This is a genomic window from Citrobacter sp. Cf125, assembly GCF_030333935.1.
In the GTDB taxonomy this organism is placed as follows: domain Bacteria; phylum Pseudomonadota; class Gammaproteobacteria; order Enterobacterales; family Enterobacteriaceae; genus Citrobacter; species Citrobacter freundii.
The window spans coordinates 1-57,671 of record NZ_JAOWEY010000015.1 but is presented as its reverse complement, the minus strand read 5'-3'; the positions used below and the strand labels follow the sequence as shown (position 1 = coordinate 57,671).

Sequence of the window (57,671 nt, the reverse complement as noted above, 5' to 3'; positions counted from 1 at the left end):
GAGTTATGTTTGTCGAAAAATTCGACAATAGCGTTAAGCGCGACTGAGCGCATGGCGTCCTTTTCAAAAAGGATCTCATGGTACGCGCCTTTGATAACAAGCGGCTGACCTCCTTCTACAGGATGGCCCGCTGCGGCGCGGAGTTCACAAAAACGATCGTGCATGCGGTTATCCACTACACGTTCTTCTTCAGCCTGAATCAGCAGCGTCGGCGTCGCATCATCCCCAGCGCCAGCCAAAACCTGTTCACCAGCCAGAATCCCTTCGCGTACCCAGTGATAGGTGGGACCGCCAACGCGCAACCGCGGCTCATCAGCATAGAAGCGTAGATTGCGCCGATAGCGCTGTCGACTATGGGTTAACGCATTCATACCGAACGGCAGCGCCCGCCAGCGCCCGGTTCCCATCGCATAGCCTTCGCGGATCCGCGGATGCCCTTCAGCCCAGTCCAGAATGTGGCGCACCATCCAGTCGGGAAAGCGCATCACAATACCAAACATCGGTGCACAAAGCGCGATGGCATCACACTGATTCGGGTGGCGCTGCAGGAATAACGTGGCAATCGCCCCGCCCATTGAATGCGCCAGGATATAGCGTTTTCTCCACGGGCCGGGTAGCACCTCCTGCTGCCAGAAGGCGGTTAAATCGTCGACATAGTCATTAAAGTTATCGACATGACCGCGATGTGGATCCGAAAGCATTCGCCCGGAACGCCCCTGACCACGGTGATCGATAATGAGCACGTCAAAACCAGAATGAAACAGGTCATACGCCAGTTCAGCGTATTTCACATAGCTTTCAATGCGTCCAGGACAGACGACGATGACGCGATCGTTTTTTTCTGCATGAAAACGCACAAAATGTACGGGGATATCATCCACACCCGTAAATTCCGCTTCTTCCCGCTGACGCCAGAAATCTGTCAGTGGCCCCATGGAAAAAGCAGCAAACGCGTTTTCTCTTGTTTCCCAGTCCTTTTGCTGCTGAAACATCGGGTATCCAGCCTCGCTGACCAAGTAAAATCGTTTTTTTCGCCGTCGCTGATACAACCTAACGGCAGTAGCGTATTGTGGCATAAAAATAGACAATCCGGGAGTTTCTCATGACCTTTGAATGGTGGTTCGCCTACCTGCTGACCTCTATTATTTTGAGCTTGTCTCCAGGCTCTGGCGCAATCAACACTATGACCACCGCCATCAGCCATGGTTATCGCGGTGCCAGCGCGTCGATTGCGGGTTTACAGACCGGGCTGGGCATTCATATCGTTTTGGTAGGCGTGGGGCTGGGAACGCTATTTTCACGTTCGGTGATCGCATTTGAGGTGCTGAAGTGGGCGGGAGCGGCCTATCTGATTTGGCTGGGTATTCAACAATGGCGGGCTGCGGGCGCTATCGATCTGAACACCATGGCGAATACACAATCACGCAGCCGCCTGTTCAAACGCGCGGTCTTTGTGAATCTGACCAACCCCAAAAGCATTGTTTTTCTTGCCGCCCTGTTCCCGCAGTTTATCCTGCCGCAGGAACCGCAACTGATGCAGTACGTGGTGCTTGGCGTTACGACCATCGTGGTCGATATCATTGTGATGATCGGTTACGCGACGCTGGCCACGCGCATTGCAGGCTGGATTAAAGGACCAAAGCAAATGAAGGCGCTCAACAAAGTGTTTGGCTCGCTATTTATGCTGATAGGCGCTCTGCTGGCATCGGCAAGGCATGCCTAGCCAATGGAACGGCACTCGCAAAGAAATGCTAACAGTATGAACGTCTGAATATGACTTTCCGCACTTAGCCGCAAAGGAGGAAAAGTCTTTTATTCTGCGCTGTTAGGTGTTGAATACCAGTGTAAGAATGCCGCCACTCTCACTTCTCACGGATGATGGACGATGGCGGAAGCAACGACACCCCATGACGCAGTATTTAAGACCTTCCTCTCCCGCGTGGAAACCGCGCGGGACTTTATCGAACTTCATCTTCCTCCCTCGTTAATCAAAATCTGCAAACTGGAAACGCTCCGTCTGGAATCAGGCAGTTTTGTGGAGGACGATCTGCGCCCCTATTTCAGCGATATTCTCTACTCACTGGAAACCACCAGCGGACAAGGCTATGTACATGTGCTTATTGAGCATCAAAGCTCACCTGACAAGCATATGTCATTTCGCCTGATGCGCTACGCTATCGCCGCGATGCAACGTCATCTTGAGGCTGGAAACGACACTCTACCGCTGGTGATTCCAGTGCTCTTTTACCATGGCAAGCAAAGCCCATGGCAAGGCTCAATGAACTGGCTGGATCACTTTGAGGATTCGGGAACCGCCCTTCAACTTTACAGCACACCGTTTCCGTTGGTGGATGTGACGGTTATTCCAGATGATGAAATCATGCAGCATCGCAGTATGGCGGCGCTGACATTAGTGCAAAAGCATATTCGCCAGCGCGACATGGCACAGCTGCTGGATAAACTTACCCGCCTGTTTATGCTGGAGAAGATGAGCGGACAACAAATAACCGTGCTGGTAAACTACATGGTGCAAGCAGGGAATACACAAGATGTTCAGACATTACTGTATAAGCTGGCACAGCGTGTGCCGCAGCATGGAGACAAACTGATGACAATGGCGGATCAACTAAAGCAGATAGGCCGTGAAGAGGGCAAACGCATTGCCCTCACTGATGTAGCAAAAGCAATGCTCAAGCGAGATCTTGATACCGATGCGATTATAGAAATGACCGGCCTTTCGAAGGATGAATTACAGAAGCTTGCGCAATAAACCGTACTCCGCCTGGGACTCCCAGGCGGGTAACAAACTTAGCGCGAAATAATCAGGTGGATGCCGAAACCCGCGAACAGCGCCCCGGCAAAACCGTCAATCCACTTCGCCAGGCGCTGATAGCCACGACGCATCTTCGGCAGCGCAAACAGGCTGGCAACCACGGTAAACCACGCCAGCGTTTCCACAATAATCAGGGCAAAAATCCCCCAACGCGCACCCGTTCCGACGTTGTCGCCAACAAATAACGAGAAGACGGAGCCAAAATAGATAATGGCTTTAGGGTTCGCCAGATTGGTCAGCAGACCTTTCAAGAAGCTGCGTCCGCTCTGCGCCAGCTCCACCTGCGGAGTGGGAGCTGCAACATCCTGTTTTTCAAACGCGCCGCGCAGCATCTGGTAGCCCATCCAGCACAGATACAGACCCCCACCGACCATAATAATGGTGTGCAGCCAGGCCATTTTTTCGATAATCAGATGCAGGCCGAGCAGCGCCACGCCTGCCCAGACCATGACGCCACAGGTAATACCCAGCACGCCCATCATCGCTTCTTTGCGCGAACGGCTCACGGCCGTTTGAGAGACAAAGAAAAAATCGGGACCGGGACTCATCAGCGCAACGATGTGCACCAACGCAACGGTGAAAAATAGCGTTAACATAAAAATGACTCGCGGGGGAATAGTTCAGTGAGTCACCATCCTGGCACTTTTTTGCCCGGCTGACTACTCTTCGTCGTCACCATCAACATGTGCGCGAATAAGCGCCATAAACTCTTTACCGAAACGCTCAAGTTTACGCATTCCCACGCCGTTGACGCTCAGCATTTCACTCGGTGAAACCGGCATTTGTTCGGCCATTTCAATCAACGTAGCGTCGTTGAACACCACGTACGGCGGGATGTTCTCTTCATCGGCAATGGCTTTACGCAGCTTACGCAATTTGGCGAACAGTTTGCGGTCATAGTTGCCGCCGAAGGATTTCTGCATCGCGCGCGGTTTCAGCGCCACAATACGCGGTACCGCAAGCTGTAGTGGAACTTCACCGCGCAGCACCGGACGCGCGGCTTCGGTTAACTGTAACGCGGAGTGATGAGCAATATTCTGCGTCACCAGGCCCAGGTGAATAAGCTGGCGAATAACGCTCACCCAGTGTTCGTGGCTTTGCTCGCGACCAATGCCATAGACCGGCAGTTTGTCATGAGCCAGCTCGCGAATACGCTGGTTATTCGCGCCACGCAGAACCTCGACGACATAGCCCATACCAAAACGTTGGTTAACACGGTAGATCGTCGACAGCGCTTTACGCGCATCCATGAGTCCGTCGTACTGCTTTGGCGGATCGAGGCAGATGTCGCAGTTACCACACGGCTCCTGACGCCCTTCGCCAAAATAATTCAGCAGCACCAGGCGACGACAGGTTTGTGCCTCGGCAAACGCCCCCATCGCATTGAGCTTATGCCGTTCGATATCCAGCAGTTGCCCAGCGGGTTTCTCTTCGAGGCAACGGCGTAGCCATGCCATATCAGCCGGATCGTAAAACAGCATCGCTTCCGCCGGTAGACCATCACGCCCGGCGCGGCCGGTTTCCTGGTAATAGGATTCGATATTGCGCGGAATGTCGAAATGCACCACGAAGCGTACGTTAGGTTTGTTGATCCCCATACCGAACGCCACGGTCGCCACCACGATTTGCAGGTCGTCGCGCTGGAATTTCTCCTGCACCTCGGCGCGTACGGCATTTTCCAACCCGGCATGATAAGCCCCGGCGCTGATGCCACGGCTTTGCAGACGCGCGGCGGTGTCCTCGACTTTAGCGCGACTGTTACAGTAGATAATGCCAGACTTACCGCGCTGCTCTTGCACGTAGCGCATCAGTTGATCGAGCGGCTTAAACTTCTCCATCAACATGTAGCGAATGTTCGGGCGGTCAAAGCTGCTGATCTGAATTAACGGGTCGTTGAGTCCCAGCAGACGCACAATGTCCAGCCGGGTTGTCTCATCCGCGGTCGCGGTCAGCGCCACAAACGGCAGGGTTGGGAAACGTTGGCGCAACTGGCCCAGCGCCGCGTATTCGGGGCGGAAATCATGCCCCCACTGCGAAATACAGTGCGCTTCATCAACCGCCAGCAGCACCGGATTCCAGTGCGCCAGATGCTCAAGGAAGTTATCCAGCATCAGGCGTTCGGGCGCAATGTACAGTAAGCGAATCTGTCCTGTACGACAGCCTGCCATCACCTCAAGCTGCTGCTCACGACTTTGAGTAGAGTTAAGGCACGCCGCCGCCACGCCGTTGGCCAGCAGTTGATCGACCTGATCCTTCATCAAGGAAATCAGCGGAGAAACAACAACGGTGAGTCCGTTTAGCAATAATGCGGGAATTTGATAGCACAGGGATTTACCGCCGCCGGTCGGCATAACGACCAGGCAGTCGCGACCAGAGAGCACGGTATCAATGATTTCTTCCTGACCAGGGCGAAACTGTTGGTAGCCAAAGGTTTCTTGCAAAACCTGTTTAGCGCCCATTTCCAGATTCAACACTTCCGCCTGCGCCACATTAACCCCATTAGCCTGAAATAAAAACAGGCGCTATTTTCAGCGCCTGAGAGAGAAACTGCAATGATTAAAATACTCTCAATACTTATCAGAAGATATCGTTGAGCATCACGCCCACACCAACACGGGTCTGATTGAAGTTATAGTCAATCAGCGATTCGCCGTAACCGCTGTAAACCTGGGTGTAAAGACGCACATGCTTCGTAATGGGGTAACTGACACCCAACTCAGCGCCGCCGTAACCGGTATTCCAGTTGTACTGACCTTTCGCACTTAAGACGGCGTCACCGAGGTGATAACCCAGTTTGAGCTGATAGTAGCCCATATATTTTGTGATATCCGGGTTATCATCAGTGCTGCCGATGACGTACCACGGCTTAACTTCCACCAGCCAGTTACCGTTTTCAGCCATCAGGCGAGTATAAAGACGGTTCCAGCTACGTGAAGTGGGATCGGAGCGGCCGTTGGAATCATGGTTATAACCCATTTCGACATCACGAAGCGTCCAACCGGCAAAGCGGTAGTCGGTGGCGAAACCGAGAAACAATTGCGGTTCGTAGTTGGTTTCGCGAAACGGTGAAGACTCTTCACTGTTAGAAAGCTGCCACCAGGATTTCTGGGTATAGGAGCCGCCGAGTACCGAATTTGGGCCTAATATCCCGCGCCACAGCGGAAACGCCAGGCTTAGCTGAAACTTAACCTCATCTTTGCGCGCATTTTCGGACCAGCTATAGCTGCTGATCGCCTCTTTGTTCATGTCGCTGGTATTGGTGTAGATAAGATAGTTAGTGTCATAAGGATAAAGCGTGAAAGGGTTGTCATGTTCCTGCAGCATGTTGGCGATAATACTGCCACGAACCGCCGGTGCATCATGAATCTCTTTCACTGTCGCTTCCTGCGCATACGCGGTCAACGGCAGCATGACTGCTGGTAGTAACCATCCCAAAATCGCCCGCATCGGTACTGTTCTCCTGAACCAAAATATTGATGAATTGTATAATTATCTGGCAAGTATTCTACATACTTAGCGAGTTCCTCGTTAGTTATCCCGTCCTAAAGTAGAAAACAACAAATAATAAGCATAATATCAACATCTCATTAACCATTAAGATGTAGGGATCATATGTCTGCCGTACTTACTGCTGAGGAAGCGCTGAAGTTAGTGGGTGAAATGTTTGTCTATCATATGCCGTTTAACCGGGCGCTGGGACTTGAGCTTGAACGCTATGAGAAAGAATTTGCTCAATTAGCCTTTAATAATCAACCGATGATGGTCGGCAACTGGGCGCAAAGCATTTTGCATGGCGGCGTGATCGCCTCGGCGCTGGACGTCGCCGCCGGACTGGTGTGCGTTGGCAGTACGCTAACCCGCCATGAGACGATCAGTGAGGACGAACTGCGTCAGCGGATGTCACGCATGGGAACCATCGATTTGCGCGTTGATTACCTGCGCCCAGGGAGAGGGAATCGCTTTACCGCCACCAGCAGCCTGCTGCGGGCGGGTAATAAAGTCGCCGTGGCACGCGTGGAACTGCATAACGAAGAACAGCTTTATATTGCCAGCGCAACCGCCACTTATATGGTGGGGTAAGCAGGCAAAAAAAGGTAAACTGCTGTTACATTTCTGCAATGAGTTTTCCCGATGGATGCTAAACAAACGCGGCAGGGCGTGTTACTCGCTCTTGCTGCTTATTTTATTTGGGGTATCGCACCTGCCTACTTCAAGCTGATTTACTATGTCCCGGCGGATGAGATCCTGACGCACCGTGTCATCTGGTCATTTTTCTTCATGGTGGTGCTGATGAGCATCAGCCGCCAATGGTCGGGTGTCAAAACGCTGCTCCAAACGCCAAAGAAGATCTTCCTGCTGGCGCTCTCGGCGGTGCTCATCGGCGGAAACTGGCTGCTGTTCATTTGGGCGGTCAATAATCACCATATGCTGGAAGCCAGCCTCGGCTATTTTATTAACCCGCTGGTGAATATTGTGCTGGGAATGCTTTTCCTCGGCGAACGCTTTCGTCGCATGCAGTGGCTGGCGGTACTGTTAGCCGCATGCGGCGTGCTGGTACAGCTGTGGACCTTCGGATCGCTGCCAATCATCGCGCTGGGACTGGCGTTCAGCTTTGCGTTCTATGGCCTGGTGCGCAAGAAGATTGCGGTCGAAGCACAAACCGGCATGCTGATCGAAACCCTGTGGCTTTTACCCGTTGCAGCCATCTATCTGTTTGGCATTGCCGACAGCCCAACCAGCCATATGGGGCAAAACCCGATGTCGCTCAATCTGCTGCTGATTGCTGCGGGTGTCGTGACCACCATTCCGCTGCTGTGCTTTACCGGCGCGGCAACCCGCCTGCGTCTGTCGACGCTGGGTTTTTTCCAGTACATTGGCCCTACGCTGATGTTCCTGCTGGCGGTAACGTTCTACGGTGAAGTACCGGGTGCGGACAAGATGGTCACTTTCGCGTTTATCTGGGTCGCGCTGGCGATTTTCGTGATGGATGCGATTTATACGCAACGACGGGTTCGTCGGAGCTAGGGGATTGCCGGATGGCGCTTCGCTTATCCGGCCTACAAAAGCACATCACCGTAGGCCGGATAAGTCACCGCCATTACAGCCAGTTCTTGCGCTTAAAGTACAGATACGGCGCCAGACCGGCGAGCATCATAAAGACAATCGCCCCAGGATAACCAAAGCTCCAGTGCAGTTCCGGCATGAACTCAAAGTTCATCCCATAGCTGGACGCCACCAGCGTCGGCGGCAGGAACACCACAGAAACCACCGAGAAGATCTTGATGATGCGGTTCTGCTCGATGTTGATAAAACCCATCGCCGCCTGCATCAGGAAGTTAACCTTCTGGAACAGCGATTCATTGTGCGGCAGCAGAGATTCGATATCGCGCAGGATCTCACGCGCCTGCTCCAGCTGACTGCCCGGCAACCGCGCTTTACGCACCAGGAAGTTCAGTGCGCGTTGGGTATCCATCAGACACAAGCGTACCTTCCAGCCGATATCTTCCAGTTCCGCCAGCGTCGACAGCGCTTCGTCATATTCATCGCCCTGACGCCCTTCCATGATCACACGGCTGAGTTTTTCCAGGTCGCTGTAGATGTTTTCGATCTCATCCGCCAGCTGTTCAATTTTGGTTTCGAACAGGTCGAGCAACAGCTCGTAGGCATTGCCATCCACCATAGCCTGGTTGCGCGCACGCATGCGGTACAGGCGAAAGGCCGGCAATTCGCGCTCACGCAGGGTAAACAGACGGCCTTCGCGAATAGTAAATGCGACGGTTGAGTTACCCGCGTGATCGTCGGCATCTTCATAAAAGAAGAAGGAGTGAATGTGCAGACCGTCTTCGTCTTCAAAAAAACGCGCGGATGCTTCGATGTCTTCCAGTTCAGGGCGCGTAGCCAGATTCTGGCCCAAGTCCTTTTGCACACGGTTTCGTTCTTCGTCATCCGGCTCGACTAAATCGACCCAAACCGAACTGGCCAGGTGCTCGATCTCGTCTGCCTCAAGGCGAGTTAAACGATTGTTTTCCAGTTGAAATGCGCTCAGCATGACCGGGACTCCCAATGCAAAAAATTATCGGACAGTTCGGAGGGCACACAGAAACAAATTGGGTTTCAGACCATTAAACAGCCTGACTCAGCGCGACGGGAAAAACAGAAGGTCGCTGACAACCGCGAAGGCTATCAGCAAAAAGGGATAGCCTTAGGAGTTGATCCTGGATGACAGGATAATGAGCCAGTATCTACTGGGTGTGTCCAAGGCGAATGTCCTCTTAGCGTAATCGTGCGCGCATGTTACGCCAGCAAAATTTTGACGTCAACACGCAACGAAACGCTAGCCTGGATAAATTACCTGCTCATCAGTAAGGCTAGCAGATCGTTACAAAATAATGATATTTTTCTGAAAGTTATACCGTTTCCAGTCGGGCATAGGCCGCCACCAGCCATTTGATCCCCTGCCCCTGGAACGCAACCTGCAAACGACTGTGCTCGCCGCTGCCTTCCAGATTGACAATGGTGCCCTCGCCAAACTTGGCATGGCGTACGCGCTGCCCAAGTTTGTAGCCGGTATCGTTTTCCGCCATTGGCGTGCCCATCCGCTGATGGCTCACCGGACGGCTGACCGTGGCGCGCAGACGTACCTCTTCAACACACGCTTCCGGTAGTTCACCAATAAAGCGCGACGGGCGATGGTAAACCTCTTTGCCGTACAGACGACGCGTTTCGGCGTAGGTCAGCGTCAGCTTTTGCATCGCGCGGGTCACGCCGACGTAGGCCAGGCGGCGTTCCTCTTCGAGACGTCCGCCTTCGTCCAGCGACATCTGGCTGGGGAACATGCCTTCTTCCATGCCGACGATAAACACCTGCGGGAACTCCAGACCTTTCGCCGAGTGCAGGGTCATCAGCTGAACCGCATCCTGCCAGGTATCCGCCTGCCCTTCGCCCGCCTCCAGCGCGGCGTGAGACAGGAACGCCTGCAACGGCATTAAGTCTTCATCTTCCTCGTTGTAGCTAAACTGGCGCGTTGCCGTCACCAGTTCGTCTAAGTTTTCGATACGCGTCTGGCCCTTCTCGCCTTTTTCCTGCTCGTACATCATGCGCAGGCCGGAGTCTTTAATCACCCGGTCAGTTTGCACGTGCAGCGGCATATCGGCGGTCTCCTGGGCCAGTGCGTCAATCAGCTCCATAAAACGCTGTAAGGCGCTGGCAGCGCGCCCCGCGAGGGCTTTTTCCTGCAACAGCTCACGACAAGCCTGCCACAACGTTAGCTGGCGGTCACGGGAGGTCTGACGCACCACATCTAAAGTACGATCGCCAATCCCGCGGGTCGGTGTATTCACCACGCGCTCAAATGCGGCGTCGTCATTGCGATTAGCGATCAGGCGCAGGTAAGAGAGCGCATCTTTGATTTCCTGGCGCTCGAAGAAGCGCATCCCGCCATAAATCCGATACGGCATGCTGGCCTGTAACAACGCCTCTTCCAGTACGCGCGACTGGGCGTTGCTGCGGTACAGAATAGCGCATTGTTCAAGCGCGCCGCCGTTGTCCTGCCAGGTCTTGATGCGGTTAACGACAAAACGCGCTTCATCAAGTTCGTTGAACGCGCAGTAAAGCGAGATCGGTTCACCGTCGACACCGTCGGTCCACAGCTTTTTACCCAGACGCCCGTTGTTGTTCTCAATCAGGGCGTTAGCTGCGCTGAGGATATTGTTGGTCGAGCGGTAATTCTGCTCCAGACGAATGGTTTCTGCGCCCGGGAAATCGGTGAGGAAGCGCTGGATGTTTTCCACCTGCGCCCCGCGCCAGCCGTAGATCGACTGGTCGTCATCACCCACGATCATCACTTTACCGGTATCGCCCGCCAGGAGGCGGACCCAGGCGTATTGAATGTTGTTGGTATCCTGAAATTCGTCCACCAGGATATTGGTAAAGCGTTCGCGATAGTGCTGCAGGATATGCGGCTTGTTGAGCCACAGTTCATGGGCGCGCAGTAGCAGCTCGGCGAAATCCACCAGCCCGGCGCGATCACACGCTTCCTGGTAAGCCTGATACACTTTCTGCCAGGTTTGCTCAACCGGGTTGCCATAGCTCTGCAGATGGTGCGGGCGCAGCCCTTCGTCTTTCTGACTATTGATAAACCACATCGCCTGACGCGGCGGCCACTGCTTCTCATCCAGGTTCATCGCCTTGATCAGGCGCTTGAGCAGACGCAGTTGGTCTTCGCTGTCGAGGATCTGGAAATCCTGCGGCAGGTTGGCATCCATATGGTGCGCGCGCAGCAGACGGTGCGCCAGACCGTGGAACGTCCCCACCCACATACCGCCCTGGCTGGTTCCCATGATCTGACCAATACGGTGGCGCATTTCCGCTGCCGCTTTGTTGGTAAAGGTTACCGCCATAATCGAATACGGCGAGTTGTTCTCTACCGTCAGTAACCAGGCGATACGGTGCACCAGCACGCGCGTTTTACCACTCCCCGCGCCTGCCAGAACCAACATGTTGCTGCGTGGCGCGGCCACAGCCTGGCGCTGTTCGTCATTGAGGCTATCGAGCAGGTAAGAAACGTCCATTGGCACCGCCGGAATCAACAGGGCCCAGCCGGACCCCTGGGAATTTATACAGAGTTGTTGGTGATTATATCAGCGAGGTCAGAGATGCCAACTGTGAAATTTCGATATGCGGCAGCAAACGGCTGTCAGCGGTGTGCATCAGGTCGGCATTTTCCGGTTTGATCCAGCAGGCCTGCATACCACAACGGATAGCGCCCGCGACGTCTGTCGTCAGGTCATCACCCACATGCAGGATCTCACCTACAGGCATTTTCAGTTTTTCCGCCGCCAGCGTGTACATGTCGCTGAACGGTTTTGATCGTCCGTCGGGACCGGCGCGCAGCACAAACTCAAAGTAATCACCCAGGCCAAACAGTTCCGGCTGCGCGTTACCGTTGGTGATCGCCACCAGCGGCCATTTGCGAGCCAGCGCTTTCAGCGTGTCATGCGTCGTCTGTGGGACTTCAATGCGGCTACGCCATTTGGCAAAATTCATCATCGCCGCATTCGCCCCCATTCTGGCTTCTGCCGCTGACAAACCCGCCTCCAGCATAGCGCGTTCTACGGCCCGGTGACGCCATTGGGTAACATCGTGATAGATTTCCGGCTCGGCGTCACGAACGGCCTGACGCAAGCGCTGTAGGTCGCTATTTTGCAGCGAATTCAACGCCGGATGGTAATTCTGTACAAACGCGAGCGCTTCCTGCTCGGTGCGTGTGATAACGGGACGGTTATCGTAAAGGGTGTCATCAAGGTCAAAGGTGAGCGCAGAAATGCGCCCCAAAGGCCGGTAAAAACGCATTATTTCCCCCGTTTGGCGCGCGGATGCGCCGCATCGTACACTGAAGCCAGGTGTTGAAAATCAAGATGGGTATAGATTTGAGTTGTGGAGAGATTGGCATGACCCAATAACTCCTGCACTCCGCGCAGATCGCCGCTCGACTCCAGCATATGCGTCGCAAAGGAGTGGCGTAATTTGTGGGGATGTACGTGGCTGTTCAGCCCCTGCTTGATACCCCATTCAGCAAAGCGTTTCTGCACGTTACGCGCCGAGATGCGTTTGCCCAGTTTGGACAGAAATAGCGCATCGTCATCGCAGCCAAAGAGTCCGCGCAGATCCAGCCAGTGCTCAATCCACGCCACCGCATTGCGGCCAATCGGCAGGCGACGCTCTTTACTGCCCTTACCCATCACCCACACTTCGCCGGTGTCGAGATCGAGATGTTTAATATCCAGCCCAACCAGTTCAGATAAACGCAGACCCGCGCCGTACATCACTTCCAGCATCGCTCTATCACGCACGGCAAGGGGGTCGTTGAGATCGATATCCAGCAGACGATTAACGTCGTCGACATCGATATTTTTAGGCAGATGACGCGGTGCTTTCGGCGCGGAAACGCTTTTTGCCGGATTGGCTTTCAGTTCGCCCTGATTAACCAGCCAGTCGAAGAAACTGCGTAACGCGGAGAGACGCAGCGCCAGACTCGCCGGCCCCAATCCTTTACGACGGCTGCGAACAGCAAAACTGCGCACCATGGCGGCATCACATTGTTGCCAGCTTTGCAGACCGGTCACTCCGGCTAACGCAATGATGGCATCAAGCTGACGCTGATAATTAAGCAAGGTGATCGGGCTAAGCTGGCGCTCAACGCCCAGATAGCGCAAAAAGCGCGCCACATCCTGAGAAAGGGGTGAATCGGTCATACGCGTTCAATCCAGCGCTCCAGCAGCTCCGGCAACATCAGCGAGATTTCCTGCAGCAATTGCGTGCCTTGCCCCTGCTGGTAATGATTAACATCACGACTGCTAAACAGCATCACGCCAAGGGATCCATCCTGCCCGAGCATCGACATCGCGACTGAGCCTATGGCTTTCGCCTCCGGCATCATGACCAGCAATTCAGGACCATTGAGCGGCCCAAGATAGTGCTGCGACTGGCCCAAACGCTGGATACGCAACGGTTCAAAAGCCTGACGGCTTAATGCCAGATGGGTGAATTTTGATGGCGCGCCAAGTCGCCAGCGATCCGGGAACAGACGAACAGTCGCTCCGGCCAGCCCTAACTCACGCGCCCAGCGATGCAAGCGCATCAGCATGTCGTCAAGACTGCTGGCCGCCACCAGACGTCCTTGCAGATTTAACAGACGATAGAACAGGCTTTCATTGGCGTTGGCCTGTTCCATCAACAGCGCCATGTTCTCTTCCAGCACGTTAATATGATTACGCGCCCGCGCCATATGCCATTCCACTAAAGAGACCGTGCCCCGCACTGGGTGCGGAACTCGCATCGCTTCAACGGCCTGGGCATTACGGATAAAAAACTCAGGATTACGTTGCAGATAATCGACGACCGCCCGATCGTCGAGCTCCATGAGCGTTTCCTGTAGTTCTTCCCCTGGTTGCTTCATAAGTGAATAAATCCGTCGTAGACATGTGCCGCCGGGCCAGTCATATACAGCGGATGACCCGGACCTTTCCAGGCGATATCAAGTCGACCGCCCGGTAATTCCACCCTCACTTCTTCTGCCAGCAGCCCCTGCTGGATACCGACTGCAACGGCGGCGCATGCACCGCTGCCGCAGGCCTGCGTTTCACCCGCGCCGCGCTCATAGACGCGCAGTCGGATATGCTCGCGTTTTACCACCTGCATAAATCCGATGTTGGCGCGTTCAGGGAAGCGTTCATGGCTTTCCAGAACCGGTCCCAGTGTTTCTACCGTGGCCGTATCAACGTCATCAACCTGAATCACGCAGTGCGGGTTCCCCATTGAAACCACGCCGCACAATACTGTCTGTTCGGCCACGCGCATAATATAGGTCTTCTCTGCTTTATTAGCGCGAAAAGGAACCTGCGAGGGTTCAAAATTGGGTTCGCCCATATTCACCCGCACCAGCTCGTCGTCGGTTACGGTTAATACCATACGACCATTCGCGGTACTGACGCGAATATCGCGCTTATTGGTCAGCCCTTTCAGGCGAACAAAACGGGCAAAACAGCGGGCGCCATTGCCGCACTGTGACACTTCACTGCCGTCGGCATTAAAAATACGGTAGTGGAAATCCAGCTCCGGATCATACGGAGGTTCAACCACCAGCAGTTGATCAAATCCAACGCCGAGATGTCTGTCGGCCAGGCGGCGGATCAGCTCTGGTGAGAAAAAGACATTCTGCGTTACCGCGTCGACGACCATAAAATCGTTGCCAAGGCCATGCATTTTAGAGAATTGCATCATTCACTCCGTTCACGCGGGTACAGAAATGTAAAATCTATTCCTGCCGTTAGTAATTCACCTGAGAAGGCCCATCACTAATCCCACGATCGTTTTTCTCAGGCGTGGTGGATTGCGATTGCGGCTGAACGCTCTTGGTCGGAGGCGGCGCGGTTTTATCAGCTGGTGGGAAATAGAGCGGGCCTTTTAGCCCACAGCCCGTCAGGCTGAACAGAGTAAAAATGACAGCGAGTGGCTTTAACACGTTTTTCATTATTGATGGCCTGTAAAGTTCATGCTTTCTGTTTTCTATCATCGCAGGAGAAGGCGTAAAAGCAAGAGTTTGGCTAAAAACTGCATCGCGATTTATTCCACGTTATACTGCGGGCATCAAGAAAAATAGGATAAGAAAATGAACGACAGTGAATTTCATCGCCTTGCTGACACCCTGTGGATGACCATTGAAGAACGTCTGGATGACTGGGATGGCGACAGCGATATTGATTGTGAGATCAACGGCGGCGTTCTGACCATCAGTTTCGAAAACGGCAGCAAAATTATCATTAACCGTCAGGAGCCGCTGCACCAGGTATGGCTGGCGACCAAACAGGGCGGCTACCATTTTGACCTGAAAGGCGACGAGTGGATCTGCGACCGAAGCGGCGAAACGTTCTGGGATCTGCTGGAACAGGCGGCAACGCAGCAGGCAGGTGAAGAGGTGAGCTTCCACTAAGTGTGATTGCCGGATGCGCTTCGCTTATCCTGCCTGGGTATCTCGCGCATTTGGAGGCCGGATAAGGTGTTTACACCGCCATCCGGCACTATGCTTAAGAGAAATACTGCTGCAACTGCGGCGCGTCGTTGTCCTGATTAACGGGCGGAACAGCGCTAATCGGCTGGGTGCGGAACGGAATCACCTGCGCGCGCCCGTCGGTTTTCACAATCTGATAGAACTGCGGCAGGTTAAAGTTGATGAAGCTGGAGCCGTAGGTAAAACGATCGTGCGACGATGAGTAGAAACGGCTGACGTCGCGTACCAGTTCCTCTTTACTACCTTCGCAGTGGTGATACACCTCAGCCCGATTGCTTTCGTCCAGAATGTAGATATTAAAGCCCTGCTCATCACCCGTTTCTTCGAAAAAGAACTGAATGATCCCTTCACTGGCAAATCCGTCCACCACCGACGGGAGTTTCACATGGTTGGTCTCAACCTGGACGGAAAGCCCGTGCAGTTTGTTATGTGAAATCGCGCCATAGAATTCAATCGCATTTTCCAGCTTCTGTACCGAGACGTTCAGGCGTTCGAAGAACAGCCCCCACGTCTGGCCGGAAACACGCAGCGCTTTGAAACGTCCGGTTTCCTGACGGGTGCTGGAGAGGCGTAGTTCGATGCACTCAGACACCAGTTGCTGAACGCGGGTGCGAATTAAACCGCGCAGATGCTGGCTATAGCAGAAAACCTCGACGCTATCTGGCGGCGCGGCATCCTGGTGCATTTTGCCCAGAATCGTTTTTAACGCTTCAATCATCGCCTGCTCGCCGTTGAAGTGCAGCGTACGCACCTCATTCCACGAGTTGCGGTACAGCAGGTCTACGCTACCCACCAGGCATTTTTGCTCTTCACCAAAACTGAAGACGTCCAGCTTACGGAAATCAAAATGCACCACCTGATTGCGAAACGCTGCCGTCGGGTCATATTCGAGGTTAACGATAATCGCCAGATGGCGAATTTCGCATGGGCTATAGAGCGCTTTCGGCGTTGGCGCAGGCAGTCGCAGTGGGAAGTGGTGCGACACGTCGGCGACCATTTCCTGCAGCTTCGGCAAATCAACAATGCCGTTGCCCTTAATAAACAAATGCGTACGCGAAGTCAGCAGGCCATTGAACCAGGCCCACGCCACCAGCTTGTTGAGATAGCGGTTATATTCCAGCGGCTGATGGCTGATGATCGAGTCCATGTTAGGCGCGCGGTTGTAGAGATACCAACCCGAACGGTTGGCACGACCCGGCGGTACATGGATAAAGGTCAGATTCGGTTCCGAGAGATCCGGAGATATCTGCGGGTTCACCAGCGTGACCTTACCCGGCAACGCTTCAAACGCAGCATACAGCTTACGGGTCAGCACGCCGATATCCTGCGGACTGGCGCTGACGCTGAGGTTATTGCGCCGCGCAAAGCGGATCAGGTTACGATAGCTCTGCATCATCGCATCGAGCAGTTCGTTATGCGCTTCACGTACCTGGTCAATCTTCCAGTTAGCGCGGTTATCCAGCATGGTCAGACGGGTGTCATCCCAGCCCCACTCTTTCACTAACTGACTTAATACTTCACGACGCCAGCCCACGCAGGCGCGCTCACGGCTCAGTTTCTCGCACACTTTTAAGTAGAAACATCGACGTACTAAATCCAGGCGCGTCGGATCTTCGATCGCCGTGAGGTACTCGGTAACGCGCTCCAGCATCATGCAGTAAGGGTCGAGACCAAAAGAGACGATCTCGCCGTCATGCAAGCGCTGTTTAATGTCTTTCGCCAACAGGCGTGGGTTGGGATATTCCCAGGAATAGGCTTCCAGCAACAGCGTTTTCAGCACCGCTTTGTACGGGGAGTCGATACTCTTGTACAACTGCCAGAGGCTGGCGCCAAAGTACTCTTCGGCGGAAAGCGAACTGAGTCCGCCGAGATCCAGCCATTCGTTTGGCGTTAACACCCCCTGTGCGTAGAGCGTCATGACGTAATCGTCGTAGTGCTCTTCTTCGTCGCCCGGCACCATATTCCACAGAATACGTTTACCCGCGAGGCGCACAGCGGTGCGATAGAATTCATCCAGCAACAGGATATGCTGCGTCGAACCACAGTCTTCACCACCCAGACTGCCGCTTTCATTGTGACGGAAACGGTTTTCGTCAATCAGGAAGAAACTGACTTCCACGCCCAACGAGGCCGCCCAGCTTTCCAGCAGGCTACATTTACGCTGCAGCAGTTGGCGCTCTTCGCTATCCAGCCAGGATTGATGGCAGACCCAGATATCAAGGTCAGACGAACAGCTTTGCCCTACCGAAGAGGTACTGCCCATTGAGTAAACGCCGGTGATCGGCAGTTCGCCCTTCGGCGGGTCCTGCGGCGACATACCGCGGTACAGTTCCAGCTCGTTCAGGTAGTGGCGTTGGGTTTCATCAGGCGTGTATAGGCATATGCCCTTGGGAACGTTACCATCAAGGTAACCCGGCATCAGCGGATGGTGGTAGTGCAATAATGTCGGCAGCAGACTGTATACCTGCTGGAAAGCAGGTCCCATGGCAGCAAGCGCGCGATCCACACGCAGTTGATTTATGGCATCCAGTCTCTGTTTCAGAGTCTCAATATAGAGGTACAAGACGTATCGCCTGATGTTGCATCCGTCATGGCGTCGATAGCAGCGGCGCAAACGCTCACCACCCTCGTCATCAGTCCGGATAAACCGTATGTCAAAAATAACCGTTACCTTTTTCCCCTGCACTTTTATTAGTTACAGATGAAAAAATGGTCTAAAACGTGATCAATTTAACACCTTGCTCATTGACCGTAAAGAAAGATGCGCTACATACCAGTGTAGCACCGTTCGTTACGTGTAAATTCCTTCATACGGTCGGGAGGTTTTTCTCGTCATTATTCACTGACAGTGATGATGCAGCGCCTTTCCTCTCACTTACGTTTGAGCGTAACGCTGACATCCCTTTGATAAGGATGTTAGGATGGTCAATGATTGATAATGACGGTAACAAGCATGTTAGACAATGTTTTGAGAATTGCCACACGCCAAAGCCCCCTTGCGCTCTGGCAGGCACATTATGTCAAAGACGCCTTAATGGCAAACCACCCAGGTCTGATCGTGGAACTGGTTCCTATGGTAACCCGTGGCGATGTGATCCTTGATACCCCGCTGGCGAAAGTCGGAGGGAAAGGGTTGTTTGTTAAAGAGCTGGAAGTCGCGCTGCTGGAAAAACGCGCCGATATCGCCGTGCATTCCATGAAGGATGTGCCGGTTGAATTCCCTGACGGTCTTGGACTGGTCACCATTTGCGAGCGAGAGGATCCGCGTGATGCTTTCGTCTCAAATAAGTACAACACGCTGGATGAACTCCCCGCAGGCAGCATCGTTGGGACATCCAGTTTGCGTCGCCAATGCCAGTTGGCGAAGCGTCGCCCGGATCTCGTCATCCGTTCGCTACGCGGCAACGTAGGCACGCGCCTCAGCAAACTGGATAACGGCGATTATGACGCCATTATTCTGGCGGTCGCTGGATTAAAACGTTTAGGTCTTGAGTCGCGAGTCCGTACCGCTCTGCCGCCGGAAGTCTCCCTGCCCGCTGTCGGACAAGGCGCAGTAGGCATAGAATGTCGACTGGATGATATGCGCACTCAGGCGCTGTTAGCGCCGCTCAACCATGAAGAAACCGCGCTACGCGTCAAAGCAGAACGCGCCATGAACACCCGCCTGGAAGGGGGATGTCAGGTACCTATTGGTAGCTATGCCGAAATCATCGACGGTGAGATTTGGCTACGTGCGCTGGTCGGCGCGCCAGACGGTTCACAGATGGTATGCGGAGAACGTCGCGGCGCCACACAGGATGCCGAACAGATGGGCATCTCTCTGGCAGAAGAACTGCTGGAGAACGGTGCGCGCGCCATTCTGGCTGAAGTTTATAACGGAGAAGCACCCGCATGAGTATTCTGGTCACCCGCCCGTCTCCCGCTGGGGAAGAGTTAGTGAGCCGTCTGCGCACACTGGGGCAGGTGGCCTGGAGTTTTCCGCTCATCGAGTTTTCACCTGGTCGGGAACTGGCAACGCTTGCTTCCCGACTGTCGGCGCTGACGGAGAACGATCTGGTCTTCGCCCTCTCGCAGCACGCCGTTACCTTTGCAGATGCCGAGCTTCAGCAGCAAGAGAAAAGCTGGCCATCCCTTCCGCGGTATTTTGCCATTGGCCGTACAACGGCGCTGGCGCTGCATACTGTTAGCGGCTTCAATATTCACTACCCTCTGGATCGGGAAATTAGCGAAGTCTTGCTACAATTACCTGAATTACAAAATATTGCGGGAAAACGCGCGCTTATATTACGCGGCAACGGTGGCCGTGAGCTGATAGGTGAAACCCTGACGGCACGCGGAGCCGATGTCGATTTTTGTGAATGTTATCAACGCAGTGCAAAATATTACGATGGTGCAGAAGAAGCGATGCGCTGGCAATCCCGTGGCGTAACCACGGTGGTCGTCACTAGCGGAGAGATGCTACAACAGCTCTGGACGCTTATTCCACAGTGGTATCGTGAGCACTGGTTACTACGCTGTCGGCTGCTGGTCGTCAGTGAGCGTCTGGCGCACCTCGCCCGGGAACTGGGCTGGCAAGATATTAAGGTCGCTGATAACGCCGACAACGATGCGCTACTACGCGCATTACAATAACTCTCATAATGGGATGCCATAATGACGGAACAAGAAAAATCCTCCGCCGTGGTTGAAGAGACCAGGGAGGCCGTGGAAACCACGTCACAGCCAGTTAATACTGAAAAAAAGAGTAAGAACAGCACGGCGCTGATTCTGAGCGCTGTGGCGATTGCTATTGCGCTGGCAGCAGGCGTTGGGCTGTACGGCTGGGGGAAACAACAGGCAACAACACAAACGGCAACCAGCGATGCGCTGGCGAACCAGCTGACGGCACTGCAAAAAGCGCAGGAAAGCCAGAAAGCTGAGCTGGAAGGTATTATTAAACAGCAGGCAACGCAGCTGGATGAAGCCACTCGCCAGCAGGCCGCGCTGGTCAAACAGCTTGATGAAGTCCAGCAAAAAGTCGCCACCATCTCCGGCAACGATGCTGGAACATGGCTGCTGGCGCAGGCTGATTTCCTGGTGAAACTGGCTGGTCGCAAATTATGGAGCGATCAGGACGTCACCACCGCCGCCGCGCTGCTGAAAAGCGCCGATGCCAGTCTGGCAGATATGAACGACCCGAGCTTAATTACCGCGCGACGTGCGATTACTGACGATATCGCGAGCCTCTCCGCGGTGACTCAGGTCGACTATGACGGCATTATCCTGAAAGTGAATCAACTCTCTAATCAGATCGATAACCTGCGTTTGGCCGACAACGACACCGACGATTCACCGATGGACTCGGACAGCAGCGAGCTTTCCAGCTCGATTAGCGAATGGCGCGTCAATCTGCAAAAAAGCTGGCAGAACTTTATGGACAGCTTTATCACCGTGCGCCGTCGTGATGAAACTGCCGTACCGCTGCTGGCACCGAACCAGGACGTTTACTTACGTGAAAATATCCGTTCCCGCCTGTTAGTAGCGGCCCAGGCCGTGCCGCGTCATCAGGAAGAGACATACCGCCAGGCGCTGGAAAATGTCTCCACATGGGTGCGTGCTTACTACGACACCGACGATGCAGCGACCAAAGCGTTCCTTGAAGAAGTAGACCAACTGAGCCAGCAAAGCATCAGTATGGATGTCCCGGAAACGCTGCAGAGTCAGGCTATTCTCGACAAGTTAATGCAGACCCGCGTACGTAATTTACTGGCGCAACCTGCCACAGCACCGGTAGCAGCAGCGCCAGCGCCTTCGACAGACGCTCCGGCAACCGCGCCGCAAGGAGAATAATGATGCTAAAAGTATTGTTGCTCTTTGTGCTGTTGATCGCCGGGATCGTCGTCGGTCCGATGATAGCCGGTCATCAGGGCTATGTGCTGATCCAGACGGATAACTACAATATCGAAACCAGCGTGACGGGCCTGGTGATCATCCTGATCGTCGCCATGGTCGTCCTGTTTGCGATTGAATGGCTGTTGCGCCGAATTTTCCGCACCGGCGCACATACCCGTGGGTGGTTTGTGGGTCGTAAACGTCGTCGCGCCCGTAAGCAGACCGAACAGGCGCTGCTCAAACTGGCAGAAGGTGACTATCAGCAGGTTGAGAAGCTGATGTCGAAAAATGCCGATCATGCAGAACAACCAGTAGTGAATTACCTGCTGGCGGCAGAAGCGGCTCAGCAGCGCGGTGACGAAGCTCGCGCCAACCAACACCTTGAGCGTGCTGCCGAACTGGCGGGAAATGATACGATCCCGGTAGAAATCGCTCGCGTTCGCCTGCAACTGGCGCGTAATGAAAATCACGCCGCACGCCACAGCATAGACAAACTGCTGGAAGTAACGCCACGTCATCCGGAAGTGCTGCGTCTGGCTGAGCAGGCCTACATTCGCACCGGCGCATGGAGTTCCTTGCTGGATATCATCCCATCCATGGCAAAAGCGCATGTGGGTGATGACGAGCACCGCGCCATGCTGGAACAACAGGCATGGGTTGGCTTGATGGATCAGGTCCGCGCCGATCAGGGCAGCGAGGGGCTGCGTGCATGGTGGAAAAACCAGAACCGTAAAACTCGTCATCAGGTTGCTTTGCAGGTAGCAATGGCTGAACATCTGATTGAGTGTGACGATCACGATACGGCGCAGCAGGTCATCATTGATGGTTTGAAACGTCAGTACGATGACCGTCTGGTGCTGCCAATCCCGCGTCTGAAAACCAATAATCCGGAACAGATAGAAAAAGTGCTGCGCCAGCAGATTAAAGCCGTGGGCGATCGCCCGTTGCTGTGGAGTACGCTGGGTCAGTCGTTAATGAAGCATGGGGAATGGCAAGAAGCCACGCTCGCCTTCCGTGCCGCTCTCAAACAGCGCCCGGATGCCTATGACTACGCCTGGCTTGCTGACGCTCTGGACAGACTGCATCAGCCGGAAGAAGCCGCCACCATGCGTCGTGATGGCCTGATGTTGACGTTGCAGAACAACAATCCCCCGCAGTAACTCCTGAATGCCCGGTAGCGCTTTCGCTTACCGGGCCTACATATTTTTCAATCGTATACACAAAATCATTCGAGAAGCAGTTCGAAGGATTTTGTGTATGCATAAAAAAACGCCCGCTCGGTAAGGAGCAGGCGTTAAACAGGTCTGTATGACAACATAAATGGGTGCTTCACTCAACGTTATGTCCATGGTGTTTGATGAGGCTACGCGACATCTGTCTGTGGACGATAAGCACCGTAAATGGCTCTGCATCATTCCTGAGTTTATGAGGCCAGAGGGCGAACATAAGAGATGGAATGAGCATCTACCCGCATATTATTGCACAAGGCATGCCACGATTGCACTGCAAAAACCAGGTATTCGGACTTTTTAAGACATCAGGTAATTCGCGGGAATAAAGGCTGAGAAGGGAAAATCAGAAAACAAAAAACCCCGCCGAAGCGGGGTTCAAAATTGGTCGGCGAGAGAGGATTCGAACCTCCGACCCACTGGTCCCAAACCAGTTGCGCTACCAAGCTGCGCTACTCGCCGTTTTACTGCTTTTTGAATTTTTAGTTCAATTCTTTAAGTCGTGGTGCGAGGGGGGGGACTCGAACCCCCACATCCTAAGGACACTAACACCTGAAGCTAGCGCGTCTACCAATTCCGCCACCTTCGCATTTCACAACTTTAAATTAATGGGGTGGCTAATGGGATTCGAACCCACGACAACTGGAATCACAATCCAGGGCTCTACCAACTGAGCTATAGCCACCACTGCAAATCTTTTACGCGGTATTAAAACCACCGCAGCTCTGGCACCCTACTAAATGGTGCGCCCGACAGGATTCGAACCTGAGACCTCTGCCTCCGGAGGGCAGCGCTCTATCCAGCTGAGCTACGGGCGCTTAGCGCCGTTGCGGGGCTGGATATTACGGAGGTCTCGGTCTTCTGTCTAGTGCTTTTTTAAAATAAATTATCGTTTGGTCATGGTTTGTGCGTTTTGTCGCTTATTCCCGCAATTTATGGGCTGTGCCATGACGATTCAGACCAAAAACCTTATAAATGAACGTCACGGCCAACAAGAAACCTATGCCAACAAAAAGCGACATTCGGGTATCTTCATTAAAGTACATGCCAATTAATACGCAAATCAGGAACGCCATCGTCAAATAATTCGCCCACGGGAACAGAATGGAGCGGAATGGATGACTGGCAATCGCCGCTTTATGCGCCTGACGGAAACGCAGCTGGCTTATCAGGATCACAAACCACGGCACCATCCCCGGCAACACGCTGGCGCTATAGACATAAACAAACACGCGCTGCGGATTGGGAATGATGTAGTTCAGGCACGAACCAATCAGCAGGATCGCGATAGAAATGGCCACGCCGGCAACCGGTACGCCATGGCGAGAAACTTTCCCAACAGCGGCGGGGAGCTGGCGATTCTTGGCCAGCGCGTAGAGCATACGCCCACAGCTGTACATGCCGCTATTACAACCCGACAGCGCCGCCGTCAGGACCACAAAGTTAATAATCCCCGCCGCGGCGGTAATACCAATCTTGGCAAAGGTGAGAACAAACGGACTGCCGTTGCTGCCAATCTCGTTCCACGGGAAAATAGTGACGATAACAAAAATTGCGCCAACGTAGAAAATCAGGATACGCCACAGCACTTTACCTACCGCGCTACGCAGCGTGACCTGTGGGTTCTTCGCTTCACCTGCAGTAATGCCAATCAGCTCCACGCCCTGGTAAGAAGCCACGACAATACACAATGCTGTCAGGAAGCCCTTCCAACCACCGGCAAAGAAACCGCCGTGTTCGGTCAGGTTGCCAAAGCCGATCGCCTGACCGCCATTACCAAAACCGAAGAAAATCACCCCTAACCCAATGACGATCATCACAATGATGGTGGTCACTTTGATCATGGCAAACCAGAACTCAATTTCACCATACAAGCGAACTGCGGCGAGGTTCGCCAATGCAACCAGTCCGACCGCGATCAGTGCGGGTATCCATTGCGCCATTTCCGGGAACCAGAACTGGACGTACACCCCGATGGCGGTAATCTCTGAGATCCCCACCGCCATCCACATAAACCAGTATGACCAGGCGGTGAGATAGCCAAAGAAGGGGCTCATATAACGGTGAGCGTAAACAGCGAATGAACCGGCAACCGGCTCGAGGAATAACATCTCCCCCATAGAACGCATAATGAAAAATACGAACAGCCCGGCGACGATATACGCCAGCAGAACCGAAGGTCCCGCCCATTTCAGGGTACTGGCGGCCCCCATAAACAGCCCGACGCCAATAGTGCCCCCGAGGGCAATTAATTCGATGTGACGAGCCTCCAGCCCACGCTGTAGCTCAGGTTTGTTCTCGGCCATAAATCCTCTTGTTGTGTTTGCATGCTGTCCGGTATTACCGGTTCTCGTTATGGGTACATCTTGTTATGTCATAACAGGCTATACGACACCGACCGCTTAGCAGTTGGCGTCAAAACTCCACGGCACTGAAATGATTGTTGCGAATGGTTTCCTAAAATCGCTTAAATGGCAATTAAAGCATTCAAAAAATGAATATATTGTGCGAGAAAGCAGCGATTATGTTGTGAATAAGTAGCGTAATTAGCAGATCACGCTACTTATCAGAGGAGAGAGGGCGTCAGAGGTTGCCGGTATAGTGCCAGCGTAGATAGCGTAATAAGCGAAGTTGTCGAGTAATACGGCTCGGTTGCGACAATAAGCGATACAGCCACTCCAGCCCCAGATTTTGCCAGATTTTAGGCGCACGCTTAACGTGACCGGTAAAGACGTCGTAGGTGCCACCCACGCCCATATACAGCGCGTCAGGGTGAGTCTTGCGGCAATCACGCATAAAGATCTCTTGTTTCGGCGAACCCATCGCCACCGTCACAATTTGCGCGCCGCTGGCGTGAATACGCTCAAATAACGCCTGACACTGCTCTGAGGTAAAATAACCATCCTGGCTACCCACAATGTTCACACGCCACTGTGCACGTAGTTTTGCCTCTGTTTGCGCCAGAACTTCAGGCTTGCCACCAACCAGGAAAACAGGCGTTCCGTTTTGCCCGGCTCGCGCCATCAGCGCTTCCCAAAGGTCAGCACCGGCCACACGTGAAACCTGCGCCTGTGGGAATTTTTTGCGCACCGAACGCACCACGCTAATCCCATCCGCATATTTGAACTCCGCGGCGTTGATCAGCTCCCTCACTTCAGGATTATCTTCTGCTGTCAGCATTTTCTCAGCGTTGATAGCCACCAGCGTTCCTGACCTGAGGTGTCCTTCGGCAAACAGGTAATTCAGCGCATGTTGCATATCGCGCCAGCCAATCAGTTGTAATCCGCGCAGCGAATACAGCGGCGCAGTTATGTTATCTGTCATTACGATCCTTCAATTTGTGTCCGGGGCAGCGACTTGATTCGTTTATGGATGAGTCCTGCGCTATCGAATAGCCAAAACAGCAGTTTTGCCATCAGTAGGCAAACGCCAAAAATCACGAGGAAAAAGACCACTCGCGAGACAAACGAATCCAGCCCTTCACGTGCCAACACGATCATATTGAAAATGGCGCCAAAACAGAAACTGTGCAAAATCGCCGCCTTATAGCGATTGGTTTCTTGGTTACCTAGCTCATACAGCCAGTCGAACCACTTGATAATGAGTCCAACGACAATCGCGCCTAATGGTATAAAAAGCGCCCCGCCCATCACCACCAGTGAACCAATTAACGTCGGCGAAATCGCCAGTCCCGAGTGGTTGTTCAACACTTCCCAGGTAAAGTAGTTCGCTGAGTTGAGTACAATACTCGGCCGCCCAGGCCACAGCCAGGAAGGGATAAAGACATAGAAGTCACGAACAATCGGCGCCAGCCCCTGGAACTCAATATTGTGGTAATTCTGCAGCAACAGCGCCAGGTTCTCCCACGGCGAGAAGGTGTCGCGCGTAAGGTACAGGAACGTATAGAACGCCTCATCGCCGCTAACGCTCATTCCGTAGCGCTTCAAGGCCAGCCAGAACATCCCGACAATACCCAGCACGCCTGCGGCGACCAACATCCACAGCGAAATCCAGCCGCGAATAATGCCGATAAACAAGAAGATGGCAAACGCGATTATGATATTGGCGCGTGTCCCGCCCACAATCATATAGGTCAGCAAACCAAACGCGACGGTGCTCACCAGGAAGAACAACCACGCTTTGCTGTCCTGACGCAGGAAATAAACCACCAGCATGGCCGGAATGAAGAAGTAGAAGAAACGCTTCAGAGCGACCCCAGAGACTTCGCTGGAAAAAATCTGGCTATAGGATTGCAGTCTGAACAGCAGGAATCCGTTGTGCATAAAGAAGACGCCCACGCTCACCAGCGCAATCGCCATCAGGATAACCCAGGTCAAATGGGCTTCAACGCGATTGATAGTAAACAGCGGCCTGCGCGGCTTACCCTCTACTCGCTTACGCAATCGCGTTTTATACGTCACGTAGTAGACGGCATAGAAACAGGCTGCTGACAGCAAGGCCTGCAGCAGGATCTCCGGCGGAGCCACTGCCACATCAAAGCGGAACACCAGGATGCTGGTTAACGGGAATCCGAAGAAGAACGTCAGCAAGAACAACAATGAGAAGAAAACATTGAAGTTAAAACGTACGCGGCGGAACTCAAACCAGGTCAGCGTGGCGATAAACAAGGTGGAGAGCAGCCAGACTACCAGCAGACCGCTGAATTGCATCAGGCTCATACGGTTTCTCCTGAAGCAATGCGCAGCGCGTTATACCACGGCTGCAGATAATTCGGGCTAAAGAAGGTAATCGTGTTTTTATCTACCGATGCCAACTGGCGCTGCGCTTCACGTACGACGCCTTCATTGAGATCATCCGTGGTAAATAACACCGGAAGATTCTGTTCCACCATATCCTGCCAGAAGGGATTTTCACGGTTGAGCACGCACGGGATACCCGCCTGGATCAGCAAACACAGGGTACCGATCCCCTGCTGTCGGGCAAAAATAAAGTAACCCAAATCGCATTGCCGCAATAATGTTAGATAGGCATCAAATTCCAGCTTTTCACTTAAAATTTGCAGATTATCAGCGCTAAATAATGCCATACCGGCCTGGCGAACCTCGTCGATATAGGCCTCATTATTGGCGGGATAACCCATCGGCACAATCACGTTCACCGTGTCGCCGAACTGCTGATGGACAGCACGCAGCGCGGCAACATGCTCATTGCTGCGATCGCCAGAGTTGCCAACCAGCACCGTCATCTTGCCGCTGCGCTGACAATCATTGCTCATGTTATTGAGTGAAGGATCCATTCGCGTTGGGAAATAGAGCAACTCACCCCGTAGATGCGGATGTTGCTCGGCGAAATAACGTAAATCGCCCCGTGTGGCAAACACGCAGCCCACGCGATTCTGCGCCATGCGGCGAATCGGGTAAAACAGGCGGAATTTCAGCCCACTGGAGACTTCGTATAAATCAGCACCCCAGATATGCCAGTAAAACTGCGTCGGTTTAATTCCCCCGCCCAGCAGCGCCAACCACAGGCTGGTGTTGAACTGACCGTGGAAGAAGAATCGCTGTTGGCGATTCGCTTTTGCTTTCGCGATAACTGCTTCGGCTAACGCTTTTTTCCCGCTGTAAAAACTCAGCGATAACGCTGGGCAGCTCTCACTGAATCCCGCATCCTGACCGGCAACCATAAACGTGCGCGCGTGCTCGCTCGTCGCGGCAAGCGAGTCGTTGAAAAACCGCAACACGGTTTGGTTATGGTGAGGGATATCCGATCCCAGAACGTGAATCAGTACAGTCATGCCCGCCTACGCCAGAGTAAAAACACGCCACAACAAAGTGAAAAATAGACGATGTACGTTGCCATATAAGCCTGTGCCGCTCCCAGCGCACCATGTGCAGGGATCAGCCAGTGAGCAAACACCGTCAATAACATGAACTGGCTAATTTCAGCCAAAATATAAAACCGCAGCGACGCTTTCGCGATCACCAGATACCCAAAGACATACGCCCCAACTTTTAGTACATCGCCAACCAGTTGCCAGGCAAACAGATCGCGCATGGCGGTGAATTTTGCGGAGAAAAGCAGCCAGATAGCAAAGTCACGCAGTAGCCAAACGGTAAAGCTCGCGGCGGCAACTGCTGGTAACACGAACTTCAGCGACTTAACCACCTCGCGCGTAATGTCGCGCTTTTCAGTCAGTCGCGACAACGTCGGCAGCAAGTAAACGCTGAATGAAGCGGTAATGAATTGCAGATAAGCATCAGAGATACTGCTTACCCCCTGCCAAATCCCCACATCATCCCAACTGTACTGCGCCGCCAGCAGGTTTCGCATCATCACGTATGCCACAGGCAACGTTACGGAGGTAATCAGCGCCATCAGCGTAAACTTGCTTAGCTGTCCAGCCAGACCGTTATCCCACGAGGGTTTCAGGTAATGCAGAGGAATCGCCCCGCGCTTAATCAGCATAATAGCGGCAGGGATAACGACCAACGCGGGCACTAATGCCAGACCCAGCAAAGCGCCTTCATACCCTCCCAGGCGATAACAGCCATAATAAGCCACTACGCCCACCAGGCTACCCACAATCAGCGACAGCGCGTTACCCGCCGCATCGTGAAACCCCTTCATCAACGCCAGCAGCAGATTCGCCCAGGCAATGCCCATCTGCACCAGCGCAACCAGTCTTACCAGCCCCTGATAATGAGTATGACCAAACAATCCCTGACTGATTGGTGCGGCCGCCAGCAGAAAAATAACCGCCATCAGCGTAGAGAATCCCAGCACCATCGCGGAAGATGTACCGACGACCTTGCGGAGCAGGTTCGGATCGTCATGGTGCTGCGCAACATATTTCGTGACGCCGTTGAAAATGCCGGCCCCCGCCAGGACACCAAGCACGGTGACCATCTGGCGGAAGTTACCCGCCTGCCCCACGCCTGCCGGGCCAAACGACACCGCCAGCAGCTTCACGACCAGCAAACCCGCACCAATTTTTACCAGCGTACTGGCTGCCGTCCATAAGGACGCTTTAGCAAGCGACATTTCAGGCGAAGTAGTTGAGTAAGGTCGAAATTACCGTTCGCTGGTTGACCGGCGACAGGTTGTAGAACAGCGGTAAACGCAGCAAACGCTCGCTCTCTTTGGTGGTGTAACGATCAACACCGGCAAATACGCCGAATTTGTCGCCAGCCGGGCAATCATGCAGCGGGATATAGTGGAACACCGCCATAATTTCAGCTTCTTTCAGGAAGTTAATCAACGCCGTGCGATCGTCGATATCGCGCAGCTTGATGTAAAACATATGGGCGTTTTGCACGCAGTCTTCCGGTACAGAAGGCAGCTCGATACGTCCGGCACGCGCCAGCGGTTCAAGAGCATCATAGTAGTTCTGCCACAGCGTCAGACGCTGCTGGTTAATGCGGTCCGCTGCTTCCAGTTGCGCCCACAGATAAGCGGCCTGTAGATCGGACATCAAATAGCTGGAGCCGATATCACGCCAGGTATATTTATCTACCTGGCCACGGAAAAACTGGCTGCGGTTTGTCCCTTTTTCACGGATGATCTCTGCACGTTCGACTAATTTTTTATCATTAATCAGCGTCGCGCCGCCTTCACCACCTGCGGTATAGTTTTTGGTCTCATGAAAGCTAAAGCAACCGATGTGACCAATCGTCCCCAGCGCCCGACCTTTGTAAGTCGACATAACGCCCTGGGCCGCATCTTCCACCACAAACAGGTTATGTTTGGTCGCCAGCGCCATAATAGTATCCATTTCGCAGGCCACACCCGCGTAATGCACCGGCACAATCGCGCGGGTTTTGTCGGTGATCGCCGCTTCAATCAGCGTTTCGTCAATGTTCATGGTATCCGGGCGGATATCAACAAAGACAATTTTCGCGCCTCGCAGCACGAAAGCATTGGCCGTGGATACAAACGTATAGCTTGGCATAATGACTTCGTCGCCAGGCTGGATATCCAGCAGCAATGCCGCCATCTCAAGCGATGCGGTGCAGGAAGGCGTCAGCAATACTTTCTCGCTGCCAAAATGCTGTTCCAGCCACTGCTGGCAGCGACGGGTAAAACCGCCGTCGCCACACAGTTTGCCGCTGTTCATCGCAGTCTGCATGTAATCGAGTTCAGTGCCCACCACCGGCGGTGCGTTAAATGGAATCATCGTGTCACCTGTATAACCAATACGCGGTGCTTTCCACATTCGCACCACTGTGTATATAACGTTTAAGCGCGGCGGTATTGCCCATTTGGGTCGCCACACGCAGTGCTGTTTTACCGTGAGCCTGCGCCCAGCAAAGCGCGGCCTGCATCAGTTCTGCTCCCGCCCCACGCCCGGCTAGCAGGCCAATTCGCGCCTCGGTCGCATTCAGTTCACGCAGCGAGACATAGCCACGAATCTCACCTGTTGGTGTACGAAAAACGAGGCATTGATGATCGAACGTCCCCAGCACCGCGTTTTCAATCCACTGCGCATAAAAACGCGCGCTGGCATCTGCGGCATACCACGGGGCGCGAAAACGACTTTGCGCGAACGCCTGTCCTGCCAGATGGCGTAATGCAGGGATATCCGTAGTTTGTGCGACCTGCGCACCGGGGTCACCATGCGCACACGTCACTGGCAGCACAAAATCTACTTCACCTTCAACCAGTGAGAAGCCCATTTGTTGCAGGGCATCTAATGCTTGGGTATTGGCGGCAGGTATTTTTGCCTGTACCCGCGACCAGGGCTGCAACGCATCCGCAGTCAGAACCGACGCGTGTTGGTCAAAACGCACAATAGCGCTATGCACGCCAAAGAACGTATTTTCCCAGCTAAGCGGCTCAATACTGGCGCGGATTTTCACCGCCAGACCCCTTTGGTATCAACGACATATTGCTGGTGAACCACACCGCCTTTAATGGCTTTAAATTCATTGTGGTCGACCAGCAAGACCAGCACATCGGCGCTTCCCAGGGCATCGTCCAGCGTTGCCAGTTGGCACAGACCTTCCAGTTTTTTCGGCAGTTGATGGATATTCGGTTCCACCACCAATGTTTCGCCTTTGTGCCAATGCGCGATACTTTGCGCAATTCCCATCGCCGGGCTTTCACGTAAATCATCAATATTCGGTTTAAATGCCAGACCAAAACAGGCAATTTTCACTTCGCTGGCCCGTTTATTGGTATCCGCCAGACAGTCGGCCACGGCAGCTTTTACCCGATCGACCACCCAATGAGGCTTACCGTCGTTTACCTCACGCGCGGTGCGAATCAATTTCGCCTGCTGCGGGTTCTGCGCCACGATAAACCACGGATCAACTGCGATACAGTGCCCGCCAACACCCGGACCCGGCTGCAAAATATTCACGCGCGGATGGCGATTTGCCAGGCGAATCAGTTCCCAGACGTTGATCCCCTGATCGGCGCAAATCAGCGACAACTCATTAGCGAAGGCGATATTGACGTCGCGGAAGCTATTTTCAGTCAGCTTGCACATTTCCGCAGTGCGGGCGTTGGTCACGACACATTCCCCTTCAAGGAAGATGTTGTACAGCTCACTGGCGCGTGCGGAACAGACTGGGGTCATGCCCCCAATCACGCGGTCGTTTTTAATCAGTTCAACCATCACCTGGCCCGGCAGCACACGTTCTGGACAATAAGCAATGTTAACGTCAGCCTGTTCACCGACCTGCTGCGGGAAAGTCAAATCAGGACGCATTTCAGCCAGCCATGTGGCCATCTGTTCGGTAGCCCCGACAGGCGACGTCGATTCAAGGATCACCAACGCGCCTTTTTTCAACACCGGTGCAAGAGACTTGGCTGCGGCTTCAACGTAGACCATATCGGGTTCGTGCTCCCCCTTAAACGGAGTAGGCACAGCAATCAGAAAGGCATCCGCATCTACAGGGGTTGTGGTCGCACGCAGAAATCCATTTTCGACCGCCGTTTTCACCACGGCGCCCAAATCTGGCTCAACGATATGAATTTCACCGCGATTAATGGTATCCACCGCGTGTTGATTTACATCTACGCCAATCACATGCTTTTGACGGGAAGCAAAGGCAGCCGCCGTCGGCAGTCCGATATAACCCAGCCCAATGACAGAAATGGTCGTAAAACTCATAGCGATATCCGATTATTTTTTAACGCGTGTAAAATGCGGCCACATGCCTGCCCGTCACCATACGGATTATGGGCGCGGCTCATGGTCTGATATTCATTATCGTCATGCAGCAAACGCGTGACTTCTTCGACAATACGCTGCGGGTCTGTCCCTACCAGACGTACTGTACCTGCAGTAATCGCTTCCGGACGTTCCGTCGTTTCGCGCATCACCAGTACTGGTTTCCCCAGAGATGGGGCTTCTTCCTGAATCCCACCGGAGTCGGTCAGGATCAGCCAGGCATGATTCATCAGCCAGACAAACGGCATGTAATCCTGCGGTTCAATCAGGATGACGTTTTCAACGTGACCCAGAATGCGATTCACCGGTTCGCTGACGTTAGGATTCAGGTGAACCGGATAAACAATCTGCACGTTCTGATTGGCCGCAGCAATTTCCGCCAGCGCATGGCAAATGCGTTCAAAACCGCGACCGAAGCTTTCCCGACGATGACCGGTCACCAGTATCATTTTTTTATCAGAGCTCAGGAAAGGATAATGCTCTGCTAATTCAGCACGCAATTTATCGTTCGCCAGTACGCGGTCGCGAACCCAGATCAACGAATCAATAACCGTATTACCTGTAACGAAGATACGGCTATCAGAAATGTTTTCCCGTAGCAGGTTTTGGCGCGAGTTTTCTGTTGGCGCAAAATGATACATCGCCAAATGCCCGGTCAGCGTACGGTTCGCCTCTTCCGGCCAGGGAGAGTAGAGATCGCCTGTACGTAAACCCGCCTCCACATGCCCTACCGGAATACGCTGATAGAACGCGGTCAGGCTAGTGGCAATGGTGGTCGTGGTATCGCCGTGAACCAACACAACGTCGGGTTTAAAGTCAGCCAGAATAGGCTTTAATCCTTCCAGTATTCGGCAGGTAATTTCTGTTAGTCCCTGACCTGGCTGCATAATATTGAGATCGTAGTCAGGTACAATGGAAAAAAGGTTCAACACCTGATCGAGCATCTCCCGATGCTGCGCCGTGACGCAAACTTTTGCCTCAAAATCAGGATCTTTTGCCAACGCATGAACCAGAGGTGCCATTTTTATGGCCTCTGGTCGCGTGCCAAATACAGTCAGTACTTTCACATCGATTCTCTTCGGATTGGCAGTGAGGGCCCAGCCCCTCACTGCAACGATATTGCTAAATCGTGCGGCGGCGGGTTAACGCGACACCAGCACCGATCAGAGCCCCAACGATGCCCCACATAATCATCAGGAAGGCACGACGAGGGCTGTCACGTTTTACCGGTTCCTCCGGCGTACGCAAATAACGATAGGTCTGAAAACGCGGATCCAGAGTTGGCCCAACGTTCAGTGTGTTAAGCATGGCTCGGTTTTGGAAGTAGTCCAGATCGAAATCGGGACCAACAGATTGCAGGTTTTCGAGTCGCGCCTGCAGCATAGGGCGTCCAAGCAAAAACAGTTCTGAATCAGGTAATTCTTCAGCCGGAACGTCAGTGGAAGTACGCGAAATATTATGCTGTTCAGCAATTTTGAGTGCCTGCTCAATGTTGTGGACTCGGCGAGAGAAAATCGATTTCGCCACTTCTTCCTGGCGTTTTACCTGTGCCTTCATCTGCACGGTGCGCGCAGCCCAGGCTCCCTTTAACTCGTCGTTCAGATGACGCGCAGCACGCTGACTGGCAAACGCAACATACTGACGCAACAGATTGTTGGCATCGGGTGCCGTCTCGGCAATCAGCTTCACGCTGTCATTGGTATTACGAACCGCATCGCCAGGCATAAACTGAATGTTATTGATCAGTTCATCCAGCATCGCCGCATCGGCTTTGCTGTTACCCACCATACGTTGCTTGTAGTAATCAGTCTGCTGCCAGAATTCACGGCGCGTATCCCATGAGGCAAGCTGCATAATAAATTCTTTATAGGCTTCATCCATCACTGACGGTTGATCCGCTGATGCAAGACTGGCCTTGATGTCCAGGTTACGCAAGAATTGCTGCTGAGAGTAATAACCGCCCAACATATTGACCGTGGGCCTGTCTGAAATCGCCGTCGCACTCCACTCCTGACGAGCAAAGAACGTATAGGCGAGAGCGACTAACGCGAAGGCGAGAGCCATGCCGACAATCCACACTTTCCCTGCCCATAAGGCACGAAACAACCCACGGATATCCAGTTCATTTTCTGCGCTCACGGCGTGTTCCCCCGGTAATGGTTGTGTCATCGCATCCTCAATTTACTTGGTTAAGTTTGGTTTGCCTTCGCGGTGCCTTCGTAGTCTGCGCTTAACTCGCTTAATAAATCTCGCCACCTTCCATGCTCGCTTAATACAGTAACCGTAAAGACCGAATGCCAGTAAAAAGAGCACCAACATGGCCCATTCAGGGACTAAACGAAAATATTCAGCCAGTGCACCGATAGAGGCCAGAATCGCTGCAGCCAACGTGATCAGAACAAATGCCTGTCTGGAAGTAAACCCGGCGCGCATCACTAAATGATGAATATGCTGGCGATCTGCAGAGAAAGGACTCATGCCTTTACGTAAACGACGATACATGATCGCCACCATATCCATTAACGGAATGGCGATAATCCACAGAGCCGTGACCGGGCTAATAGGATGCGTTTTACCTTGAGTGGTCTCCAGCAGGATCCAGATTACCGTAAAGCCAATCAGCGTACTCCCCGCATCGCCCATAAAGACTTTATAGCGGCGTCCGAGAATCCCCAGGTTCAGTAGGATGTAAGGCAGAATGGCGGCGATCATGGCAAAACACCAGATTGCCAGGCTTGTCTGGCCATCGAACCACAGGATAAACCCCATCGCTGCGAATGAGACGCTGGATAGCCCGCCTAACAAGCCATCAATGCCATCAACCATATTAAAGGCGTTAATCGCCGCCCAGACGGCAAAAAGGGTGAGAAAATAACCAAAGGGACCCAACAACAACTCCCACGGGCCAAAAATATATCCCAGGCTACTTAGATAAAGCTCACCTTTTACCATCATCACAATAGCAATCGCCGCCTGAACGACTGCTCGTATTTTTACGCTGATGTCAAAACGATCGTCAAGCGCGCCAACAAACACCAGCACACCTGCACAGAAGAGGTATAAAGAGGCATGGGGAATGTAATAATCCGAAAGGCCAAACATGAAATTGATTCCGGCAAACACAGAAATCCCGCCCACTAACGGAATAATCCCTTGGTGACGTTTGCGGAAGTTTGGCTTATCCACTAAACCTATTTTTATGGCTACTTTTCGTGCCAAAAAAATAAAAATCGTTGTGAATAAAAAAATACTAACTAGCTCAGAGAAAGCAGCGAGTAGATTCACAGTGTATGTGTTCTCAGCATATATCATTTCCTTAAAGTATAATGCGTTAAGACGCCCCCTTGAAGAGAGCAGCTAAAACATTACACTTCCTACCTCTTGTCGGTCATGCCGCACATTGTGACAATCCATGACGCCGATAATAATGACAATTTTATCTGACCAAACATTAGGATGAATCGTAAAAGCAAAACGCCACGTAAAAACGTGGCGTTTTCAGATGATGCCCGAATCAGGAACGCTTCATCATATCGAAGAAGTCGTCATTGGTCTTGGTCATCGCCAGCTTGTTAATGAGGAACTCCATGGCGTCGATTTCACCCATCGGATGGATGATTTTACGCAGGATCCACATTTTCTGCAGCTCTTCCTGGGTGGTGAGCAACTCTTCTTTACGGGTACCGGAACGGTTGTAGTCGATAGCCGGGAAGACGCGTTTTTCAGCAATCTTACGAGAGAGGTGCAGTTCCATGTTGCCGGTACCTTTAAACTCTTCATAGATAACTTCATCCATTTTAGAGCCGGTATCAATCAGCGCAGTCGCGATGATGGTCAGGCTACCGCCCTCTTCCACGTTACGTGCAGCACCAAAGAAACGCTTCGGACGATGCAGGGCGTTGGCGTCCACACCACCGGTCAGTACTTTACCGGAAGCAGGAACCACGGTGTTATATGCACGTGCCAGACGGGTGATGGAGTCAAGCAGAATGATAACGTCTTTCTTGTGTTCAACCAGACGTTTCGCCTTCTCGATAACCATTTCCGCAACCTGAACGTGGCGGGAGGCAGGTTCGTCAAAGGTAGACGCAACCACTTCACCTTTCACCAGACGCTGCATCTCGGTAACTTCTTCCGGACGTTCGTCAATCAGCAGCACCATCAACACGCAGTCAGGATGATTGTATGCAATGCTCTGCGCGATGTTCTGCAGCAGCATGGTTTTACCCGCTTTCGGCGGAGCAACAATCAGACCGCGTTGGCCACGACCGATCGGCGATGCCAGATCCAGTACACGCGCCGTTAAGTCTTCAGTAGAACCGTTACCACGCTCCATACGCAGACGGGAGTTTGCGTGCAGCGGCGTTAAGTTCTCAAAGAGGATTTTGTTACGGGCGTTTTCTGGTTTGTCGTAGTTAACTTCGTTAACTTTCAACAGCGCAAAGTAGCGTTCACCTTCTTTCGGCGGGCGAATCTTACCAGAAATGGTATCACCAGTGCGGAGGTTGAAACGGCGGATTTGGCTGGGAGAAACGTAGATGTCATCAGGACCGGCGAGATAGGAGCTGTCTGCAGAGCGGAGGAAACCAAATCCATCCTGCAATATCTCCAGCACACCGTCACCAAAGATATCTTCGCCACTCTTTGCGTGCTGCTTCAGGATGGCAAAAATAATGTCCTGCTTGCGCATACGAGCCAGGTTTTCAAGGCCCATATTTTCGCCGAGAGTGATCAGCTCAGAAACCGGCGTATTCTTTAATTCGGTAAGATTCATAATGGTGTGAGTTCTTAAACTTGGGGTAAATCTCGAACTTAATGTTGTGAATGGTATGGCAGGGTCATCCATGCCTGTTTACGGCCATCAACTCATGTCTGTTCGCTGTCTGGTCACAGGAAAGTACGCAGAACTGAAACGACAAGACGGATTGAGTGACAAGCCAGGAATCTGTCCACTTCTCGCGCGAGAAACAACGGGAAGTATTGGATATAACTAGATTCAAACTTAATAAGGTATGTTTAATACGAAGTCAACACTAACTTAGCACGACTCAAGTCGGGCGTCCAGTCATCCGAATCATTTCGAAGTATGGTCGCCCGATCATGAGACTTCCTTACGCTAAATTAGCGTCGAGGAATTCTTTCAACTGACCTTTGGACAGCGCGCCGACTTTTGTCGCCGCAACTTCGCCGTTTTTAAACAGCAACAGGGTCGGGATGCCACGGATACCATACTTCGGCGCGGTGCCTGGGTTTTGGTCAATGTTCAATTTAGCAACCGTCAGTTTGCCCTGATATTCGTCAGCGATTTCATCCAGAATCGGAGCGATCATTTTGCACGGACCGCACCACTCTGCCCAGAAATCAACGAGGATTGCTCCGTCCGCTTTGAGTACATCCGTGTCAAAACTGTCGTCAGTCAGGTGAATAATTTTATCGCTCATAATAACTCCACAGGAATAAGCCTGGTGCATTGGTGTAGCATTAATCAACGACGTGTTGATGTAGCATTAACCAACTAAAGGTTGACTTTATTTCACCGGATACGCTTTCGTAAAGCAATAGTAAGCTGATATTCTACCACACTATGAGCAAAACACATTTAACAGAACAGAAGTTTTCCGACTTCGCCCTGCACCCAAAGGTGATAGAAGCCCTTGAAAACAAAGGCTTTCATAACTGTACGCCCATTCAGGCCCTCGCGCTGCCGCTAACGCTGGCTGGTCGTGATGTTGCCGGGCAGGCGCAAACCGGTACCGGAAAAACGATGGCGTTCCTGACGTCAACGTTTCATTATCTTCTCTCTCATCCCGCGATTGCCGATCGCAAGGTGAACCAACCGCGTGCGTTAATTATGGCGCCAACGCGTGAGTTAGCCGTGCAGATCCACGCCGATGCCGAGCCGCTGGCACAGACCACTGGTCTGAAATTAGGCCTGGCGTATGGCGGCGACGGTTACGATAAACAGCTGAAAGTGCTGGAAAGCGGCGTCGATATTCTTATCGGCACGACCGGTCGTCTCATCGACTATGCAAAACAGAACCACATAAATCTGGGCGCGATTCAGGTCGTGGTGCTGGATGAAGCCGATCGTATGTACGATCTGGGCTTTATTAAAGATATCCGTTGGCTATTCCGTCGTATGCCGCCAACCACCCAACGTCTGAATATGCTGTTTTCTGCAACCCTCTCTTACCGCGTTCGCGAACTGGCGTTCGAACAAATGAATAACGCTGAGTACGTTGAAGTCGAACCGGAACAGAAAACTGGCCATCGCATTAAAGAAGAGCTCTTCTACCCCTCCAACGAAGAGAAAATGCGTTTGCTGCAAACGCTGATTGAAGAAGAGTGGCCAGATCGCGCCATTGTTTTTGCTAACACCAAGCATCGTTGTGAAGATATCTGGGGCAGCCTTGCTGCAGACGGTCATCGTGTCGGTCTGCTGACCGGTGACGTGGCGCAGAAAAAACGTCTGCGAATCCTTGATGAATTCACCCGTGGCGATATCGACATTCTCGTTGCGACGGATGTTGCTGCACGTGGTCTGCATATCCCAGCCGTAACGCACGTATTTAACTATGACCTGCCGGATGACTGTGAAGATTACGTTCACCGTATCGGTCGTACCGGTCGTGCTGGCGCAAGCGGTCACTCTATCAGCCTGGCTTGTGAAGAGTACGCGCTGAATTTACCCGCAATCGAGACCTATATCGGCCACTCGATTCCGGTCAGCAAATATAACCCGGATGCGCTGATGACCGACCTGCCGAAGCCGTTGCGCTTAACGCGTCCGCGCACAGGCAATGGCCCACGCCGTACCGGTGGTGCTCCGCGTAATCGTCGTCGTTCAGGTTAAGAAACGTTATGCCATACACAAAATCATTCAGCCTGTATCAAGGCGGCAAGAAAACGAATCCCGATGAACCTACTTTAGTAAGTGATTCGGGTGAGAGAACGCAGCCAACACAGATACAGGTTGAAGGATGAAGTGTATGAATTCTACTTCGCTGTATGCGGCAATCGATCTCGGATCAAATAGTTTTCATATGCTGGTTGTACGCGAGGTGGCAGGAAGCATCCAGACGCTCACTCGTATCAAACGCAAAGTGCGTCTGGCTGCTGGACTCAACGGTGACAACGAGCTCTCTGTTGAAGCAATGGAGCGCGGCTGGCAATGTTTGCGCCTGTTTGCAGAACGTCTGCAGGATATTCCGCATCCACAAATCCGCGTGGTCGCCACGGCAACATTACGCATCGCCGTAAATGCCGATGTGTTTATTGCTAAAGCGCAAGAGATCCTCGGCTGCCCTGTCCAGGTGATTAGCGGTGAAGAAGAAGCGCGCCTGATTTATCAAGGTGTGGCCCACACTACCGGCGGCGCAGATCAGCGTCTGGTCGTCGACATTGGCGGGGCCAGCACAGAGTTGGTTACCGGTTCTGGCGCGCAAACCACTTCCCTGTTCAGCCTGTCAATGGGCTGCGTCACCTGGCTCGAACGCTATTTTACCGATCGTAATCTGGCACAGGAAAACTTTGACGAGGCCGAGAAAGCCGCTCGCGAAGTTCTGCGCCCGGTCGCCGACAAACTGCGTTTTCATGGCTGGAAAGTTTGCGTTGGTGCCTCTGGCACCGTCCAGGCGTTGCAGGAAATCATGATGGCGCAGGGCATGGATGAGCGCATTACGCTGGCCAAACTTCAGCAGCTTAAGCAGCGTGCCATTCACTGCGGTCGTCTGGAAGAGCTCGAAATCGAAGGGTTAACGCTGGAACGTGCGCTGGTTTTCCCCAGCGGGCTGGCCATTCTGATTGCTATTTTCACCGAACTGAACATTCAATGCATGACCCTGGCCGGCGGCGCATTACGTGAAGGTCTGGTCTACGGTATGCTGCATCTGGCGGTGGATCAGGATATTCGTAGCCGCACATTACGCAATATCCAGCGTCGCTTTATGGTCGATACAGAGCAAGCACATCGCGTTGCCAATTTAGCGACTAAATTTCTCGATCAGGTAGAAAAAAAGTGGCATCTTGAACCGATTAGCCGCGAATTACTGATTAGTGCCTGTCAGCTGCATGAAATTGGCCTAAGCGTTGATTTTAAACAGGCACCACAGCATGCCGCTTATCTGGTGCGCAATCTCGATCTCCCGGGTTTTACCCCTGCGCAAAAGAAACTGCTAGCGACGCTGTTACTCAACCAGACCAATCCCGTCGATCTCTCTTCGCTCCACCAGCAAAACGCAGTGCCACCGCGCATCGCGGAGCATCTTTGTCGTTTGCTACGCCTGGCGATCATCTTCGCCAGTCGTCGCCGTGACGATCTTGTGCCGGAAATTCAATTGGATGCAAGAAACGAGCACCTGACGGTCACTCTACCAGAAGGCTGGCTGGAACATCATCCGCTGGGTAAAGAGTTAATCGATCAGGAAAGCCAGTGGCAAAGCTATGTCCATTGGCCGCTGGACGTTCATTAGATGTTGGTTGCCGGATAGTGCTTACATATATCCGGCCCATAAAATACCTACTTCGCTTTAGCTTTCGCCATCATTGCCCGAATATTAGCGATGCTGGCCTGCCCTTTTTGCATCCGCTCCTCTGCGCTCACCACTTTTCGCTCTTGCTCCCAGATAACGTCATCCTGTGGCAGCTCCAGAAGGAAACGACTCGGTTCCGGACGCACCAGCTCACCATACTGACGACGCTCTTTACATAGCGTGAAGATGAGCTCTTTTTGTGCACGCGTAATCCCTACATAAGCCAGACGACGTTCTTCATCGATATTGTCTTCATCGATACTGCTCTGGTGCGGCAAAAATCCTTCTTCCATTCCCACCATAAACACGTATGGGAACTCCAGCCCTTTTGAGGCATGCAGTGTCATCAATTGCACCTGATCCAGCTCTTCTTCACTCTCTCCACGTTCCATCATGTCGCGTAGGGTAAAGCGGGTAACAACCTGGGTCAGGGTCATTGGCTCTTCCAGCTCACTGCCTTCCAGCATCTCCGTCATCCAACTGAACAGCGTATTGACGTTTTTCATACGCATTTCAGCCGCTTTCGGGCTCGGCGAGGTTTCATACAGCCAGGATTCGTAATCAATACCGTGGATAAGATCGCGCACAGCGGCAACCGGCTCACGCTCCGCCAGACGCTGAATTTCCCCCAGCCAGTGCGTAAAGCGAGTCAGAGAATCATACCCGCGCCCGGTCAGTGTCTGGCTAAGCCCCATATCAAAGCTGGCGGTAAACAGGCTTTTATTACGTGTCATCGCCCATTCCCCCAACTTTTGCAGCGTGGCCGGGCCGATTTCACGTTTTGGCGTGTTTACGATCCGCAAAAATGCGCTATCGTCATCCGGGTTGCTCAGCACGCGCAGATAAGCCAGCAGATCTTTAATCTCCGGACGCGAGAAGAACGACGTTCCGCCGGAAATTTTGTACGGGATACGGTTCTGCATTAGAAACTTTTCGAACACGCGCGACTGATGATTACCGCGATACAGGATGGCGTAGTCTTTATACTGCGTCTTGTTCACAAAATGATGGGCAATTAATTCCCCGGTCACGCGTTCCGCTTCGTGCTCTTCATTATTGGCACTCAGTACCTTCAGTTCAGCACCGTAACCCAACTCGGAAAAGAGTCGCTTTTCAAAGACGTGTGGATTGTTCGCAATAAGGATGTTCGCCGCCTTCAGGATGCGACCTGATGAACGGTAGTTTTGCTCCAGCTTCACCACCTGCAAAGCCGGAAAATCTTTGCTTAACAGTACCAGGTTCTGTGGACGGGCGCCGCGCCAGGAGTAGATCGACTGATCGTCATCGCCCACGACGGTAAAGCGCGCGCGTTTACCTACCAGCAACTTCACCAGCTCGTACTGGCTGGTGTTGGTATCCTGATATTCATCCACCAGCAGGTAGCGGATTCTGTTTTGCCAGCGCTCACGCACTTCTTCATTGCGCTGTAGCAGCAGCGTGGGAAGCAGGATCAGATCGTCAAAATCGAGGACGTTACACGCCTTCATATGTGCGTCATACAGACCATAGCAGTGGGCAAAAATACGATCGCGCTCGCCCTTGGCGCTGGCTGCCGCCTGTGCCGGAGTCATCAGATCGTTTTTCCAGTTGGAGATCGTCGAGATCAACTGCTGGAGGATAAGCTTATCGTCTTCGATTAGCCCTTCGGTCAGTTCCTTGAGCAAGGCCACCTGGTCAGTATCGTCAAACAACGAGAAGTTCGACTTCATCCCCAGCGCCGCATATTCACGCTTAATGATATCCAGTCCCAGGGTGTGGAAGGTGGAGATCATCAACCCACGCGCCTCTTTACGACCCAGCGTTTGCGCCACGCGCTCTTTCATCTCGCGCGCAGCCTTATTGGTAAAGGTCACGGCCGCAATATGGCGTGCCTGATAACCACATTCACGGATCAGATGGGCGATTTTGTTGGTGATAACACGCGTCTTGCCGGAACCCGCTCCCGCCAGCACCAGGCAAGGTCCGGTGACGAATTCGACGGCTTGTTGTTGTCCGGGGTTCAAACGCATAAAGGGTCACTCATGAAAGTCGGGAGGGGAGAATAACAGCGTGGTAGTATAGCCAGCCTTAACCACCCCACTCAAGGCACGATCATGGCAAAAACAGCAGCAGCAGTGCATATCCTTGTTAAAGAAGAGAAACTGGCACTGGATCTTCTGGAACAGATTAAAAACGGCGCCGACTTCGGCAAATTGGCGAAGAAACACTCTATCTGTCCATCAGGCAAACGCGGCGGTGATTTAGGTGAATTCCGTCAGGGCCAGATGGTTCCGGCGTTCGACAAAGTGGTCTTTTCCTGCCCTGTGCTGGAGCCAACCGGCCCGCTGCACACTCAGTTTGGTTACCACATCATTAAAGTGCTGTACCGTAACTAATAGAAAGCCCGGTGTTAAACACCGGGCTTTTTTTGCCGGATGGCGGCTACGCCTTATCCGGCTTACATCTGCTGTGCGTAGGTCGGGTAAGCGCAAGCGCCACCCGACATCCTATTTAGCCAGCAACGGCAATGCGTTTCATATCGGTCATGTAACCGCGCAGTTTCTTACCAACCTGCTCGATAGCGTGACTACGGATTGCTTCGTTCACGTCGCGCAGCTGCGCGTTGTCTACCGCACCTTCAGCAATCGCTTTGCCCAGGTCGCCGGTCTGCAGGGTGGTCATGAACTCTTTCAGCAGCGGTACGCAAGCGTAAGAGAACAGGTAGTTGCCGTATTCTGCGGTATCGGAGATAACCACGTTCATTTCGTACAGACGCTTACGGGCGATGGTATTGGCGATCAGCGGCAGTTCATGCAGTGATTCGTAGTAAGCAGATTCTTCGATGATGCCGGAATCAACCATGGTTTCGAACGCCAGCTCAACGCCCGCTTTCACCATCGCAATCATTAGAACGCCTTTATCGAAGTACTCCTGCTCACCGATTTTACCTTCAAACTGCGGGGCGGTTTCGAACGCGGTTTTACCGGTCTCTTCACGCCAGGTCAGCAGTTTCTTATCGTCGTTAGCCCAGTCAGCCATCATGCCGGAAGAGAATTCGCCGGAAATGATGTCGTCCATGTGTTTCTGGAACAGCGGCGCCATAATCTCTTTCAGCTGTTCGGACAGCGCGTAAGCACGCAGTTTCGCCGGGTTAGACAGACGGTCCATCATCAGGGTGATGCCGCCCTGCTTCAGCGCTTCGGTGATGGTTTCCCAGCCGAACTGAATCAGTTTTTCAGCATATGCCGGGTCAGTACCTTCTTCCACCAGCTTATCGAAGCACAGCAGAGAACCTGCCTGCAGCATACCGCACAGGATAGTCTGCTCACCCATCAGATCAGATTTCACTTCCGCAACGAAGGAGGACTCCAGCACACCCGCACGGTGACCACCGGTGGCCGCAGCCCAGGCTTTAGCAATCGCCATACCTTCGCCTTTCGGATCGTTTTCCGGGTGAACGGCGATCAGGGTCGGTACACCGAAGCCACGTTTGTACTCTTCACGAACTTCAGTACCCGGGCACTTCGGTGCCACCATCACAACGGTGATGTCTTTACGGATCTGCTCGCCCACTTCGACGATGTTGAAGCCGTGTGAATAGCCCAGCGCCGCGCCATCTTTCATCAGCGGTTGTACCGAACGTACAACGTCGGAGTGCTGCTTGTCTGGCGTCAGGTTAACCACCAGGTCAGCCTGCGGGATCAGCTCTTCGTAGGTACCCACTTTGAAGCCGTTTTCGGTCGCTTTACGCCAGGAAGCACGCTTCTCAGCAATGGCTTCTTTACGCAGTGCGTAGGAGATATCCAGACCGGAGTCACGCATGTTCAGGCCCTGGTTCAGACCCTGAGCGCCACAGCCGACGATGACCACTTTTTTACCCTGAAGGTAGCTCGCACCATCGGCGAATTCGTCGCGGCCCATAAAGCGACATTTACCCAGCTGTGCCAGCTGCTGGCGCAGGTTCAGTGTATTAAAGTAGTTAGCCATGATGGTGTACTCCGTGATGTTGTGTTGTGGTGCTTATTATTCGGTTCGCAGATTTGTATTTGCGAGATTGAATCCACATTACAACAGGAAATTTATTGCGGAAATTGATATATTCACAACGTCACATTGCAATTTATGCAACGTAGAAAATCGGAGGCTCGTCTGTGGATTTACGCGATCTGAAAATGTTCCTGCATTTGGCTGAAAGTCGCCACTTTGGCCGCAGCGCACGGGCAATGCACGTCAGCCCCTCCACGCTTTCGCGCCAGATTCAGCGCCTGGAAGAAGATCTCGGGCAGCCGCTGTTTGTGCGCGATAACCGCACGGTCACGCTGACCGAAGCGGGCGAAGAGCTGCGCGTATTCGCCCAACAGACGCTGCTGCAATACCAGCAACTGCGCCACACCCTCGATCAACAAGGGCCGTCGCTGTCGGGCGAACTGCATATTTTCTGTTCGGTAACTGCGGCATACAGCCATCTGCCACCCATTCTCGATCGTTTCCGCGCCGAGCATCCATCGGTGGAAATTAAGCTCACCACCGGCGACGCCGCCGATGCGATGGACAAAGTGGTCACTGGTGAAGCCGATCTGGCGATTGCCGGTAAGCCCGAGACACTGCCCGGCGCGGTAGCGTTCTCGATGCTGGAGAATCTGACGGTGGTGCTGATCGCCCCGGCGCTGCCCTGCCCGGTGCGTAATCAGGTTTCCGTCGAGAAACCCGACTGGTCGACGGTGCCGTTTATCATGGCCGACCAGGGGCCGGTCCGCCGCCGCATTGAGCTGTGGTTCCGCCGTCACAAAATCAGCAACCCATCGATTTACGCTACGGTAGGCGGTCATGAAGCGATGGTCTCAATGGTGGCGCTGGGCTGCGGCGTGGCGCTGCTGCCGGAAGTGGTGCTGGAAAACAGCCCGGAGCCGGTACGTAACCGCGTGATGATTTTAGAACGCAGCGACGAGAAAACGCCGTTCGAACTGGGCGTCTGCGCGCCGAAAAAGCGGCTGCATGAACCGCTGATCGACGCGTTCTGGAAGATTGTTCTGGAACGTAAATCTGCCGACTAGCGCCAGCGTCAGGCCTAAAATCAGTGGTAGATTCAGTATTGGCGCTCCTTTTCTGTATAATGTCGTGATCCATTGTAGTGGGGGGCTTGTTAACCATCGCGTTAAGCAGGCCAGAACAGACGGTGTCATTGCGCACTTGACAGCGAAAATACAAACTTAATTAGCCATCATTATGATAATCAAACCAAAAATTCGTGGATTCATCTGTACAACGACCCATCCGACTGGCTGCAAAGTCAACGTGGAAAAGCAGATCGAGTATGTTAAGCAGAACGGGAAAATCGAGAACGGCCCGTCCCGCGTGCTGGTGATCGGTGCTTCCACCGGTTACGGTCTGGCTTCCAGGATTTCTGCCGCCTTTGGCAGCGGAGCCGCCACTATCGGCGTATTTTTCGAAAAACCGGGCACGGATACCAAACCGGGTTCCGCAGGCTGGTATAACTCTGCCGCCTTCGATGAAGCCGCTAAGCGTGAAGGTCTGTACTCCAAAAGCATCAACGGCGATGCGTTCTCTGACGAATGCCGTGATGAAGTGATCAAACTGATAAAAGAAGACCTGGGTCAGATTGACCTGGTGGTTTACTCACTGGCGTCCCCAGTGCGTAAAATGCCGAAAACCGGTGAAATCGTCCGTTCTGCGCTGAAGCCAATCGGTGAGGTTTACACCTCTAAAGCGATCGATACCAACAAAGATCAGATCATCACCGCCAGCATTGAGCCGGCAACCGAAGAAGAAGTTCAGAACACCGTCACCGTCATGGGCGGCGAAGACTGGGAACTGTGGATGGGCGCGCTGAGCGAAGCGGGCGTGCTGGCTGACGGCGTGAAAACCGTAGCCTACTCCTACATCGGTACCGACCTGACCTGGCCAATCTACTGGCACGGCGCGCTGGGCAAAGCGAAAGAAGATCTCGATCGCGCCGCGGGCGAACTGCGTAACCAGCTGGCTCCGCTGAACGGTTCCGCGAACGTTGCCGTACTGAAATCCGTAATCACCCAGGCGTCTTCCGCCATTCCAGTGATGCCGTTGTACATCTCCATGGTCTTCAAGCTGATGAAAGCACAGGGGATTCATGAAGGTTGTATCGAGCAAATCAACCGTCTGATGACCACCAGCCTGTACGGTGACAAAGTGGCGCTTGATGACAACCAGCGTATCCGTATGGATGACTGGGAACTGCGTGATGACATTCAGCAGGCATGTCGCGACCTGTGGCCGCTGATCACCACCGAAAACCTGGCGCAAGAAACCGATTATGCAGGCTACAAGCAGGAATTCCTGAACCTGTTCGGCTTTGGTCTCGACGGCGTGGACTACGACGCTGACGTGAATACCGAAGTCGAATTCGACGTTATCACGCTGTAATCTGCTGATACAGTAGCAAAAAGGGTTCATGTTTTTACATGAACCCTTTTTTAATGGCTGTTGTTAACCCGCCAGGAAGAACCTGAACGCCGGGTTATGGGTCTCGTCGTGGCACTCATAGCCCAGTTCATTGAGCCGGGTTTCGAAGTCCGGTTCGTTATCGCCCAGCTCAAACGCCGCCAGTACACGGCCGTAGTCGGTACCGTGGCTACGGTAGTGGAATAGCGAGATATTCCAGTGCGTTCCCAGGGTGTAGAGGAACTTCAGCAGCGCGCCCGGCGATTCCGGGAACTCAAAGCTATAAAGGCGCTCTTGCAACGGCTTAGAAGGACGGCCACCGACCATATAGCGCACGTGTAGCTTCGCCATCTCGTCATCAGACAGATCCACCACGCTGTAGCCGCCCTCGTTGAGCAGTTGCAGGATTTCCTTACGCTCTTCCAGCCCACGGCTCAGGCGTACACCGACAAAAATGCAGGCGTCTTTCGCATCGGCAAAGCGGTAGTTAAACTCCGTTACCGAACGGCCACCCAACAGCTGGCAGAACTTCAGGAAACTTCCCTTCTCTTCCGGGATGGTCACCGCCAGTAAGGCTTCGCGCTGCTCCCCTAACTCGCAACGTTCGGAAACGTAGCGCAGGCCGTGGAAGTTAACGTTAGCGCCGGAAAGAACATGCGCCAGACGTTCACCGCGAATATTATGCTGGGCGATGTATTTTTTCATCCCCGCCAGCGCCAGCGCCCCGGAAGGCTCAGCCACCGCACGTACATCCTCGAACAGGTCTTTCATTGCCGCACAAATAGCATCGCTATCGACAGTGATAATATCGTCGAGATATTCCTGGCACAGACGGAAGGTTTCATCGCCAATACGTTTCACCGCTACGCCTTCGGCAAAGAGACCCACACGCGGCAGATCCACCGGATGACCAGCATCCAGCGCTGCTTTCAGGCAGGCCGAATCTTCCGCTTCCACGGCAATCACTTTGATTTGCGGCATCAGCTGTTTAATCAGCACCGCAACACCTGCCGCTAATCCGCCACCACCAACAGGCACGAATACGCGATCGAGATGAGCGTCCTGCTGGAGCAGCTCCAGCGCCAGCGTGCCCTGCCCGGCAATCACCATCGGATGATCAAACGGTGGAACCCAGGTAAAACCCTGCTGCTGTGACAGTTCAATCGCTTTGGCTTTGGCTTCATCAAAATTCGCGCCGTGCAGCAGCACTTCTCCGCCGAAGCCGCGAACGGCATCGACTTTGATATCGGCGGTAGCCGTTGGCATGACAATCAGCGCCTTCACGCCTAATCGCGCAGAAGAGAACGCGACACCCTGAGCATGATTACCCGCCGATGCGGTGATGACCCCATGCGCTTTTTGCTCTTCGGTCAAGCCCGCCATCATGGCATAGGCACCGCGTAGCTTGAAGCTGTGAACGGGTTGACGGTCTTCGCGCTTCACCAGAATGATGTTATCGAGGCGCGAAGAGAGCTTTTCCATTTTCTGTAGCGGCGTTACCTGTGCCGCTTCGTATACCGGCGCACGCAGTACCGCTCTGAGATACTCAGCGCCCTCAGGAGCACCGGATAGAGGTTGTGAATCCGCCATGGTCATTATCCCCCGAGCTTCGACTTATCGCGCACCGCACCTTTGTCGGCACTGGTTGCCAGGCTGGCATAGGCGCGCAGTGCAAAGGAGACCTGACGTTGACGATCTTTTGGCGTCCAGGCTTTGTCACCGCGAGCTTCCTGCGCTTCACGGCGCGCAGCGATTTCCGCATCACTCAGTTGCAGTTGAATGCCACGATTCGGGATATCGATGGCAATCATGTCACCATCTTCGATAATCGCAATATTACCGCCGCTGGCCGCTTCCGGAGAAACGTGACCGATTGAAAGCCCCGAAGTACCGCCGGAGAAACGACCATCGGTAATCAGCGCACAAGCCTTGCCGAGGCCCATCGATTTCAGGAAGGTGGTTGGGTAGAGCATTTCCTGCATGCCTGGCCCGCCTTTCGGCCCTTCGTAGCGAATGACAACCACGTCGCCAGCCACCACTTTACCGCCGAGGATTGCTTCAACCGCATCGTCCTGGCTTTCATACACTTTTGCCGGGCCGGTGAATTTCAGGATACTGTCATCCACGCCTGCAGTTTTTACGATACAGCCGTTTTCCGCAAAGTTACCGTACAGGACTGCCAGACCGCCGTCTTTGCTGTAAGCATGTTCCAGCGAGCGGATGCAGCCTTCAGCGCGGTCGTCATCCAGCGTATCCCAACGGCAGTCCTGCGAGAACGCCTGGGTGGTACGGATGCCCGCCGGTCCGGCGCGGAACATTTTTTTCACCGCGTCGTCTTTGGTCAACATCACGTCATACCGATCAAGCGTTTGCGGCAGAGTCAGACCCAGCACGTTTTTCACGTCGCGGTTCAGCAGTCCGGCACGATCCAGTTCGCCTAAAATACCCAGTACGCCGCCTGCGCGGTGCACGTCTTCCATATGGTATTTCTGCGTGCTCGGCGCCACTTTACACAGCTGTGGGACTTTGCGGGACAGCTTGTCGATATCACTCATGGTGAAGTCGATTTCCGCTTCCTGTGCGGCCGCCAGCAGGTGCAGAACGGTGTTGGTGGAGCCGCCCATGGCGATATCCAGCGTCATGGCGTTCTCAAACGCCGCTTTACTGGCAATGTTGCGCGGCAGGGCGGAGGCATCATCCTGCTCGTAATAGCGTTTGGTCAGCTCGACGATGCGTTTACCCGCGTTAAGGAACAGCGTTTTACGGTCGGCGTGAGTCGCCAACAGCGAACCGTTACCCGGCTGCGACAGGCCCAGCGCTTCGGTCAGGCAGTTCATCGAGTTGGCGGTGAACATGCCGGAGCAGGAGCCGCAGGTTGGACAGGCGGAACGTTCAACCTGCTCGCTTTGTGAGTCGGAGACTTTCGGGTCAGCGCCCTGAATCATCGCATCAACCAGGTCGAGCTTGATGATTTGGTCAGAGAGCTTGGTTTTCCCGGCTTCCATCGGACCGCCGGAAACAAAGATCACCGGAATATTCAGGCGCAAAGAGGCCATTAACATCCCAGGGGTGATTTTGTCGCAGTTAGAGATACAGACCATCGCATCGGCGCAGTGGGCGTTAACCATGTACTCAACGGAGTCAGCAATCAGCTCGCGGGACGGCAGTGAATACAGCATGCCACCGTGCCCCATGGCGATACCATCATCCACAGCAATGGTGTTGAACTCTTTCGCCACGCCGCCTGAGGCTTCGATTTGTTCGGCAACCAGTTTACCGAGATCGCGCAGGTGGACGTGACCCGGCACAAACTGGGTAAAAGAGTTCACCACAGCGATAATCGGTTTACCGAAATCATCATCGGTCATCCCGGTGGCGCGCCACAGTGCGCGAGCACCCGCCATATTGCGGCCGTGGGTGGTGGTAGCAGAACGATACTTAGGCATGCTTGATTAACTCCCGTCTGTCTAATAATTGGGACGGTGCGTGCCGTCCCAAATTTATGTTTATTGATTAACCTGATCCAACCAGCCGTATTTATCTTCCGTTTCACCAGTGAAGAGGCCAAAGAAGGCCTGCTGGATGCGTTTGGTGACCGGACCACAGCGGCCTTCGCCCACCTGGATACCATCGACGCTGCGTACTGGGGTGATTTCGGCCGCGGTACCGGACATGAACACTTCGTCGGCCAGGTACAGCGATTCACGGGACAGCACCTGCTCACGCACTTCGATATCGAGATCTTTCGCCAGCTTAATGATCGCGTCACGGGTGATACCCGGCAGTGCAGAAGAGGTAAACGGCGGGGTAAACAGAATGCCGTCTTTTACTTCAAACAGGTTTTCACCCGCGCCTTCAGAGATGTAACCATTCACATCCAGGGCAATGCCTTCCTGATAGCCATGACGACGCGCTTCACTACCCACCAGCAGCGAAGACAGATAGTTACCGCCCGCTTTAGCCGCTGTAGGGATGGTGTTCGGCGCAACGCGGTTCCAGGAAGAAACCATCGCGTCGATCCCCTGTTCCAGCGCTTCAGCACCAAGGTAAGCGCCCCACGGGAACGCAGCGATGATCACGTCAGTGGTGTATCCCGCTGGCGGGTTAACGCCCATCCCCACGTCGCCAACAAACACCAGCGGACGGATATAGGCGCTGGTCAGATTGTTTTTACGAATCACCTCACGGCAAGCTTCCATCAGCTCATCAACGCTCTGAGAAACCGGAAAACGATAGATCTTGGCTGAATCACGCAGACGCTGCATATGTTCGCGATGACGGAACACCACCGGCCCTTTGTGAGAATCGTAGCAACGGATGCCTTCAAATACAGAAGTACCGTAGTGCAGCGCGTGGGACATCACGTGAACCTTAGCGTCTTCCCAACGAATCATCTCGCCATTAGACCAAATGTAATCAGCTTTTTTCGTCGTCATTTTTCTTCCTTTTGCGCTCAGGCGCGGATTTGTTGTGATGTGGTTGTGCTCTGGCAGATAGCAACATGTGCAACGTCTACCAGTTTACTTAACTGACTAAACAGTAAGTCGACCGACCGGGGGCTGGCAACGGTCAATTCGATATTTATATTCTGCGCATCGCTGGCTGCTTCCATATTCATGGAGCACACCTGAAAACCGCGATGGCGTACCACGCGTAAAACACGTTCTAACGTTTCCGGATTGAACCGAGCCTCAACGGCGACCTGATGTTGCATCATGATAATTTCTCCAGCATTTCTGAGTTACTGGCACCTGGCGGTACCAGAGGCCAGACATTCTCAAGTTCGTCGATTGAGACATGAAGCAGGTATGGCCCCTCGCTGTTCAGCATGGTGTCGAGTGCCGCTTCAACCTGGTCTTTACGGGTGATGTGTTGACCTGGGATGCCGAAGGCACTGGCCAACATGAGGAAATCGGGGTTATCGGTAAGGGTGGTTTCGCTATAACGTTCCTGGAAAAACAGCTGCTGCCATTGTCGCACCATGCCTAACCGCTGGTTGTCGAGTAAAACTATCTTCAGCGGCAACTGCTTGCGTTTTACGGTGCCGAGCTCCTGTACATTCATCATGAAGGAACCGTCACCGGAGATACAGATTACCGTATCGTTCGGGCGAGCAACCTGCGCGCCAACCGCTGCTGGCAAGCCAAAGCCCATCGTGCCCAGGCCGCTCGAGGTGATAAAATTTTCCGGGCGGGTGTAGGTCATATGCTGCGCCGACCACATCTGATGCTGGCCAACATCCGTTGTCACTACGCTGTCCGCGGGTTTGCGATCGGACAACTGCTTCAACAACAGTGGCGCGTAGATAGCCTCACCGGGATGATCATAGCGCCAGGTATGCTCTGTGCGCAGTTCAGCACTATGCTGACGCCATGCGTCAATCTTCAGCGATTGCTGCAATGCCGGCAGCAGAGAATTTAAATCACCCTGCAATGCTACGTGCGCCTGGCGCAGCTTGTTCATTTCCGCAGGGTCGATATCCATGTGGATCACGCTGGCGTTTGGTGCGAAGGTATTCAGCTTGCCGGTTACCCGGTCATCAAAACGCGCGCCCACTGCAATCAGTAAATCACATTCTTGCACCGCGAAATTTGCCGCTTTAGTGCCGTGCATTCCCAACATACCCAAATAGTATGGGTAGTCAGCCTCTACTGCGCCCAGCCCCTTCAACGTGCAGGCGACCGGCATTTGGGTTACCGCGATAAATTCACGCAGGGCCGGGACCGCCTGCGCCATACCAACGCCGCCACCTACGTACAGGATAGGTTTCTGCGCTTGTGCCAGCATTTTACGCGCCTGCTCAACGTCAGCGTGCGGGAAAACCTCTACGTTTTTGACTGTCGTAAAATACGGCTCCAGCGTACCGCTGGCCAATTGGATGTCTTTCGGGATATCAACCAGAACCGGCCCCGGACGACCGGAATTCGCCACAGCAAAAGCTTCAGCCATGATGCGCGGCAGCTCTTCCAGTGACTGCACCAGGAAACTGTGTTTGGTGCAGGACAGAGACATACCCAGAACGTCCACTTCCTGGAACGCATCCGTTCCGATGAAAGATGATGCCACCTGGCCGGTGATCGCCACCACAGGAACTGAATCTAACAGCGCATCGGCAAGGCCCGTGATCAGGTTGGTAGCACCAGGCCCGGAAGTGGCGATACACACGCCGGTTTTACCGGTCGCACGGGCATAGCCAATTGCTGCCATTGCCGCGCCCTGCTCGTGTCGGCACAACAGGTGTTCTACGCCGCCGTCATATAACGCATCGTAAACCGGCATAATTGCGCCACCAGGATAACCAAAGACGGTTTGAACCCCTTGTGCACGCAACGCATGTACCACCCACTGTGCCCCATTCATAGTTACATCCCCGCCGTAAATCTTGAGAAACAGAATTTTATGCTACCGTTCACTTTCTGCTCCTCGTGTATGTTTTTAAGGTCAAAAAAAACCCCCGGACCTTTCGGTGCGGGGGTCTTAGTTCGTTAAGGCTTGTTTTCTAAGCCTTTCCTCGTCCAAGTGCAGCCCCGCACCGTGGGATAATAATCACCACCACGCTAATCACGACCAGGCTAATCACTCGTAGAAGGGCTGTCATTTTTGTATTTTCTTGCATCTTGTTCGAAGGAATACCTAAAGAGTTACCATAGAATTTGCAAATGACACAAGATATTTTTTTATTCGTTTTTCTGACGACGTTAACGGTTTAGATAAATATCGTTGTTTTTTAAACAAAAAATCAAAGGTGAAAATATTTCACGTTTCAGGTGATTCTCGGCTACCCATTCCCTACTAAAAACGCCATGCAAAAGCGTTTGCGAGCGCTATTCCAGACTTAATGTAATCAGTGTTGAGCTACATAAAAACACGGGAATAAGCCTCTAAAAACCGTAATTATGTGAAATCTTGCAGCGATGTATTGCGACATAATGCTTTCATCAGGAGGGCTTATGTCACTATCGATTGTTCACACACGCGCTGCGCTGGGCGTGAATGCGCCAGCCATTACCATCGAGGTACATATCAGCAATGGTTTGCCTGGTTTAACCATGGTGGGATTACCCGAAACAACGGTAAAAGAGGCCCGCGATCGGGTTCGCAGTGCGGTAATTAATAGCGGTTATGAATTCCCGGCAAAGAAGATAACCATAAACCTCGCTCCGGCCGATCTCCCAAAAGAAGGGGGACGATATGATTTACCTATCGCAGTTGCGCTTCTGGCCGCTTCTGAGCAGCTTACTACCCATAATCTCGATACATATGAGCTGGTAGGTGAATTAGCGCTTACAGGCGCGTTACGCGGCGTTCCCGGTGCGATATCAAGTGCAACCGAAGCCATTCGCGCAGGCAGGAGAATTATTGTCGCAAAAGAGAATGCAGCTGAAGTTGGACTAATACACGGTGAAGGGTGCCTGATAGCCGATCATCTACAGGCAGTATGCGCGTTCCTCGAAGGTAAGCATGATTTAGACAGACCATCATCGGCAGATTTTATCCCCTGCGCATTAGCAGATGATCTGAGCGATGTTATCGGCCAGGAACAGGGTAAACGCGGGCTGGAGCTTACCGCAGCTGGCGGTCATAACCTCATACTCATCGGCCCTCCGGGTACGGGTAAGACTATGCTGGCCAGTCGCCTGAGAGGATTGCTTCCGCCACTGAGTAACGATGAGGCACTGGAAAGCGCCGCGATTCTTAGTCTGGTCAATTCCGACACGCTACAGAAACAGTGGAAACAACGCCCTTTTCGCTCTCCGCATCACAGTGCTTCATTAACCGCCATGGTCGGTGGAGGCTCTATTCCTGCGCCAGGCGAGATCTCTCTGGCGCATAACGGCATACTATTTCTGGATGAACTACCCGAGTTTGAGCGGCGCACGCTGGATGCACTGCGCGAACCCATTGAGTCCGGACAGATACATCTATCCCGCACCAGAGCAAAAATCACCTATCCCGCTCGCTTTCAACTCATAGCCGCTATGAATCCCAGCCCAACAGGCCATTATCAGGGGAACCATAACCGCTGTACCCCAGAGCAGACGCTACGCTACCTCAATCGATTATCAGGTCCATTTCTTGACCGCTTCGATCTCTCTCTCGAAATCCCTTTGCCACCGCCCGGGATACTCAGCCAGAACCAGGTAAAAGGGGAAGATAGCGCAACGGTGAAGCAACGTGTTATGGCAGCGCGAGATCGTCAGTATCGACGACAAAATAAGTTAAACGCGCATCTGGACAGTCAGGATATCCATAAATACTGTCCACTGCGCAGTGACGATGCACAGTGGCTTGAAGAAACGCTCGCGCATCTCGGATTATCCATCCGCGCCTGGTTACGCCTGATAAAGGTTGCTCGAACGATCGCGGATATAGAACAATCTGACCATATCTCTCGCCAGCACTTACAGGAGGCTGTTGGGTATCGGGCGATAGACAGATTACTCATTCATTTGCAAAAACTACTGGCATAAAAAAAGGGCTTTCGCCCTTTTTTATTAATCATCAGATTCGGTGTAGTCTTCCGCACCTTCCACCTGAGGTTTCCCGCCAGACAGCGTGTGGAAGCGTTTTGGACGCTTAATGCGCGTCATGTATTTGGACCACACACGTTCAGCTTCGGTAACCGGTTCGCGCTCACCACGGCATACCGCAACAAACAGTTTTTCTTCTTCCGTTACCGGCTCACGCTTGCCCAGATCCAGCTCGTTGAAAGCATAACCGTGACGCTCAAGCAGTTGTGCTTCTTTAATGGTGAAATCACCATGACGGGAGAATCCGCGGGGATAATATTTATTATCGAAATATCGATTAGTCGTCGTAAAGCTTTCCGCCATCCTGCACGCTCCTAATTCTTTGGCCGAGCTATTTATGGCGCGGAGTATTAGTTACGCTTGACAGAGCGTCAAACAAAAGATTTAAATCATAACGACAAATAATTTTATGGAGCGAGTTGTGGATACGGAATTGTTAAAAACTTTCCTGGAAGTTAGCCGGACACGCCACTTTGGCAGGGCTGCTGAAGCGCTCTATCTGACCCAATCAGCGGTTAGTTTCCGGATCAGACAACTGGAAAATCAATTGGGTGTAAACCTGTTCACCCGACACAGAAACAATATCCGTTTAACCGCTGCAGGTGAAAAATTACTGCCTTACGCTGAAACGCTGATGAATACGTGGCAAGCCGCACGTAAGGAGGTTGCGAATACCTCGCGACATAACGAGTTTTCTATTGGTGCCAGCGCATCCCTCTGGGAATGCATGCTTAATGGCTGGCTGGGGCGTTTGTACCAATCCCAGGAGCCGCAATCCAGCCTGCAGTTTGAAGCGAGGATCGCTCAGCGACAGTCGTTAGTAAAACAGCTCCATGAACGACAGCTTGATCTACTGATTACTACCGAAACGCCCAAAATGGACGAATTTAGCAGCCAACTGTTGGGATATTTCACGCTGGCGCTCTATTGCAGCTCTCCTTCGCAAACCAAGGATGAACTGAATTATCTGCGTCTGGAATGGGGACCTGACTTTCAGCAACACGAAGCGGGATTGATTGCGGGAGATGAAGTGCCGGTACTCACCACCAGTTCGGCAGAATTGGCCAGGCAGCAACTTTCAGTCCTTAGAGGCTTTAGCTGGCTTCCGGTCAGTTGGGCTAAAGGTAAAAGCGATCTCCATACGGTTACTGACAGTACAACCCTTTCGCGCCCGTTATATGCAGTTTGGCTGCAAAACAGCGATAAACATGCGCTGATTTGCGACTTGCTGAGAACGAATATTCTGGAAGATTAAAGAAAATACGGGCAAGGATGCCGGGAATAAAACAATTGGAAGGCACAGCGCAAATTGCAGATAAAAAAAATCCTTAGCAAGAATGCTAAGGATTGTTTCTGGCAGGGGCGGAGAGACTCGAACTCGCGACACCCGGTTTTGGAGACCGGTGCTCTACCAACTGAGCTACGCCCCTAAATTTTTTTATCATTAAGCCTGCTTAGTAGCAGGCTTAATTTTCTAATAAGTGGCGGAACGGACGGGACTCGAACCCGCGACCCCCTGCGTGACAGGCAGGTATTCTAACCAACTGAACTACCGC

General features: G+C 53.1%; 52 protein-coding genes and 5 tRNA genes (1 of these 57 running past the window's edge). 16 read left to right on the top strand and 41 right to left on the bottom strand.

Annotated features, from left to right (window positions below):
- Nucleotides 1-992, bottom strand: partial view of a lysophospholipase L2 gene (pldB, locus tag OGV89_RS01040; RefSeq protein WP_003017911.1) — the 5' portion only. The gene continues 25 nt to the left of window position 1, outside the view; the window shows 992 of its 1,017 coding nt (coding positions 1-992); it begins with the start codon at nucleotides 990-992; its stop codon lies off the left edge, out of view.
- Between the two features lie 110 nt (nucleotides 993-1,102).
- Here pldB and rhtB point away from each other — a divergent pair, with 110 nt between their 5' ends.
- Together rhtB and OGV89_RS01030 are read left to right on the top strand one after the other, a co-directional pair.
- A complete protein-coding gene (gene rhtB / locus OGV89_RS01035) occupies nucleotides 1,103-1,723 on the top strand; it encodes a homoserine/homoserine lactone efflux protein (protein WP_003828938.1) in 621 nt (206 codons plus the stop codon).
- Nucleotides 1,724-1,885: 162 nt separating this feature from the next.
- A complete protein-coding gene (locus OGV89_RS01030) occupies nucleotides 1,886-2,770 on the top strand; it encodes an Rpn family recombination-promoting nuclease/putative transposase (protein ID WP_286558023.1) in 885 nt (294 codons plus the stop codon).
- 38 nt (nucleotides 2,771-2,808) lie between these two features.
- On the opposite strand, the gene rhtC is transcribed toward OGV89_RS01030, so the two are convergent.
- The 3 genes from rhtC to pldA all read right to left on the bottom strand — a co-directional run bounded on the left by rhtC (nucleotide 2,809) and on the right by pldA (nucleotide 6,280).
- On the bottom strand, nucleotides 2,809-3,429 hold the full coding sequence (gene rhtC / locus OGV89_RS01025; RefSeq protein WP_003844632.1) for a threonine export protein RhtC: 621 nt from the start codon (nucleotides 3,427-3,429) through the stop codon (nucleotides 2,809-2,811).
- 63 nt (nucleotides 3,430-3,492) lie between these two features.
- Nucleotides 3,493-5,322 carry an ATP-dependent DNA helicase RecQ gene (gene recQ, locus OGV89_RS01020; protein ID WP_003844630.1) on the bottom strand — a complete coding sequence of 610 codons (1,830 nt, stop codon included), beginning with the start codon at nucleotides 5,320-5,322 and terminating at the stop codon, nucleotides 3,493-3,495.
- A gap of 88 nt (nucleotides 5,323-5,410) precedes the next feature.
- Nucleotides 5,411-6,280 carry a phospholipase A gene (gene pldA / locus OGV89_RS01015; protein ID WP_003017916.1) on the bottom strand — a complete coding sequence of 290 codons (870 nt, stop codon included), beginning with the start codon at nucleotides 6,278-6,280 and terminating at the stop codon, nucleotides 5,411-5,413.
- Between the two features lie 165 nt (nucleotides 6,281-6,445).
- Here pldA and yigI point away from each other — a divergent pair, with 165 nt between their 5' ends.
- Nucleotides 6,446-6,913 (top strand): acyl-CoA thioesterase YigI, encoded by a 468-nt coding sequence (gene yigI / locus OGV89_RS01010; RefSeq protein WP_003017917.1) that lies wholly within the window; start codon nucleotides 6,446-6,448, stop codon nucleotides 6,911-6,913.
- Nucleotides 6,914-6,964: 51 nt separating this feature from the next.
- Nucleotides 6,965-7,858, top strand: a complete 894-nt coding sequence (gene rarD / locus OGV89_RS01005; protein ID WP_003841213.1) for an EamA family transporter RarD — start codon at nucleotides 6,965-6,967, stop codon at nucleotides 7,856-7,858.
- A 73-nt stretch (nucleotides 7,859-7,931) separates the two neighbouring features.
- Here the strand turns inward: rarD and corA are convergent, their stop codons facing one another.
- From corA to lptM, 8 genes are all read right to left on the bottom strand, one after another.
- Entirely contained in the window at nucleotides 7,932-8,882 is a 951-nt protein-coding gene (gene corA, locus OGV89_RS01000; RefSeq protein ID WP_003017920.1) for a magnesium/cobalt transporter CorA, read from the bottom strand.
- A gap of 153 nt (nucleotides 8,883-9,035) precedes the next feature.
- Nucleotides 9,036-9,092 carry a YsgD/CorL family protein gene (gene ysgD / locus OGV89_RS00995; protein ID WP_212723238.1) on the bottom strand — a complete coding sequence of 19 codons (57 nt, stop codon included), beginning with the start codon at nucleotides 9,090-9,092 and terminating at the stop codon, nucleotides 9,036-9,038.
- A 148-nt stretch (nucleotides 9,093-9,240) separates the two neighbouring features.
- On the bottom strand, nucleotides 9,241-11,403 hold the full coding sequence (gene uvrD, locus OGV89_RS00990) for a DNA helicase II (RefSeq protein ID WP_286558018.1): 2,163 nt from the start codon (nucleotides 11,401-11,403) through the stop codon (nucleotides 9,241-9,243).
- 64 nt (nucleotides 11,404-11,467) lie between these two features.
- On the bottom strand, nucleotides 11,468-12,184 hold the full coding sequence (gene yigB, locus OGV89_RS00985) for a 5-amino-6-(5-phospho-D-ribitylamino)uracil phosphatase YigB (protein ID WP_003017925.1): 717 nt from the start codon (nucleotides 12,182-12,184) through the stop codon (nucleotides 11,468-11,470).
- A complete protein-coding gene (gene xerC / locus OGV89_RS00980; protein ID WP_286558016.1) occupies nucleotides 12,184-13,086 on the bottom strand; it encodes a tyrosine recombinase XerC in 903 nt (300 codons plus the stop codon). The genes yigB and xerC overlap by 1 nt, the downstream gene beginning before the upstream one ends.
- Nucleotides 13,083-13,790, bottom strand: a complete 708-nt coding sequence (locus OGV89_RS00975) for a DUF484 domain-containing protein (protein WP_048234251.1) — start codon at nucleotides 13,788-13,790, stop codon at nucleotides 13,083-13,085. Before OGV89_RS00975 ends, xerC begins: the two co-directional genes overlap by 4 nt.
- Nucleotides 13,787-14,611 (bottom strand): diaminopimelate epimerase, encoded by an 825-nt coding sequence (gene dapF / locus OGV89_RS00970; RefSeq protein WP_003841207.1) that lies wholly within the window; start codon nucleotides 14,609-14,611, stop codon nucleotides 13,787-13,789. The genes OGV89_RS00975 and dapF overlap by 4 nt, the downstream gene beginning before the upstream one ends.
- Before the next feature lie 49 nt (nucleotides 14,612-14,660).
- Nucleotides 14,661-14,864, bottom strand: coding sequence for an LPS translocon maturation chaperone LptM (gene lptM, locus OGV89_RS00965; RefSeq protein ID WP_003017937.1), 204 nt, complete (start codon nucleotides 14,862-14,864; stop codon nucleotides 14,661-14,663).
- 138 nt (nucleotides 14,865-15,002) lie between these two features.
- Here lptM and cyaY point away from each other — a divergent pair, with 138 nt between their 5' ends.
- Complete coding sequence (cyaY, locus tag OGV89_RS00960) at nucleotides 15,003-15,323, top strand: iron donor protein CyaY (protein ID WP_003017943.1); 321 nt, start codon at nucleotides 15,003-15,005, stop codon at nucleotides 15,321-15,323.
- Nucleotides 15,324-15,417: 94 nt separating this feature from the next.
- On the opposite strand, the gene cyaA is transcribed toward cyaY, so the two are convergent.
- Nucleotides 15,418-17,964 (bottom strand): class I adenylate cyclase, encoded by a 2,547-nt coding sequence (cyaA, locus tag OGV89_RS00955; RefSeq protein WP_003017946.1) that lies wholly within the window; start codon nucleotides 17,962-17,964, stop codon nucleotides 15,418-15,420.
- Between the two features lie 390 nt (nucleotides 17,965-18,354).
- Between cyaA and hemC the strand changes: the two genes are divergently transcribed.
- The 4 genes from hemC to hemY are packed head-to-tail and all read left to right on the top strand — an operon-like array spanning nucleotide 18,355 to nucleotide 22,432.
- On the top strand, nucleotides 18,355-19,296 hold the full coding sequence (gene hemC, locus OGV89_RS00950; protein ID WP_003841203.1) for a hydroxymethylbilane synthase: 942 nt from the start codon (nucleotides 18,355-18,357) through the stop codon (nucleotides 19,294-19,296).
- Nucleotides 19,293-20,033, top strand: a complete 741-nt coding sequence (hemD, locus tag OGV89_RS00945; protein ID WP_005133323.1) for a uroporphyrinogen-III synthase — start codon at nucleotides 19,293-19,295, stop codon at nucleotides 20,031-20,033. The genes hemC and hemD overlap by 4 nt, the downstream gene beginning before the upstream one ends.
- Nucleotides 20,034-20,054: 21 nt before the next feature.
- Nucleotides 20,055-21,230, top strand: a complete 1,176-nt coding sequence (gene hemX, locus OGV89_RS00940; protein ID WP_286558013.1) for a uroporphyrinogen-III C-methyltransferase — start codon at nucleotides 20,055-20,057, stop codon at nucleotides 21,228-21,230.
- A gap of 2 nt (nucleotides 21,231-21,232) precedes the next feature.
- On the top strand, nucleotides 21,233-22,432 hold the full coding sequence (gene hemY, locus OGV89_RS00935) for a protoheme IX biogenesis protein HemY (protein ID WP_003017958.1): 1,200 nt from the start codon (nucleotides 21,233-21,235) through the stop codon (nucleotides 22,430-22,432).
- Between the two features lie 454 nt (nucleotides 22,433-22,886).
- On the opposite strand, the gene OGV89_RS00930 is transcribed toward hemY, so the two are convergent.
- The 18 genes from OGV89_RS00930 to trxA form a co-directional block, all read right to left on the bottom strand.
- Nucleotides 22,887-22,963: transfer RNA gene (locus OGV89_RS00930), tRNA-Pro, on the bottom strand.
- A 41-nt stretch (nucleotides 22,964-23,004) separates the two neighbouring features.
- Nucleotides 23,005-23,090 (bottom strand) — tRNA-Leu (locus OGV89_RS00925).
- A 20-nt stretch (nucleotides 23,091-23,110) separates the two neighbouring features.
- Nucleotides 23,111-23,186 (bottom strand) — tRNA-His (locus OGV89_RS00920).
- A 56-nt stretch (nucleotides 23,187-23,242) separates the two neighbouring features.
- Nucleotides 23,243-23,319: transfer RNA gene (locus tag OGV89_RS00915), tRNA-Arg, on the bottom strand.
- A gap of 102 nt (nucleotides 23,320-23,421) precedes the next feature.
- Complete coding sequence (thrP, locus tag OGV89_RS00910) at nucleotides 23,422-24,807, bottom strand: bifunctional threonine/serine APC transporter ThrP (protein WP_286558010.1); 1,386 nt, start codon at nucleotides 24,805-24,807, stop codon at nucleotides 23,422-23,424.
- A 277-nt stretch (nucleotides 24,808-25,084) separates the two neighbouring features.
- Nucleotides 25,085-25,825, bottom strand: a complete 741-nt coding sequence (wecG, locus tag OGV89_RS00905) for a lipopolysaccharide N-acetylmannosaminouronosyltransferase (protein WP_061549305.1) — start codon at nucleotides 25,823-25,825, stop codon at nucleotides 25,085-25,087.
- Nucleotides 25,825-27,180 (bottom strand): ECA oligosaccharide polymerase, encoded by a 1,356-nt coding sequence (wzyE, locus tag OGV89_RS00900; RefSeq protein WP_003017967.1) that lies wholly within the window; start codon nucleotides 27,178-27,180, stop codon nucleotides 25,825-25,827. Before wzyE ends, wecG begins: the two co-directional genes overlap by 1 nt.
- A complete protein-coding gene (locus OGV89_RS00895; protein ID WP_286558007.1) occupies nucleotides 27,177-28,256 on the bottom strand; it encodes a TDP-N-acetylfucosamine:lipid II N-acetylfucosaminyltransferase in 1,080 nt (359 codons plus the stop codon). Before OGV89_RS00895 ends, wzyE begins: the two co-directional genes overlap by 4 nt.
- The gene (wzxE, locus tag OGV89_RS00890) at nucleotides 28,253-29,503 is read right to left on the bottom strand and encodes a lipid III flippase WzxE (protein WP_286558005.1); all 1,251 of its coding nucleotides are present in this window, start codon (nucleotides 29,501-29,503) and stop codon (nucleotides 28,253-28,255) included. Before wzxE ends, OGV89_RS00895 begins: the two co-directional genes overlap by 4 nt.
- 1 nt (nucleotide 29,504) lies before the next feature.
- Nucleotides 29,505-30,635 carry a dTDP-4-amino-4,6-dideoxygalactose transaminase gene (gene rffA / locus OGV89_RS00885; protein WP_048234255.1) on the bottom strand — a complete coding sequence of 377 codons (1,131 nt, stop codon included), beginning with the start codon at nucleotides 30,633-30,635 and terminating at the stop codon, nucleotides 29,505-29,507.
- A 4-nt stretch (nucleotides 30,636-30,639) separates the two neighbouring features.
- Nucleotides 30,640-31,317 carry a dTDP-4-amino-4,6-dideoxy-D-galactose acyltransferase gene (gene rffC, locus OGV89_RS00880; RefSeq protein ID WP_032938460.1) on the bottom strand — a complete coding sequence of 226 codons (678 nt, stop codon included), beginning with the start codon at nucleotides 31,315-31,317 and terminating at the stop codon, nucleotides 30,640-30,642.
- A complete protein-coding gene (gene wecC, locus OGV89_RS00875; RefSeq protein ID WP_003844619.1) occupies nucleotides 31,314-32,576 on the bottom strand; it encodes a UDP-N-acetyl-D-mannosamine dehydrogenase in 1,263 nt (420 codons plus the stop codon). The genes rffC and wecC overlap by 4 nt, the downstream gene beginning before the upstream one ends.
- Nucleotides 32,573-33,703 (bottom strand): non-hydrolyzing UDP-N-acetylglucosamine 2-epimerase, encoded by a 1,131-nt coding sequence (wecB, locus tag OGV89_RS00870; RefSeq protein ID WP_003844618.1) that lies wholly within the window; start codon nucleotides 33,701-33,703, stop codon nucleotides 32,573-32,575. Before wecB ends, wecC begins: the two co-directional genes overlap by 4 nt.
- Before the next feature lie 55 nt (nucleotides 33,704-33,758).
- Nucleotides 33,759-34,805, bottom strand: a complete 1,047-nt coding sequence (gene wzzE / locus OGV89_RS00865; RefSeq protein ID WP_003844617.1) for an ECA polysaccharide chain length modulation protein — start codon at nucleotides 34,803-34,805, stop codon at nucleotides 33,759-33,761.
- Between the two features lie 12 nt (nucleotides 34,806-34,817).
- Nucleotides 34,818-35,948 (bottom strand): UDP-N-acetylglucosamine--undecaprenyl-phosphate N-acetylglucosaminephosphotransferase, encoded by a 1,131-nt coding sequence (gene wecA, locus OGV89_RS00860; RefSeq protein ID WP_176602770.1) that lies wholly within the window; start codon nucleotides 35,946-35,948, stop codon nucleotides 34,818-34,820.
- Nucleotides 35,949-36,150: 202 nt separating this feature from the next.
- Nucleotides 36,151-37,410 carry a transcription termination factor Rho gene (rho, locus tag OGV89_RS00855; protein ID WP_002437993.1) on the bottom strand — a complete coding sequence of 420 codons (1,260 nt, stop codon included), beginning with the start codon at nucleotides 37,408-37,410 and terminating at the stop codon, nucleotides 36,151-36,153.
- 87 nt (nucleotides 37,411-37,497) lie between these two features.
- Nucleotides 37,498-37,617 carry a rho operon leader peptide gene (locus tag OGV89_RS00850; protein ID WP_049259789.1) on the bottom strand — a complete coding sequence of 40 codons (120 nt, stop codon included), beginning with the start codon at nucleotides 37,615-37,617 and terminating at the stop codon, nucleotides 37,498-37,500.
- A 130-nt stretch (nucleotides 37,618-37,747) separates the two neighbouring features.
- A complete protein-coding gene (trxA, locus tag OGV89_RS00845) occupies nucleotides 37,748-38,077 on the bottom strand; it encodes a thioredoxin TrxA (RefSeq protein WP_001280776.1) in 330 nt (109 codons plus the stop codon).
- A 143-nt stretch (nucleotides 38,078-38,220) separates the two neighbouring features.
- On the opposite strand from trxA, the gene rhlB reads away from it, so the two are divergent.
- Together rhlB and gppA are read left to right on the top strand one after the other, a co-directional pair.
- Nucleotides 38,221-39,489 carry an ATP-dependent RNA helicase RhlB gene (gene rhlB / locus OGV89_RS00840; protein WP_003017994.1) on the top strand — a complete coding sequence of 423 codons (1,269 nt, stop codon included), beginning with the start codon at nucleotides 38,221-38,223 and terminating at the stop codon, nucleotides 39,487-39,489.
- Nucleotides 39,490-39,625: 136 nt separating this feature from the next.
- The gene (gene gppA / locus OGV89_RS00835; protein WP_003017996.1) at nucleotides 39,626-41,107 is read left to right on the top strand and encodes a guanosine-5'-triphosphate,3'-diphosphate diphosphatase; all 1,482 of its coding nucleotides are present in this window, start codon (nucleotides 39,626-39,628) and stop codon (nucleotides 41,105-41,107) included.
- A gap of 47 nt (nucleotides 41,108-41,154) precedes the next feature.
- Here gppA and rep read toward each other — a convergent pair whose 3' ends face one another.
- Nucleotides 41,155-43,176: a DNA helicase Rep gene (gene rep / locus OGV89_RS00830; protein WP_003829018.1), complete on the bottom strand. Its 2,022-nt coding sequence runs from the start codon at nucleotides 43,174-43,176 to the stop codon at nucleotides 41,155-41,157.
- A gap of 84 nt (nucleotides 43,177-43,260) precedes the next feature.
- On the opposite strand from rep, the gene ppiC reads away from it, so the two are divergent.
- Nucleotides 43,261-43,542 carry a peptidylprolyl isomerase PpiC gene (gene ppiC / locus OGV89_RS00825; protein ID WP_003017999.1) on the top strand — a complete coding sequence of 94 codons (282 nt, stop codon included), beginning with the start codon at nucleotides 43,261-43,263 and terminating at the stop codon, nucleotides 43,540-43,542.
- 115 nt (nucleotides 43,543-43,657) lie between these two features.
- Here ppiC and ilvC read toward each other — a convergent pair whose 3' ends face one another.
- Nucleotides 43,658-45,133 carry a ketol-acid reductoisomerase gene (ilvC, locus tag OGV89_RS00820; RefSeq protein ID WP_003018001.1) on the bottom strand — a complete coding sequence of 492 codons (1,476 nt, stop codon included), beginning with the start codon at nucleotides 45,131-45,133 and terminating at the stop codon, nucleotides 43,658-43,660.
- Nucleotides 45,134-45,297: 164 nt separating this feature from the next.
- On the opposite strand from ilvC, the gene ilvY reads away from it, so the two are divergent.
- Together ilvY and fabV are read left to right on the top strand one after the other, a co-directional pair.
- Nucleotides 45,298-46,200 (top strand): HTH-type transcriptional activator IlvY, encoded by a 903-nt coding sequence (ilvY, locus tag OGV89_RS00815; RefSeq protein WP_003018003.1) that lies wholly within the window; start codon nucleotides 45,298-45,300, stop codon nucleotides 46,198-46,200.
- Nucleotides 46,201-46,372: 172 nt separating this feature from the next.
- On the top strand, nucleotides 46,373-47,566 hold the full coding sequence (gene fabV, locus OGV89_RS00810) for an enoyl-ACP reductase FabV (RefSeq protein ID WP_003844612.1): 1,194 nt from the start codon (nucleotides 46,373-46,375) through the stop codon (nucleotides 47,564-47,566).
- Nucleotides 47,567-47,629: 63 nt separating this feature from the next.
- Here fabV and ilvA read toward each other — a convergent pair whose 3' ends face one another.
- From ilvA to ilvL, 6 genes are all read right to left on the bottom strand, one after another.
- The gene (gene ilvA / locus OGV89_RS00805) at nucleotides 47,630-49,174 is read right to left on the bottom strand and encodes a threonine ammonia-lyase, biosynthetic (protein ID WP_171862211.1); all 1,545 of its coding nucleotides are present in this window, start codon (nucleotides 49,172-49,174) and stop codon (nucleotides 47,630-47,632) included.
- A 5-nt stretch (nucleotides 49,175-49,179) separates the two neighbouring features.
- Complete coding sequence (gene ilvD, locus OGV89_RS00800) at nucleotides 49,180-51,030, bottom strand: dihydroxy-acid dehydratase (protein ID WP_003844609.1); 1,851 nt, start codon at nucleotides 51,028-51,030, stop codon at nucleotides 49,180-49,182.
- Nucleotides 51,031-51,090: 60 nt separating this feature from the next.
- The gene (locus OGV89_RS00795; RefSeq protein ID WP_003018014.1) at nucleotides 51,091-52,020 is read right to left on the bottom strand and encodes a branched-chain amino acid transaminase; all 930 of its coding nucleotides are present in this window, start codon (nucleotides 52,018-52,020) and stop codon (nucleotides 51,091-51,093) included.
- 17 nt (nucleotides 52,021-52,037) lie between these two features.
- On the bottom strand, nucleotides 52,038-52,301 hold the full coding sequence (gene ilvM / locus OGV89_RS00790) for an acetolactate synthase 2 small subunit (RefSeq protein ID WP_003018017.1): 264 nt from the start codon (nucleotides 52,299-52,301) through the stop codon (nucleotides 52,038-52,040).
- On the bottom strand, nucleotides 52,298-53,944 hold the full coding sequence (gene ilvG / locus OGV89_RS00785) for an acetolactate synthase 2 catalytic subunit (RefSeq protein ID WP_003841174.1): 1,647 nt from the start codon (nucleotides 53,942-53,944) through the stop codon (nucleotides 52,298-52,300). The genes ilvM and ilvG overlap by 4 nt, the downstream gene beginning before the upstream one ends.
- A gap of 139 nt (nucleotides 53,945-54,083) precedes the next feature.
- Nucleotides 54,084-54,182, bottom strand: coding sequence for an ilv operon leader peptide (gene ilvL, locus OGV89_RS00780; RefSeq protein ID WP_286558002.1), 99 nt, complete (start codon nucleotides 54,180-54,182; stop codon nucleotides 54,084-54,086).
- A 352-nt stretch (nucleotides 54,183-54,534) separates the two neighbouring features.
- Between ilvL and OGV89_RS00775 the strand changes: the two genes are divergently transcribed.
- Nucleotides 54,535-56,055 (top strand): YifB family Mg chelatase-like AAA ATPase, encoded by a 1,521-nt coding sequence (locus OGV89_RS00775; protein WP_171862212.1) that lies wholly within the window; start codon nucleotides 54,535-54,537, stop codon nucleotides 56,053-56,055.
- Nucleotides 56,056-56,079: 24 nt separating this feature from the next.
- On the opposite strand, the gene maoP is transcribed toward OGV89_RS00775, so the two are convergent.
- Complete coding sequence (maoP, locus tag OGV89_RS00770; protein ID WP_003018025.1) at nucleotides 56,080-56,418, bottom strand: macrodomain Ori organization protein MaoP; 339 nt, start codon at nucleotides 56,416-56,418, stop codon at nucleotides 56,080-56,082.
- A 106-nt stretch (nucleotides 56,419-56,524) separates the two neighbouring features.
- Between maoP and hdfR the strand changes: the two genes are divergently transcribed.
- Nucleotides 56,525-57,370 (top strand): HTH-type transcriptional regulator HdfR, encoded by an 846-nt coding sequence (gene hdfR, locus OGV89_RS00765; RefSeq protein ID WP_085952510.1) that lies wholly within the window; start codon nucleotides 56,525-56,527, stop codon nucleotides 57,368-57,370.
- Between the two features lie 99 nt (nucleotides 57,371-57,469).
- On the opposite strand, the gene OGV89_RS00760 is transcribed toward hdfR, so the two are convergent.
- Nucleotides 57,470-57,545: transfer RNA gene (locus OGV89_RS00760), tRNA-Trp, on the bottom strand.
- Nucleotides 57,546-57,671 lie beyond the last annotated feature (126 nt).

Coding starts and splice junctions, on each gene's coding strand:
- OGV89_RS00975 (WP_048234251.1), bottom strand. CDS start 13,790: ATGAAGCAACCAGGGGAAGAACTACAGGAAACGCTCATGGAGCTCGAC.
- gppA (WP_003017996.1), top strand. CDS start 39,626: ATGAATTCTACTTCGCTGTATGCGGCAATCGATCTCGGATCAAATAGT.
- OGV89_RS00775 (WP_171862212.1), top strand. CDS start 54,535: ATGTCACTATCGATTGTTCACACACGCGCTGCGCTGGGCGTGAATGCG.
- hdfR (WP_085952510.1), top strand. CDS start 56,525: ATGGAGCGAGTTGTGGATACGGAATTGTTAAAAACTTTCCTGGAAGTT.
- corA (WP_003017920.1), bottom strand. CDS start 8,882: ATGCTGAGCGCATTTCAACTGGAAAACAATCGTTTAACTCGCCTTGAG.
- yigB (WP_003017925.1), bottom strand. CDS start 12,184: ATGCGTTTTTACCGGCCTTTGGGGCGCATTTCTGCGCTCACCTTTGAC.
- yigI (WP_003017917.1), top strand. CDS start 6,446: ATGTCTGCCGTACTTACTGCTGAGGAAGCGCTGAAGTTAGTGGGTGAA.
- rarD (WP_003841213.1), top strand. CDS start 6,965: ATGGATGCTAAACAAACGCGGCAGGGCGTGTTACTCGCTCTTGCTGCT.
- hemC (WP_003841203.1), top strand. CDS start 18,355: ATGTTAGACAATGTTTTGAGAATTGCCACACGCCAAAGCCCCCTTGCG.
- hemY (WP_003017958.1), top strand. CDS start 21,233: ATGCTAAAAGTATTGTTGCTCTTTGTGCTGTTGATCGCCGGGATCGTC.
- rhtB (WP_003828938.1), top strand. CDS start 1,103: ATGACCTTTGAATGGTGGTTCGCCTACCTGCTGACCTCTATTATTTTG.
- maoP (WP_003018025.1), bottom strand. CDS start 56,418: ATGGCGGAAAGCTTTACGACGACTAATCGATATTTCGATAATAAATAT.
- ilvG (WP_003841174.1), bottom strand. CDS start 53,944: ATGAATGGGGCACAGTGGGTGGTACATGCGTTGCGTGCACAAGGGGTT.
- OGV89_RS00795 (WP_003018014.1), bottom strand. CDS start 52,020: ATGACGACGAAAAAAGCTGATTACATTTGGTCTAATGGCGAGATGATT.
- wzxE (WP_286558005.1), bottom strand. CDS start 29,503: ATGTCGCTTGCTAAAGCGTCCTTATGGACGGCAGCCAGTACGCTGGTA.
- ilvL (WP_286558002.1), bottom strand. CDS start 54,182: ATGACAGCCCTTCTACGAGTGATTAGCCTGGTCGTGATTAGCGTGGTG.
- xerC (WP_286558016.1), bottom strand. CDS start 13,086: ATGACCGATTCACCCCTTTCTCAGGATGTGGCGCGCTTTTTGCGCTAT.
- ilvM (WP_003018017.1), bottom strand. CDS start 52,301: ATGATGCAACATCAGGTCGCCGTTGAGGCTCGGTTCAATCCGGAAACG.
- thrP (WP_286558010.1), bottom strand. CDS start 24,807: ATGGCCGAGAACAAACCTGAGCTACAGCGTGGGCTGGAGGCTCGTCAC.
- wzzE (WP_003844617.1), bottom strand. CDS start 34,805: ATGACACAACCATTACCGGGGGAACACGCCGTGAGCGCAGAAAATGAA.
- rep (WP_003829018.1), bottom strand. CDS start 43,176: ATGCGTTTGAACCCCGGACAACAACAAGCCGTCGAATTCGTCACCGGA.
- pldA (WP_003017916.1), bottom strand. CDS start 6,280: ATGCGGGCGATTTTGGGATGGTTACTACCAGCAGTCATGCTGCCGTTG.
- rffA (WP_048234255.1), bottom strand. CDS start 30,635: ATGATTCCATTTAACGCACCGCCGGTGGTGGGCACTGAACTCGATTAC.
- ilvA (WP_171862211.1), bottom strand. CDS start 49,174: ATGGCGGATTCACAACCTCTATCCGGTGCTCCTGAGGGCGCTGAGTAT.
- uvrD (WP_286558018.1), bottom strand. CDS start 11,403: ATGGACGTTTCTTACCTGCTCGATAGCCTCAATGACGAACAGCGCCAG.
- lptM (WP_003017937.1), bottom strand. CDS start 14,864: ATGAAAAACGTGTTAAAGCCACTCGCTGTCATTTTTACTCTGTTCAGC.
- rhlB (WP_003017994.1), top strand. CDS start 38,221: ATGAGCAAAACACATTTAACAGAACAGAAGTTTTCCGACTTCGCCCTG.
- wecG (WP_061549305.1), bottom strand. CDS start 25,825: ATGACAGATAACATAACTGCGCCGCTGTATTCGCTGCGCGGATTACAA.
- ilvD (WP_003844609.1), bottom strand. CDS start 51,030: ATGCCTAAGTATCGTTCTGCTACCACCACCCACGGCCGCAATATGGCG.
- ilvC (WP_003018001.1), bottom strand. CDS start 45,133: ATGGCTAACTACTTTAATACACTGAACCTGCGCCAGCAGCTGGCACAG.
- wecC (WP_003844619.1), bottom strand. CDS start 32,576: ATGAGTTTTACGACCATTTCTGTCATTGGGCTGGGTTATATCGGACTG.
- hemX (WP_286558013.1), top strand. CDS start 20,055: ATGACGGAACAAGAAAAATCCTCCGCCGTGGTTGAAGAGACCAGGGAG.
- rho (WP_002437993.1), bottom strand. CDS start 37,410: ATGAATCTTACCGAATTAAAGAATACGCCGGTTTCTGAGCTGATCACT.
- ppiC (WP_003017999.1), top strand. CDS start 43,261: ATGGCAAAAACAGCAGCAGCAGTGCATATCCTTGTTAAAGAAGAGAAA.
- dapF (WP_003841207.1), bottom strand. CDS start 14,611: ATGCAATTCTCTAAAATGCATGGCCTTGGCAACGATTTTATGGTCGTC.
- OGV89_RS00895 (WP_286558007.1), bottom strand. CDS start 28,256: ATGACTGTACTGATTCACGTTCTGGGATCGGATATCCCTCACCATAAC.
- wzyE (WP_003017967.1), bottom strand. CDS start 27,180: ATGAGCCTGATGCAATTCAGCGGTCTGCTGGTAGTCTGGCTGCTCTCC.
- fabV (WP_003844612.1), top strand. CDS start 46,373: ATGATAATCAAACCAAAAATTCGTGGATTCATCTGTACAACGACCCAT.
- wecA (WP_176602770.1), bottom strand. CDS start 35,948: ATGATATATGCTGAGAACACATACACTGTGAATCTACTCGCTGCTTTC.
- cyaY (WP_003017943.1), top strand. CDS start 15,003: ATGAACGACAGTGAATTTCATCGCCTTGCTGACACCCTGTGGATGACC.
- trxA (WP_001280776.1), bottom strand. CDS start 38,077: ATGAGCGATAAAATTATTCACCTGACTGACGACAGTTTTGACACGGAT.
- OGV89_RS01030 (WP_286558023.1), top strand. CDS start 1,886: ATGGCGGAAGCAACGACACCCCATGACGCAGTATTTAAGACCTTCCTC.
- hemD (WP_005133323.1), top strand. CDS start 19,293: ATGAGTATTCTGGTCACCCGCCCGTCTCCCGCTGGGGAAGAGTTAGTG.
- rhtC (WP_003844632.1), bottom strand. CDS start 3,429: ATGTTAACGCTATTTTTCACCGTTGCGTTGGTGCACATCGTTGCGCTG.